The organism is Shewanella sp. TC10, assembly GCF_009663145.1.
Taxonomy (GTDB): Bacteria; Pseudomonadota; Gammaproteobacteria; order Enterobacterales; family Shewanellaceae; genus Shewanella.
Window position 1 is genome coordinate 1 of sequence record NZ_VKHR01000036.1, and the last position, 53,464, is coordinate 53,464.

The window sequence follows — 53,464 nt, forward strand, 5'->3', positions numbered from 1 at the left end:
TGCCTATGTACTGCGTACATAGGCATAAGGTAAAGAATCGCTGCGATAATTGGGCCGCCTAAGGCTTCAATCATTCCAAGAATACTTGGGTTAATCACCGCTACAATCCAGATGCTGAAGAACATGAAACCAAGAATGAACTTGTTCAATTTAGCATCTGACACTTCTTTATTGCTGCTACGTAATTGCTTAGTGATCATGCCTTTTAAGCCTTCAGTCGCACCTAAGTAGTGACCAAAGAAAGATGAAATAATCGCAATGAACGCAATGATAGGACCGAAGTAACTTACAAAGCCGCTTGAATGAACATTGGCTAAATATGACAAAATAGCTAAGTTTTGACTTTTAGCTTCAGCAAGTTGAGCTGGACTTAGCGATAACACACAAGAGAAAACGAACAACATCACGAAGCCCACAAGCATCATTGAAGTATTACGTAAAATCACATCTGCTTTTTTAGCTGCATTATTGCCATGATCGCGTTTAAGTGACACTGAGAACTGCGAAATAGCTGGTGAATGGTTAAAAGCAAACACTAACACTGGAATCGTTAACCAAACAGTCCCTAAAAACTCACCAGTGGATGGAACCACTTGTAGCGCATCCAACTTCCAATCAGGGATTAAGTAGAAAGACATAAATGCAAGGATTGCCACCAGTGGATAAACCAAGAACTGAGTCACTTTCAACATGAATTTTTCACCCGCAACCATCACTGACATCATGCCAATAATCAGTACTGCAGATAAAATAATACGTGGAGGAGAAGCAAAACCAAGTTGGTTTACAATAAAGCTATCTACCGTGTTAGTAATACCAACACCATAGATAAGTACAATAGGAAAAATAGCAAAGAAGTACAGCACCGTGATTGCTTTACCAGCATTCACACCGAAGTGTTCTTCAACGACCTGAGTAATGTCACTACCTGGATTTTTAGAAGAACAAACAAAGCGAGATAACCCACGGTGAGCAAGATATGTCATTGGGCCGATGATAATAGCCATCATAACCAGAGGCCAAAAACCTCCCATACCTGCGTTAATCGGTAAGAATAATATACCTGCACCAACAGCGGTACCAAACAAGCTAAGCATCCAAGTGGTATCTTGGCGTGACCAACCTTTTACTGAAGTTTGCTCATCTTGAGCCGCAACTGCAACGTCCTGCGCACTGATTGAATCTCTTTGCATAAAAATGACCTTATGAGGTAACTAATTTCACAGCGGAGAATATAGAATTCTAAATTATGAAATATGATCTAGGTCATTTTTTGGCTCGACTACATTAGAAATTTGACTAATCTGAGAGCAATGCACACAACTGGTACGATCAGTTAATCAAATAATTAACAGAGTTTAATTCAACCCGTAACAATTGAGCTAATAAAGCAACAGCTAAACAAAGTTAAACTCACTACCACTCTGGGATAAGGGCAAGTTAACAACATAAATAATATTCTGCAGATAACCCCGAATGCGCGACTTTAATTAGCACACTTTAGGCAAAATGATCGGAATGAAGAGCTAACTCACATAGTTAATCGAGATAGTTAATCGACATAGTTAATCGACATAGTTAATCGACATAGTTAATCAAAGTAGTTAATCGACATAGTTAATCGAAATAGTTAACTAATCAGTTTGAATGGTATTTTCAAGTCAAAAGTAATCGAAGTACCTTGACCCAAAAGCTAACTAGCCGCGGTAAAATGCCGGTGTCACGGCCAAAATTTAGCTTTAAGAACGGTGGCAGAAGAGGTAGAACCCTATCTCAGCAAGTGCGATTAACCTCTATCGATTCCGATATACTGAAGGGTTTATGTTTAAATCGTTATCGCAATCAGCATTCCCCAAGTGGTTAGTTGAGTTTATGCAACCAACCACACTAGGGCCTGTTGATCTTTCGAGGTTGTTTTTGCAGCGAATTGTTAGTCATTTGTACAAGGCAGAGACTTTGTGGTGTAGTTATTCTACATAAAAAGTCGATAACGCAGTAAAAATGACCAACAAACGCTGCCCGAAGGGTTCGACTAAAAACGTTTTACTCTTCGTTGAATGCATCTTTGTGAATAAAAGGTGCTTAGATGACTAGGCATCAATTCATTCGCCTTGATTAAAACGCTTTTATTTCGAACAAAACTTAACTAGCAAAGATCAACAGGCCCTAAGAAATGCAGTTAATTTACCCTGTACGTAAAGCTAAAATAGCTTGCAAATTAATGGGTTTATCATAACGAATAAATTGAGCCGTTCTTTGATCGATAGCATAAATGGACATGCGATCTGCAAGTTCATTACCCTCAATGCCAATATGGGCCGCGACGTGGGCGATATCGAGTTTATCTTTTATTGCATCATAGAGTGTATGAGCCTGTTGGATAACCTCTAAGTTAGCAATATCACCAGCGACTTTTCGTTTCCAACCTTTGGTTTTCCAGCCATAAGCCCAGTTAGTAATACAGTTTATTGAGTACTGGGAATCACTCATTATCTTAACGCTTTGCTGAGAATTTAGGGCTTTTTCTGCCACTAACAGCGCTTGATATAAAGCATTTAACTCCGCACTATTATTGGTGCCATTTGAATTAAACAGCCCAAACCAAAGCTCACTGATTTCACCGTGATGATAAACCGCCATTCCAGAACCTGCCTTTCCAGGGTTGGGTTCACAGCCGCCGTCGGTAAACACAATGACGTCGTGAGTGCTGAGATCGACATTTTTAGTTTTAATGGATTCAAACGTTTTACTGCTCGCCGACTTTTTACTCGCTGATGCTGAAGACTGGCTAACACTTTTTCCGATACTTTTAGCAGGAGAACCAGCAAATGCTGCTTTAGCAGCAGCTTCCGTTGGAAAAGATTTATATTTTGCTTGCGGGAATTTATCAACTAGCTTCTTGGTGTAATCCCAGCTGGTAAAAATGCCAGTCTCTCGACCTGCCCACACCACATAAAACTTCTTTGCCATGATGACTCTCTATATATATATTCAATGTGCATCAGTGTAGCCTATGGCGCTATTAAAAATAACTCACTGAAGACAAAAACAACGTCTGAACCTACTTAAGCTAAAAAAGAAATCACCATGAAACCATTAACGATCCTTGTTGGCTCAAAAAATCCTGTAAAAGTGAATGCAGCAAAACATGCTTTCAGCCAATACTTTCCTGATTGTAATATCATCTGTGAGGGCATTGATGCCCCATCGTTAGTTGCAGATCAGCCAATGACTGAAGCTGAAACAAAACTAGGCGCCATTAATCGCGCCCAGTTTTGCCAATCACAGCAAACAGCTGACTTTTATATCGCAATGGAAGGTGGCGTGGATTGCTTTGACCACGGGCCTGCAACTTTTGCTTATATGGCAATCCTCCATAATCAAAAGCTATCTATTGGCCGCAGCGCTTTACTGCCGTTACCTTTAAAGGTGTTTCAAGCGCTTGAGCAAGGTGAAGAGTTAGGCCATGTCATGGACAGGCTGTTTAATACCGACAACATTAAGCAAAAAGGCGGCGCTATTGGGTTACTAACCCAGGGACTTGCAACACGTGAAAGCATTTACACCCAAGCAATTATTCTAGCCATGGCGCCATTTATAAATGCTGAAATATTCAGCGATTAACCCTATAGATAAATTAGTCACTTTTTTTTATTGCTAAACATTGCTAACGTCGAAGTAACTGCATTCCATAGGAGATATAAATGGAATATCAACGCATTCCACATTCAAGCCTCGATGTTAGCAAGATTTGTTTAGGCACAATGACCTGGGGAGAACAAAACTCCCAACGTGACGCTTTTGAGCAAATGGATTACGCCATCGGTCGCGGTATTAATTTTATCGATACAGCTGAAATGTACCCAGTGCCGCCGAATGCTGAAAAGCAAGGCGAAACAGAGAGGATTATTGGTCATTACCTTTCTCAACGTGATAACAGAGATAATCTGGTTATTGCCACTAAAGTTTCTGCTGCAGGCCCTAAGAGCGATTTTATTCGTCCTAATATGGCGTTAGATTGGGTCAATATACACCAAGCCGTTGATGACTCACTCTCTCGCTTACAGGTTGATACCATCGACTTATACCAAATTCATTGGCCTGACAGAAACTGTAATTACTTTGGCAAGTTTTTATACGACCATCTTGATGATGAGCATCAAACACCGATTTTAGAAACATTAGAAGCCTTAGCTGAAGTCATCCGCCAAGGAAAAGTACGCTATATAGGCGTATCCAACGAAACCCCATGGGGGCTGATGCAATACCTTCGTTTGGCCGAAAAACACGATTTACCGCGCGTTATCAGCGTGCAAAATCCTTATAACCTGCTGAATCGTAGCTTTGAAATGGGCATGTCTGAAATCAGTCATCGTGAAGAGTTGCCTTTACTGGCCTATTCTCCATTAGCGTTTGGTGCTCTCACTGGAAAATATGAGAATAACCAATGGCCAGAACAAGCGCGTTTAACCTTGTTTAAACGCTTTGCACGTTACAATGCCACCCCGATGGCACTTGAAGCGACCCAAGCATACGTAGACTTAGCTCGCGAATTTAATTTAAGCCCTGCACAAATGTCATTAGCATTTGTAAACAGTAGAGGTTTTGTCGCATCCAATATCATTGGCGCAACTAACTTAGAACAGCTTAAAGAAAATATTGACAGCCTAGATGTCACCTTGTCACCAGAACTACTTCAGCGCATCAATGCATTATCTGACTTATACCGAATGCCTTGTCCGTAATAGCTAGCGCTAGTTGCAAAAATAACCTTGAAAGATTAACAGCCCCTAGACAAAACTTGCAATAAGCGCCACTTTCTATGAAGATCGTGGCGTTTTCTTTTTCTGGGCTGAGCCCAGTTGATACTTAATCAATAACCAACACTTCGTTGATAATGAGCCAGTAATGACCAACGCTTTTGAACATGATGCGATTAGAGCCCAGTTTCCAACACTTACTCAACAAGTGGACGAGCAACCACTGTGCTATTTAGATACTGCTGCCACCAGCCAAAAGCCTCAAAGTGTCATCGATGCGATGAGTCACTACTACCAGTTTGATAATGCTAACGTTCATCGCGCAGCACATCAGCTATCAGCTCGAGCAACGCGTAGTTATGAAGCGGTGCGAGAGCAAGTTAAAAGCTTTATTAATAGCGCACGAATAGAAGAAGTCATTTTTACTCACGGCACCACAGAGTCCATCAATATGGTGGCTTATGGCATTAGCGATCAAATCAAAGCCAATGACATTATCTTAGTCGACACAGCAGCCCATCACGCTAACATTGTCCCATGGCAGCAACTAGCCAAACGCACGGGCGCGGTTATCAAGCCAATTCCGCTCAATGATGAACTATCGATAGATACTGACGCTTTTGATGAGTTACTCAAATTAGCCCCAAAACTCGTCGCAATAAGCCATGTCACCAATGCCTTAGGCACAATAAACCAGGTCGAGAGTTTAGTAAAAAGAGCTAAAACAGCCGGTGCACTGACACTTGTAGATGGCGCTCAAGCCATTGCCCATTTTGATGTTGATATGCAAAAAGTTGACTGTGATTTTTATGTATTTTCAGGTCATAAAATGTATGGTCCTACAGGTGTTGGTATTCTTTATGGTCGGTTTGAGCAACTCGATCAATTAACGCCTATGCTAACTGGTGGCGAGATGATCAAAACCGTCAGTTTTGCTGGTACTGAATTTGGATCTCTTCCCAATAAATTAGAAGCTGGTACACCTGCTATTTCGGCAGTGATTGGTTTAGGCGCAGCCATCAGTTTCATCAAGAGTTTACCTAAAGAGCATACCCGCCAGCATGAACAGTCATTATTGATTTATTTACAGCAACAATTAGCGCAATTAGGTGACATCACACTTTACGCCGCAAACCCGAACAACATTGGCGCAGTGGCATTTAACTTAGCCAACGAACATCATCAAGATGTAGGGATATTACTTGACCAGCAGGGAATCGCAGTTCGATGCGGTCATCACTGTGCAATGCCACTAATGCAACACTTGGCTTTAAAAGGTTGTTGCCGCGCTTCAATTGGGGTTTACACTAATAAGCAGGATATTGATCAATTTATTAGTGCACTCAACAATGTGAAAGAACTTCTTTTATAATCGAATATATACAGCTCTGTACTAGAACTTATGGCTGTAACTCACAGCTAGAGCTCGTTAATAGATCTCATTAAGAGAGCTCATTAATAGAACAAAAGGTCTGCTTTAGCAGTCTACTTTTAGAGGTTAACCTTGAACCCAAACAGCACAACTCATACAGAAATACTCCAACCAGAATCTAGCTATTTTTCACCATTAGATGAAAAAGTATCTCAAGCTGTTAGCGCCATTGAAGATGCGAGAAACTGGCAAGATAAGTATCGTCAGATCATGTTGGTGGGTAAAACACTTGCACCATTAGCTGAAGCCTATAGAGTAGAAACTGCTCAAGTAAAAGGTTGCGAAAGCCAAGCATGGTTATATCACCAGCAAATTGAGTCATCACATTTTTTTTGTGCCGACAGTGATTCACGTATAGTTAAGGGTCTTATTGCTATACTGCTAAGTGCAACCCATGGAATGACCACCACTGAAATTGCTGCGTTCGATTTAGAGCAGTATTTCCAGCGGTTAGGACTAAGTGGTCAACTCAGTCCCTCGCGTACCAATGGATTAACCGCATTAGCCAATGCTATTAAGCAATTTGCCGCTGCATAATCATGTAAAACTTGATTACAAGCGTCTAAAAAGGAAACCATATGACACCTAGCGCTTGTAATCAAAGCCGCCGACATTTATTAAAAGGCATTGCCGCTGCCAGTCTTCTTTGCCCGCTTTACGCCTCATCTGCTATGGCAAAACCAAAATCTCGACTTTATATTGATGGATTAAGTTTCTTACCTGAGAATCTTGCAGATGTGCGAGCCTCAAAGCTTGATGCCTATATTTGTGATATTTCCGATATAGAAGCCGTTATCCAGCCAGATGGAACCACCAATTACAAACGCAGTTATCAAGCCTGTATCGCCAGTATTAAAGATGCACAAAAAATCGTTAGTGATAACCCTAGCATTTTAATGCAAGGCTTAAGTGGACGAGACATTGCTGTCGCCCGAGAAGAGCAGCGCACTGCTGTTTACTTTCAAATTCAGGGAGCAGACTGTGTTGAAGATGACACCTTTGAAGGCGAAGGACCACATTGGCAGCATTTAAATGAGTTCCATCAACATGGACTCAGAGTGCTGCAGTTAACTCATCATTACGGCAACCGTTTTGCAGGCGGGGCATTAGACAATGATGGAACTCAAGGTTTAGATAAACCACTTACCCATGATGGCCATCAACTCATTGCAGCGCTCAATCAACGTAACATCCTCATTGATGTAAGTCATTCAAGCCCACAAACGGCATTGGATACCGCCAAAGCCAGCAATATGCCTATTGTTCAAAGCCATGGTGCAGTGCGTTCTATTGTGAATAATGCCCGCTGCTCACCCGATGAAGTGATCAGAGCAATTGCCGATACTGGCGGTGTTTTTGGTGTTTTCATGATGAGTTTTTGGCTAACCAATGAACCCGCTCCGACCATTGAAGATTATGTCCGTCAGCTCGATAGAGTCGCTAGGATCGGCGGCGTCAATGCCGTCGCGATTGCCAATGACTACCCACTGCGCGGCCAAGAAAACCTATTAGCGTTAGATAATAATAATGCTGAAGGCGTAAAACAGTACCATGATTGGTGGCAAAGCTTAGCTGAGAAGAATGTGCTTGGGTTTGAAAACCTGCCACAACATGTTGTGATACCTGAGCTAAATCACATCGACAGAATGAGTCGTATTGACGATGCACTTGCTAAAGCGCGCTATAAATCCAGTGATAGAGATCGCTTCTTAGGCGGTAACTGGCAAAGAGTCCTAAACCAAGTATTGGTTTAAGCTGTTAAGCAGGCATAAAAAAAGCTGAAACCTTGGTTTCAGCTTTTTGGTTTAACTCAAGAAAGTGTTGACTCTATAAAGTGTTGACTCAATGAACTTTTCACTTAATGAGCTTTTAATTCAAAGAATTTTTCTCTGAAAAAATAGTGAGTTAGTCACCAAAGTCATCAAGTAAAATATTTTCTTCTTCAACACCTAAACTTTCTAGCATGCTAATTACAGAAGAGTTCATGATTGGAGGGCCACACATGTAGAACTCACAATCTTCTGGCGCTTTATGATCTTTAAGATAGTTTTCCAGTAACACAGTATGAATAAAGCCCGTGTAACCTTGCCAATTATCCTCAGGTAAAGGATCTGATAACGCCACATGCCATTCAAAGTTATCATTTTCAGCGGCGAGCATATCAAAATCTTCTTGATAGAAAATCTCTCTTGCTGAGCGTGCCCCGTACCAGAATGTCATTTTACGCTGAGTATTTTTACTCTTAAGCTGATCGAAGATATGCGAACGCATTGGCGCCATGCCTGCACCACCACCAATAAACACCATTTCAGCTTCAGTTTCTTTTACAAAAAACTCACCAAATGGCCCAGAAATAGTGACCTTATCACCCGCTTTCAAATTAAAGATAAACGATGACATTTGCCCTGGTGGTAAATCATTCGTTGGTGGCGTTGCAATACGAACGTTCAGCATAATTGTCCCTTTTTCATCAGGGTAATTTGCCATTGAATAAGCACGTAAAACGTCTTCATCAACCTTCGAAACTAGATTGAACAACTCAAACCGTTCCCAATCATCGCGATATTGCTCAGGGATATCAAAGTCTGCATATTTTACTTCATGAGCTGGCGCTTCAATTTGAATATAACCACCTGCTTTAAAGTGAACCTCTTCACCTTCTGGTACTTTAAGCAATAATTCTTTAATAAAGGTTGCCTGGTTATCATTAGAAATAACCTCACACTGCCATTTTTTGACGCCGAAGATTTCTTCGTCAACTTCAAGCTCCATATCAGTTCGCACAGCAACCTGACAGGCTAAACGGCAGCCTTCTTTCGCTTCTTTCTTAGTGATATGGTCCAGTTCAGTCGCTAAAATATCACCGCCACCAGACTTCACAGTAACGCGACATTGACCACAAGTCCCACCGCCGCCACAAGCTGACGGAATAAAAATATTTTTCCCCGCTAAGGCGCCTAATAGCTTGTCGCCTGCTGGAGTACGGACACTTTTATCAGCTTCACCATTGATGCCAATAGTGACATCACCGGTATTCACCAACTTACTTTTGGCGAATAAAATTACCATCACTAGCAAACTTACCACTATGGTAAACATGCCTATGCCAATTGCCATTTCCATTAAATGTACCTTCTCAACAATTTGTCATCACTCAGAGAATTCATATTCGATTGCATTGTCATTCTTATGCACCGCACTATAAGGTAATACCAGCAAATGACATGAAGCCCAGTGCCATTAAACCTGTGGTAATAAAAGTAATGCCAATACCCTGTAAACCTAGAGGGATAGCATGGAACTTCATCCGTTCACGCAGACCTGCCAGCAAAATAATTGCCATCGCCCAACCTACTGCACTACCACCAGCAAATACCATCGACTCAACCAAGTTGTAGTCACGATTCGCCATAAAGATAACCCCTGCAAAAATCGCACAGTTAACAGTTAATAGCGGCAAGAAAATACCTAAGGTTTGATACAAAGTCGGAATATAACGCTCAAGAAACATTTCCAAAATTTGCACTAGCGCCGCAATAACACCGATAAAGGTGATCAGCTGTAAGTAGCTTAGATTTAATTCAGGAAACCCTGCCCACGCTAATGCGCCTGGAGCTAGCACGTTGACATAGATAAGTTGGTTTAATGGCACTGCCAGCATCATGACTACAATAACCGCAATACCTAAACCAAATGACGTAGAAACCTTCTTAGATACCGCTAAAAATGTACACATACCTAGGAAAAAGGACAGCGCCATATTGTCGATAAATGCGGCTTGAATAAATAAATTAATATAATGTTCCATCGCCATTATCCTCTCTTACGCTGCACAACATTGATCGCCCAAATCATCACGCCGATCAAAAAGAATGCACTTGGCGGTAGGGTGAACATTTCGTTTGCAAGATACCAACCACCGTTTTCAATTGTGGTAAATATTTCATGACCGAATAAAGTGCCCCGCCCTAAGAGTTCACGTACAAAGGCGACCCCAAGTAAGATCACGCCATAACCCATCGCATTACCTAAGGCATCAACTAACGCTAAGTGAGGTGGATACTTCATGGCAAAGGCTTCAGCACGACCCATAATGATACAGTTAGTGATAATTAAGCTCACAAACACTGACAATTGCTTTGATAGCTCATAAGCCACATCTTGCAGCACCATATCAACAATAATCACTAGCGAAGCAATCACAGTCATTTGCGCAATAATACGCACACTGTTTGGGATGAAGTTACGAATGGTCGAAATGATTAAATTCGACATGACCAACACAAAGGTCACCGCAAGGGTCATCACTAATGCCGTTTGCATTGAGTTACTAACAGCAAGCGCTGAGCACACCCCAAGCACTTGCATAGCAACAGGGTTATTAGCAAAAATAGGCGAAGTTAAGATCTGCTTTGTAGACACTGCACTACTCATTATTTAGCCTCCGTAGCTGCAAACTGCTTAAGAAAGGTTTGATAACCTTCAACACCAAACCAGAACTCAACAGCGCGCTGAATACCAACACCCGTTCGGGTTGCGCCACTCACACCATCAACGCCGTGAATATCCCCTTCTTTAGCACCGCCTTTAACGACTTTAATCGAGATTTTGCCCTTCTCATCGAATAACTGCTTACCTTTCCATAAATCAGTCCACTCAGAGTCAGTCACAAAGTCAGCAATACCAGGGGTTTCACCGTGCTCATAGAAAATGATGTTCTCAACGGTATTTAAATCTGGTTTAACCGCTAAATAACCATAAATCATCGACCACAAACCTTTACCGTAGATAGGCATGACCACACTAGACAGTTCGCCAGACTCATCGCGTACTTCAAAAATACGAATATTGTCAGCACGAGTTTTAATCTTGGCGGTATCTTTTTTAGGTTTAGATGACGTTTCAGGGTTAATCGCTGCCATACGCTCGTCAAAATCCAGTAAGTTTTCTTGAGCGACATAATCACCAGACTCAAGATTCACCAGTTTTGGCGTCACACGTTCAGCAAACAATTCACGAAAATCGCCTGCACTAATATCAACATTAGCAACGCGGAGAACGAACTGTTGCACCTCATCACGTTTTTTAACCAGTTTACGTTCCTTAAGAATTTCAACGGTACCCGTGATCATAAACGAACAAACTAAACTCAGGCTGATAATAAAAATCATCGTGCCTGCGACAGTATCTTTCTTAAAGGCCATGACGTTTTAGTCTCCGTTTAATGTTGGCGCGAGCCACCAGATAATCGAATAGCGGTGCCCATAAATTAGCGAATAGAATCGCCAACATAATGCCCTCAGGTAACTTGACGTTCAGCACTCGAATTAACACAGTCATAAAACCAATCAATGCGCCATAGGCATATTTAGCATTGCGCGTATAAGAGGCTGTTACAGGGTCTGTTGCCATAAACATCATACCCAAAGCAAAACCACCTGTAACAAGATGCCAAGTCCAAGGCATTGCAGCGATTGAGTTTCTAGCAGGACCAAATAAATTAAACAAAATTGCTGTCGCTATCATGCCCAAAAGCACACCAGCCACGACACGCCAATCAGCAACACGAGTTAATAACAGCACCCCGCCACCAATCAAAATAGCCAAAGTACTGGTTTCGCCAATCGAGCCTGGAGTGAAGCCCAAAAACGCATCCATCCACTTAGGATCAGATAACGCCCCAAGCCAGCTCACATCTGCATATAAATTGGCGCGACTTGCAGCAGCTTCCGTTAAGGTCGTTGCTCCAGCAAAACCATCAACAGCCACAAACTGGCTGATTGCCGCGACTTCAGTTGGGTAAGCGAAATAAATAAAGGCATAGCCTGCAAGCGCTGGGTTTAAAAAGTTATAACCCATGCCACCAAACATCTCTTTCGCCACAATCACACCAAAACTCACACCAATGGCGATTATCCATAGCGGGGTCGATACTGGGACGATAATGGAAAACAGTAATGCGGTGATAAAGAAGCCTTCATGCAGCTCTTGATCGCGCATTTTGGCAAAGATAACTTCCCAAAATAAGCACACAACTAAAGTGGCTAGATAAATTGGTACGTAATAACTTGCGCCATAAGCAAACAAGCTAATCAAACCTGACTGCTCAGTAAGCTGACCAAATAATGCAGAAAATATCACTAACTGCCAGCTTTCAGGCTGTGTCGCACCAGCGGCAATGGCGATTTGGGCTTGCAAGCCTAGGTTGTACATGCCAAAAAACAACACTGGCAATAAACACATACCCACAATATGCATAGTACGTTTTACATCGATAGCATCTCGAACATGCACTTTACCTTTTGTACTGCGACCACGAGCAATCCATAAAGAGCGCAAGTAGCTTTTCATCGAGTGCCCATGAGCGTAATACTGCTCTTGCTTACCCGGTTTTTTCTGTTGCTGACTCATTAACCTTCCCTCTCGATGATATCTAGGCAAGCACGTAATTCTTTACCAAAGTCATACTTTCCTGGGCAAACAAAGGTACATAGTGCTAAATCTTCTTCATCTAGTTCTAATGCACCAAGTAACTGCGCTTCATCAGTATCTCTCACTACTAAATCTCTAACCAAAAGTGTTGGCAATATGTCTAATGGCATCACACGTGCTAATTGACCAAAGGCCATCATTGCACGAGGCGAACCACCAGCATGGGTAGTGAAATCAAATAACTTTTTAGTTTTGCTGAAACCAGACATCATAATACCGGTTAGCGAGAACTTTTCTTTATTGCGTCTCACCCAAGGTAAGAGTTCGTGACGAGCGTTTTCAGACAGTACACACACTTGAGAGTGATAACGACCAAGGTAGTTATAAACCCCTATCGCAGTGTGGCCAGAAAGAACTGAACCAGACACGACACGTGAATGAACATCTTGAATTTCGCCTTCAACCAATTCGCTCAAATCGCTACCAAGCTGAGTACGCAGTAATCGAGGCTTTAATACGTTAGGTCCAGCAAGTGCAACGACTCTCTCGTTGAACAATTCACCTGTTAGGAATAACTTTCCAAAAGCAATCACATCTTGATAGCCAATATGCCAAACCACTTTCTCAATGTTCACTGGATGTAATAAGTGGATGTGGGTACCAACAAGTCCTGCAGGATGAACGCCACCAAATTGATAAGACTCAACTGACGCTAAATCATTACCTGGTAGAGTCTCGCCTTCATCATGACATAACATCACTTTGCCATCGGTTAAGCGAGTTAACGCTTGCATACCAACATTAAATGCCTCTTGATGCTCAGCAATAATAATACGCGGATCAGCGGCTAATGGATTGGTATCCATGGCGGTTACAAAAATTGCAGTCGGAGTTGATTCAATCGCAGGTATACGAGAAAAAGGGCGAGTTCTTAAAGCCGTCCAAAGCCCACTATTAACTAAGTTGGTTTTCACGGAATCTCTAGACAATGACAATACATCGTTAGACGACTCGAAACTGATGAAATCATTACCTTCACAGCGGATAACCACCGACAATAAAACCCGTTTCTCGCCACGATTTATTGCGATTACTTCGCCACTTGCCGGTGCAGTGAATACAACTCCTAGTGTTTTTTTATCTTCAAAAAGGGCTTGACCTTTTTTCACCATGTCGCCTTCTTCAACGAGCATTGTCGGTTTTAATCCAACATATTCTTCGCCAAGGATAGCAACTCGAGATGTTTGCTTTACAGATTCAATGATTTGTTGCGGTACACCCGCAATAGGCACATCGAGGCCTCGCTTAATTGTTATAACCTGATTTGAGGATCCAGCCATTACTTGTAACCTTTAAAATTCAGATACCACATAATAAATAATTTTGTGAGCTAAATCCGCTGTTAAAGTCACATCTTAAGAATTAAATGTGAAATAAATGTACAACAAAAATAAGATCACACTTGAAAACTTGATCTATATCCGATACTTAATTTCAATTAAGAAAGTTTTGTACGCCAATAAAAGAGGAAAAATTCAACAAAAGACGCTTACCTAGCACAGGACACTATCAAGTAACATAGACCGAGATCACAGTAAACTCAACAATAACTGAATGACAATTACATGAAAAAGAAATGGGGTTGTAACTTAGTGGCTATAGTTTACCAGCTGTTGTTAAAAAAGCGGCTAATAAGCAAAAAAGAAGTAAAAAATGAAGTAAAAAAAGAAGTAAAAAAAGACTGAATATGAGCTTCAGCCTTTAGGGTTTTGAGATTAGGTTTTAATTGAATAGTTTTATATCGTCACAAGCTAATGTTAATTAACTTTTGATTCTCTGCAACTTCTGCTGGGTTAAACCAATTCAATGAATCAGCTAATTGAACGACTTCGCCTATGATCATCAAAGCTGGCATTTTCAGAGCAGGATCTGCGGCTAACTGTGGCAGCTCACTTAACTTACCAATAAACTGCTGTTGCGATGATGTGGTGGCTTTGGAGACAATAGCCACTGGGGTGTCAGGCGAACGACCATGGCTCATAAGCCCGTCGCTAATAATATTGGCATTTAAAATACCCATATAAACAACTAAGGTGTTGTTTGAATTCGCATAGCCTTGCCAGTCCATTGGACGACTTTCTAATTGGCAATGCCCTGTAATAAAAGAAACCCCTTGTGCATAGTCACGATGGGTTAATGGGATCCCTGTATAGGCAGCTGTACCACTTGCAGCAGTAATCCCTGGAATAACTTCAAAATTCACATCGCTTTCTACTAAAGTTTGTAACTCTTCGCCGCCGCGGCCAAATATGAAAGGATCGCCACCTTTTAAACGAACCACATTTTTACGGGTGAAAGCCTTAGTGACAAGTAATTGATTGATTTCATCCTGAGCAGCACTGTGTTTGCCAGCACGTTTACCTACAGCAATTTTCTCTGCATGTTGTGGGATCAAATCAAGGATATCTTGACTAACCAATGCATCATACAACACTGCATCAGCCTGTTTTAGTACTCTATAGGCTTTTACTGTCAGCAATTCAACATCGCCAGGACCTGCGCCAACTAACCAGACTTTTCCTTTGGCCCCTTGGCCTGGTATTGATACTAACGCCATTACCTATAACCCCACTTTATTCAATTAGGTTAAATATAGCGGTTTACATATTCCATATACAATAGATAAAACTTAGCCTTTATTACTTTTTGTTATATAGAGTCGAATTATCACTTGCTTTAAGTCTGCTCCGTCAACGTAAACTCACCTTTATAGCCTCCAAGTATTCCATCTACATGCAAATGCATTTAAATCAACTATTTTGTTTCACCTTTGTTAACACAGTGATAATCTGTCAAAAATTATAAAGATAAAGGGGGCATTTATGACAAAAGTACTCAGTTTACCATTTATTCTGTGCTTATTTTCTTCATTGAGCACCAATGTAGCTGCCGAAGATTCTTTGGTTGATGAAAGAATGAAAAGTGAAGTTGAAACCTCTGAAAAACGTTTCGTTATTACCCCTCATAAGGTGAATTACATACTGCCTTATACTTATAATGATAATCCAAACTCTGATCCTTACGTCGATTTTAAAACTGGTAATGAAGGAGGTGATGAAGAAGTCGATAATGCTGAAGCCAAATTTCAAATCAGCTTTAAATTTCCTCTGTGGCATAATGTCTTTGGTGACAATGGTCATTTATTTTTTGCCTATACCAATCAGTCATATTGGCAGGTTTACAATAAAGACATCTCCTCTCCATTTCGAGAAACCAACCACGAACCTGAAATCTTTATGCTGTTTAATAATGATTGGGAAATAGCAGGACTGCGAAACTCGTTCTGGGGCTTTGGTGCCGTTCATCAATCAAATGGTAAATCAGGCAGCCTATCCCGAAGCTGGAATCGAATTTATGGTGAAATGATATTTGATCGCGGACCATTCGCTTTAGGGTTTAAAGCTTGGTATCGAATACCCGAAGATGAAAAAGAAACACCTACCTCACCTGATGGGGATGATAATCCCGATATCGAAGATTATATGGGTAACTTCGAAATTAAAGCTGTTTACGGCCTAGATGAACACCTATTTACACTCACCGGTCGCAATAATTTAGACAGCCCGAATAAAGGCGCTTTGGAAGCAACATGGAGTTATCCGATCCTTGGTAACTTAAGAGTCTATGCCCAATACTTTAATGGTTACGGCGAAAGCTTGATTGACTACAATCATCACAACCAACGCATTGGTATCGGGGTTTCAATAAACGATATTTTATAGATTGACGCTCTATTAAATGCAAGAGCTCTATACATAAGAGTTCTATACATAAGGGCTCTATACACAAGAGCTCTATACCCAAGAGCTATCAAATTAAGGTTTTAAGCATAAAAAAGGTGAACCCTAGAGTTCACCTTTTTTGATCTTCGATAATGACTAGCCTATTTGGCAGTACTATTTGCTTTAGTCGAGATAGAAATACCTTTAGCTGTAACATCAAGGCTAAATTGCATACGCATATCGTAATCTTTTAGCATTGCTAGCTCATCAGGTATCGGCTCACCACTTTCTTCAATAAGCGTAAATACTGGCTTCAGTAACTTTTGATAGTCTAAGGCAACACTATTTAATCCATTCGCCTCTAACTGTTCAGTAGCTAGTTTGTCAGCTAATGCTTCGCCTTTGTCACCACTAAAGATAACCAAGTGATTATCTTTCATTGCCATTTGAGCTGTCACCCCCATTTCAGGCGGCAGCATTAAGTAAGGCGTAACATCTACTGCATCACCATTTTTCTCTAACTGAATATTTGCTAATTGCGGCACAAATGGACGCACCATATTCAGTAGCATTTCAGGATCATCAGCCGATAAGCTAATAAGCGCATCTAAATGCTTAAAGCCTGGCTCGCCATTTTCATCAGTTAAAGAGAAATCTACGATTGTGGTACTAATACCTTTAACACCATTCGCCATCCCAGTCATCATGCCGAGCATTGCAGGGTTTTGCTCGCTTACCCCATATTGCATTTGCGCTAAAGCTTCACACTGATAACTAGGAGTTTGTAAGTCCTTCCAAATCTCAGATAAAGCCGGTGCCAGTTGCATCACATCCATACCAATAGCTAAAGAAGCAACGTTATCGTTGATGTTTTGGCTAAAACTTGGAATAAAGCCACGCATTTTAGTTAATGCGCCTAGGATCACTTGGTTATTTGATTCAATCACGATTTCAGCATCAAAATTAGTTTCTTTTCTGTCAACTGAAAACGAATTAAGCCCCATCACAGAGCGTGGCCAATTAGCCGCGATAGAATTAAATTCAGCCTTACATTCTGGGGTTTTGAATTCAGCAAAAGGATCTTGGTTAGAGCCTTCCATTTGAACAAGCTTAGTCAGCTGCTTAGCTAACATATTGCCATCGCTTGATGTTATGCCATTAACTAATTCAACGTGGTTGATAAAACTAATACTGTCTTTTAAGAAACCATGAGTCGAAGCTATGTCATCGAGCATGCCAGATTCACTGATTGGATTTTCTACTTTAGTCAATCCAAGCGCTGTTTCAAGCAGCTCAGGCTTATTAAATGAAGTGTTTAGTGTAATCGTTAACCAACCATCTTTTTGTGCAAACACCATATCGATAGATTCATCTTCTGCGATAAGTGGGTATGCACGGTAATCTTGACCTTTTACAGACTCAGCCTTATGAACTAAGCCACTTTCAGCAGATGCTTTATCCAGTAGCGACCAAATGGCATTTTCATCTTCAACTTGAATTTTAAAAACAGGAAGAGCACCTAGGGTGTATGTGTAAGACTCAATATTTGCTGGTAAACCAAATGTCTTTAAAAAGACCTCAGGGTTTTCAAAGCTCATTAAGTAGCTTTTATATAAGCTTACAAAAAAGCGTTCTTGTTCACTACTATAAGGACCTGATTGCTCTATTTGCTCTAACGACACTTTACTGTTGACGCCCATTGGCATCGAATACAAATAATCTTCTAATGGGAAAGGGGTCAATTGACCAGAAAACAGCAATGTATCTGCTGGAATGTACTGAAGTATCTCGTTATCAGAAGTTGTACCACCATCTTTACCTGACAGCACATATGCACCAGCACCAACGGCGATAACCGCCGCAGCAATTGCGAGTTTTTTCATTATTTTTAGCTCCATAAATCACATGTAATTTAAAACAAGTCACTCTTCCTTGAGAGTTATTGGCTTAAGTATTGATATTCAAAATAAGTCAACAAATTAGCTGACTTCAATTTTTAATAAGTTTCGCAATAACTTAGCATTAATTGATTTTAGGATCATATAAAAACGGAGCTTGTTTGAGATTTTTACAAAGATATTCAGCTGAAGTTAAGATTTTCGCGATGCATTAAAGGAAGGATTGGTTTCTCGGTTAGCCTCTTGAAGCGACTAACCGAGAAACCTAAATCGATTGTACTTACGCTAGCAAGCCAATCTTAAGGAAGCTCGATTGAACGAGCTAGGCTTTTGGAGGTACGGGGTTTGCAATCACAAACCTAATGTTTCGACAAAAACCATCTACGGGAACTTCTCAATTTAGACTATAAAATTAACTTGTGCATACTTTTGTGGATAAATTGTTCATTAAAAATGTAACAAGATAAAAAATCAGTCCTTAGTCTTAAATGAAGCACCAATATAGCGCATACTTTTAAGTAAGTACTCAAAAGTGAATAAAACTTAATTCACTTTAATCATGCCTGATTTATACCTAAGCCATATGTTAATCACTGATTAACTTAACCAGTGACTATGACAAGCTAATGACAAAGTTTTGATCGCTTTATTGCTTAAGCGAGACAATAATATTTATGCGCTCGCCATCAAAGTAAGCTGCTTATTATTCATTTCAAGAGGCATATTCAATTTCATATAAACATCTGATATTTATAAATATAAACCACTCAAACGAATTATCTATATTTCGTAATGCAAGCCACACTCTCGCTTTAAACCGTTAAAGCGCGTTTCTTCTTCGCTCATACCAAGCTCTAACGGTTTACTCGAGTGTGTATCGCCCACAGACACATAACCTTGCTCCCATAAAGGGTGATAAGGCAGTTGATGCTCAGTGAGATATTCATGCACATCTTTATTCGTCCACTCAATAATAGGTAACAACTTAAATCTATCACCATGAATGGCTAAAATTGGCAAAGCTTCACGAGTACTAGCCTGACTGCGACGTAAACCAGCAAACCAAGTGCCCACATTTAACTCATTTAACGCCCGTTGCATAGGCTCAACTTTATTGATGCGATTATACTCATCTAGCCCATCAAGGCCCTGCTCCCACAACTTACCTAATCTTGCTTCTTGCCAAGCTGAAGATTGTTCAGCTTTATAAACCTGAAGATTTAGCTTAAGACGTTCAGTTAACTGATCGATAAAGCGGTAAGTTTCAGGAAATAAATGCCCAGTGTCAGTCAAAATCACCGGTAGATCAGCTTGAACTTGGCTAGTTAAATGCAACATAACAGCAGATTGAATACCAAAACTTGACGACAAAGCATGAGTACCAGGCAAATAAGCTAATCCCCAAGCAATTCGCTCTTGTGCTGTAAGCTCTGACAAAAATTGATTAATTTGTTCAAGTACAATTTTTTGCTCAGATTCTGGTGCAGACAAAACTGCCAATAACTCATTTTGATTGATCATAGTCGTGACCTCAGCAAATAAGAAGCAATTCGCCCCTTATCCATGAAAATCCTTAGCAGCATCATTCACAGCTTTAACTACGCCGTGACGGACTGTAAAGTTACCAAAAGTTTCACCAGCATCGCGCTCTTGCACATACAAACCAAACAAGTTATCTAGTTCAGCTAAAATTTCAGCTTCTTGAATGTTTTCTTTGTACATCTTGTTCAAACGTGTGCCTTCAAAACTTGCGCCTAAATACAAGTTATAACGCCCTGGTGCTTTACCGACTAAACCGATTTCTGCAGCAAACGGTCTTGCACAACCATTTGGACATCCCGTCATACGCACTACAATTGCCTGTTCACTAATACCATGTTTAGTTTGCAGTGCATCTATGTGGTCGATAAATTCTGGGAAGTAACGCTCAGCTTCTGCCATCGCTAATGGACATGTAGGTAAAGCAACACAAGCAATTGAATGACCACGAGTTTGGCTAATCAGTTTGCCAAAGAAACCATGCTTACGGGCAAGGTCTTCAATCGCAGCTTTATCTTGTTCAGCCACACCTGCAATAATCATATTTTGATTAGAGGTCATTCTAAAATCGCCTTTATGAATTTTGGCTATTTCGCGAAGTCCCGTTTGCAATGTTTGACCAGGTTCATCTTTAATGCGGCCGCTTTCAATAAATAGTGTCAGATGCCAATTATCATCGATGCCTTTAACCCAACCATAGCGATCACCACGATCACCAATCACCACATCGCGCTTAGCTTCAAAATTGACTCCGGCACGTTTCTCAACTTCAGCCTTAAATTCAGCAACACCGTGATCAACAATGGTGTACTTTAAACGCGAGCGTTTACGGTTATGTCGGTTACCCCAATCACGCTGCACCGTCATCACAGCTTCAGCAAACTTAATCACATCTGCAGTTTTAATAAAGCCAAAATCATCAGCTAAACGTGGAAAAGTCTCGACTTCGCCGTGGGTAGACCCCATGCCACCGCCAGCGACTAAGTTGAAACCAACTAATTCGCCATCTTCAGCCACAGCAACAAAACCTAAATCGTTAGTGTAAACATCGACATCATTATCAGGTGGCACAGCTACAGCCATTTTAAATTTACGTGGCAAATAGGTTTTACCGTAAACAGGCTCATTAGTTTCAGTGTCTAGTAACTTTTCTTCATCCAACCAAATCTCTGCGTAAGCGCGAGTGTGAGGCAATAAATGATCCGACAATTCTTTTGCCACAACGTAGGCTTGCTGATGCAACTTAGACTCAACCGGATTTGGATTACACATCACGTTTCGGTTCACATCACCACAGGCGGCGATAGAGTCTAATGCAGCTCTATCTAAACCTTGAATAAGCGTCTTAAGGTTACGCTTTGGAATACCGTGGTACTGAAATGTTTGTCGTGTGGTTAAACGAATACTGTTAGACGTCGTTAATGTAGATGAAATTCTGTCAACATCTAACCACTGCTCAGGTGAACAAATGCCACCTGGAACGCGAGCACGAAGCATAAAGCTATAAAGTGGCTCTAATTTTTGTTCTTTACGTTCATTACGTAAGTCACGATCATCTTGTTGATAAAAGCCATGAAACTTGATCAACTGCTGATCGCCATCACTAAACGAGCCTGTAACTTGGGTATCTAGCCCTTCTTTAATCGTGCCGCGCAGGTAATCACTGTCGGTTTTTAAATACTCGTTTACTGCTAACTTTTGCTCACTCATCATGTGGCCTCTTTAATGCTTGCGGCGTTGGTCGCTCAATTGGCCAACGCAGCTTTATTCTTATTGTCTATATCAAGACTACGATTGGTCGTGCTTAGTAAACGTCTTTTTGATAACGCTTTGCACTGCGTAAATCTTCTAAATAACTTTCAGCACCTGCTTCATCTAGGCCGCCAAATTCCATCGCCAGATTGATTAATGCTTGATGCACATCTTTCGCCATACGCTCAGCATCCCCACAAATATAGAAATGCGCGCCACTTTGTAGCCAATTCCAAATTGATTCACCGTGCTCAGCAATGCGATGTTGCACATAAACTTTATGTTCCTGGTCACGTGAAAAAGCCACGTCTAAACGAGATAAGTCGCCAGATTTTAGGTATTGCTGCCATTCGACTTGATATAAGAAATCTTGCTCAAAATGTGGGTTACCAAAAAATAACCAGCTATCACTAGTAATACCGTCAGCCGCGCGTTGCTGCATGAATGCTCTAAATGGCGCAACGCCTGTACCTGGACCAACCATGATGACAGGTGTGTCATTATTTTCAGGCAAACGGAAATGCTTATTAGGCTCAACATACACCTTTACTAATTGGCCTTCTTCTGCAGATGCTAAGAAATGTGAAGCACCGCCAAATCGTGCTTGTCCTGCTCGCTCATCTTCAACTAATGCGACAGTTAAGTGCACTTCGTTTTCCACTTCAGCTTGGCTTGAAGCGATTGAATATAAACGAGGTGTCAGCGGTCTTAACAGCTCAACTAATTTAGCCGCATCAATTTGAATAGGGTATAGACTGATTAAGTCTGCTAATTGATGTCCAAGTACAAATTGACGCGTTTGTTCTTTATCGGCAGCAATCGCTGAAAGTTCGTCATTAGCAGCAAGTTCTGCCCACGCTGTCACAAGACCTGGATACAATTGAGTCAACTCTTTCTTCTCAACCAAGGCTTGTTCTAGAGTCACTGTTTGCTTACTGACAGTGACTTCTGTTGTCGCATCAAGGGATAAACCACTTAGTACTTCATTGACTAACGCTTGGTTATTGGTAAACCAAATACCCAATGCATCACCGACTTCATAGCTAATGCCTGATTCACCTAAGTCAATTTCTACGTGGCGAACATCACGATCAGAGTCACGGCCTGTTAATTTTTGGCTAAGTAAGATTTCAGCTTCATAAGGTTGCTGTTTAGTGAACTCGCTTTCTGAAGTTGCTTTAGCTGTGTCGATTGACACTACGCTAGCGCCACTGGCTTGCACTAAAGGTTCAACAGCTTCTATTACTTGCTCTTGCCATTGCTCTGCCGCTTCTTCGTAATCAACGTCACACTCAACGATAGGCAGTAACTCTTTTGCACCTAGCGCAGTTAAGCGCTCACTGAAATCTTTACCTGTTTGGCAGAAAAACTCGTAACTGGTATCTCCCAGTGCCAACACAGAAAAGTTAAGTTGATCAAGTTTAGGGGCACGTTTTGAAGCTAGGAATTTATGAAGTTCAATAGCATCATCAGGTGCTTCACCTTCACCATGGGTACTCACAACAGCAAGTAAGATAGTTTCTTGTTTCAACTGTCGAACATTGTAGTCAGCCATCGAAGCTAAATTGACAGCAAAGCCTTTTGCACTAGTTTGTGCTGCAAGTTCTTTTGCAATGGCTTTACCGTTACCCGTTTGGCTACCAAATAAAATCGTTACTGTTTGAGCAGCTGCTGTTTCTGGTGACGCCGCAACTTGGCCTTGGTTTGACGATGCTGCCAAATAGCCGCTAACCCAAGCTAATTGCGTTGCAGATAACTCAGATGTGAGCTGTTTTAGCTTGTCGACTTGTCCTTGAGACAATGGCGACGCGAATGAAGAAAGTTCTTTTAACAACATTAGATGGCCTTATAACAGTTTAATATCATCAGATTACTCCTAATGCTTAAAACCAAAAAATAATAAAAATTACTTTTTTATTCCATTAAGGAATATGCAAAGGCGATTTTTTAGGCTACAAAAGTGTGGTGTAGCGCAAACTTTTAGGTAAGACCACGATAAAAATGCGGTTTTATGCATTCTTTACTTGTTTCATATCTAAGAATTGCCAGAATGATGCACTTAAGAAATAAATGAAGTAAAAATTTTTGAGATTGAATTGTCGATATTCACTTTTAGCTTGAAATAGCTATTGTGGTTTTATATGTCGCAATAATTTAAGTGCTCAAACGACCCGACCCTTCCCTACATATAACTAAGAGGTTGTCCTTTTGAAATTAGGTCTACCGAAAGAGAGTCACTCAGGTGAGCAACGTGTTGCCCTTATTCCTGCCAATGTGACCATTTTAATGAAAAAACAGCTACAAGTGATCGTAGAATCAGGCGCTGGACAACAAGCAGGCTTTACCGATGACGATTACGTCAAGGTTGGAGCCACGATAGCTTCTTCTCGAGAAGCTCTACTCACTGAAGCCGATATCATTACAGTTGTAAACTGTAAGGGTGACCAATTTGATGAAATTAGTGCTGTGTTAAAACCGCATCAATTGGTAATAGGGATGATGGATCCGTTAGTTAATCCTCAAAATGCCCAAACCATCGCCAAAACAGGTGGCAGTGCAATCGCGCTTGAATTAATCCCGCGTATTACTCGAGCTCAAAGCATGGATGTGTTGTCTTCAATGGCGACTATTTCAGGCTATAAAGCCGTACTACTTGCAGCCCATAAAGCCCCGCGCTTATTTCCAATGATGATGACAGCAGCTGGTACATTAAAACCAACTCGTGCATTCATTATGGGTGTCGGCGTAGCAGGTCTTCAAGCTTGTGCGACCGCAAAACGTTTAGGCGCTGTCGTTGAAGCTTATGACATCCGCCCAGCTGCTCGCGAGCAAATTATTTCAGTTGGTGCTAAACCTGTTGAACTTGATATTGAAGCTGAAAATACCGAAACCAAAGGTGGTTATGCCACTGAGCAAAGTGATGACTTCTTAAAGCGTCAGCAACAAGCTATGGCGAATGTACTTGCCCAACAAGATATCGTGATTACGACAGCGGCTATCCCTGGTCGTAAAGCACCAGTTCTTATTACCAAAGAAATGGTTGATGGTATGAAAAGCGGCACCATCATTGTTGATTTAGCGGCGGAAAGTGGCGGTAACTGTGAGTTAACTCAAGTTGATGAAGTCATTATGCATAATGGCGTGATGATTTTAGGCCCGTCAAATGTGCCAAGCACTGCAGCGAATCATGCCAGCCAAATGTACGGTAAAAATGTTGAGAACCTACTTAACCTTCTAGTCAATAAAGAAGGTGAGCTCGTACTTGATTTCGAAGATGAAATTGTACGAGATACCGTTGTTGCTCATGATAATGATGTCAGCAGCGCACGTCTGCGCGACCTGTTGGGTTTAGCCCCAATAGAGCCCCCTGAAGCAGCGTCTGAGGAGACAGCATAATGGATATGACCTTATTACTATTACTGACTCTTTTTGTAGTAGCAGTATTTTTAGGTGTTGAGCTTATCACTAAAGTTCCACCGACTCTTCACACACCATTAATGTCTGGCTCGAATGCTATTTCAGGTATTTCGCTGGTTGGCGCATTACTATCTGCAGGTTCTGGCGCAGGTATCATGGTTAATGTACTCGGCTTTATTGCTGTTGTATTAGCTACCATTAACGTGGTCGGCGGTTACATGGTAACTAACCGCATGCTAGCCATGTTCAAAAGGAAATAGACTCAATGACAACATTTATTTATTTAGCTTACCTTGTTGCCGCAGTCTTATTTATTCTAGGTATTAAAGGGCTAACAAAACCACGTACCGCAGTGCGAGGTAACCAACTATCAGCAATGGGGATGTTCATTGCAGTGGTAGTCACCTTATTTGATCAAAGTATTCTTAGCTATGAATGGATCATCGCCGGTGTACTAGTGGGTGGCACAATCGGTGCGCTTATGGCGACCAAAATCAAAGTCACCGACATGCCACAAATGGTTGCATTACTTAATGGTTTTGGTGGTGGCGCCTCACTGGCTATTGCAGCAGCAAGTTTTCTTGACCCTGCAGCAGCGACTAATACTGTGGCGCTAATCTCTATTGGTGCGACCATTATTATTGGTTCTGTCACCTTGTCAGGATCATTTGTGGCATTTGCCAAACTGCAAGAGCTTATCTCGGGCAACCCGATTAAAGTGCCGGGCAATAAACCATTAAATGCCATCCTTTTGCTGAGTGCTATTGGCTTAGCCATTGCGATTGTTATGGATCCAACCAACACTAACTTAATGTATGCGTTAGTTGCCGTAGCTGTCGTTTTAGGTGTGCTACTGGTTGTACCTATTGGTGGCGCAGATATGCCTGTTGTTATTGCACTGCTTAACTCGTACTCGGGTATTGCTGCTGCAACAACTGGTTTTATCACTGGCAACACTGTACTGATTGTGTCAGGTTCTTTAGTCGGCGCTTCAGGTATTATTCTGACCCAAATCATGTGTAAAGCGATGAACCGCTCATTGTTTAATGTGTTATTTGGTGTGATGGCTGAAGGCGGCGAGAAGGTCGATGCTGATGAAATTTACGCAGGTAAAGTGAAATCGACCTCACCAGATGAAATTGCAATGATGCTTGAAACAGCTGAGCGCGTAGTAATTGTTCCAGGTTATGGTTTAGCAATGGCTCAGGCCCAGCACGCTGTTCGAGAACTGGCTAACGTACTTCAAAGCCGTGGCACTGATGTTAAATATGCAATCCATCCAGTGGCAGGACGTATGCCTGGTCACATGAACGTATTACTTGCAGAAGCAGAAGTACCTTATGACCAACTCATCGAAATGGATGAGATTAATCCGCAGTTCGAGCAAGCCGATGTCGCAATTGTTATTGGCGCGAATGACGTGACCAACCCAATGGCTCGTGAAGATAAAGGCAGCCCAATTTACGGCATGCCAATTCTTAACGTTGATAAAGCAAGAACTGTCGTAGTGATTAAACGTTCATTAAGCCCAGGCTTTGCAGGCTTGCCTAATCCACTATTCGCTATGGATAACGCATTAATGTTATTCGGTGATGGTAAGAAAGGTATTGTTGAGTTAACCGCCAGCTTAAAAGAAGCTGATTGATCATCTCAGCAAGCTAAATGAGATAGTATTTAGATATACAAAAGGCCGCTTAGCGGCCTTTTTTGTATTTGCTTTATAAAAAGTAATCACTACCAACCAAATCCTGTTCATTATACAGCCAAATAAAACTTGATTAATTTTCCTCGTCGCGATTCTTTTAGAAAAATATCAATTAAATAAGCTCACTCTCGTTATTCTGATTAGGATTAGTAAATATTTATCTACTATGGAAGACAATTGACTATTTAAGCTAAAAATCGTACAAATACTAATTCACCTAACCCACGGATGATTGGCTAACATGGATACCCTAGCTTCACAGATTGAAGCGCTCACTGAACAAGTTGAGCTACTCCAACAAGAAAATGAAGCGCTTAAGCAGCAGCGAAATCAGATTCAACAACAACTCTCTGCCACCTTGGACGGCACTGGTTTATGTTTGTGGGAGCAACATGTGCCTTCAGGTGATTTGCTTATATATAATCAACAATGGGGTACATTACTCGGATATACCCATGAAGAATATGCTGCCAATATGGAAAGCTGGAAAGGCAGCTTGCATCCTGAAGATAAAGAGTGGGTGATCAAAGCTTTTGAAGACCATATCAACGGCAAAGAAGAGGTATATCAAGCTGTTCATCGGATGATCCACAAAGATGGCAGTGTCCGCTGGGTTTCTGATCGTGGAAGAATTGTAGAATATGCTCAAGATGGCAGCCCGTTAAAAATTCTCGGCACCCACATTGATATTACCCAAGAGAAACGTTACCAGTTAGATTTAGCCCGCCTTGCCCACAGAGATCCATTAACAGATCTATTAAACCGTGCAGCCGCAGAAAAAGCCTACAAAGAGATGCAGTCAGCGACCGACTTTCAATCAGGTACGCTATTATTTATTGATGTTGATAATTTCAAACACATCAATGATCGTCACGGGCACCGCTTTGGCGATTTAACCTTAGTAGAAATTAGCGTTACTCTTCAGCATTATTGCGACACTTTATTACCGAGTACAAAAGTGCAGGTTGCCCGAATTGGCGGTGATGAATTCGTCATTATCACGTCAATTTCAGAGTATCAATTAATTAGTATTCTTGCAGGAGCACTGATTGCTCATTTCAAAAAACAACAAACTATTGATGAGAAGCTTGTATCTTTAGGCCTAAGTATCGGGATAAGTTGCTTTGCCCATGATGATAAATTCACCCAAGTTTGTGAGCAGGCAGATAATGCCATGTACGGCATCAAACAAGCAGGAAAACATAACTATTCTTTTTGGCAACAACCTAAATCCATTGCTCAGTTCACAGGTTAAGCAATTCTGTTTTTGCGTAAAAGCTAACAAACTGCTTGAAAATGCATCATATTTAACTTCAATAAAAAAATGACATGCTATAATCCCTTCCAAGCAATTATAAACCCTTAAACTTCTATGGCTTAACTTAACAAGCGTTTGTTAATTTAATCCAATTCATCACTGGTCGTTAATTCTATGTCTCGATATTCACGCTGCATCCCCTTTCTCTTATGCCTTAGTCCGTTAACCGTTAACGCTAGCGAAAATATCGAAATAGAACCTTTGGCTGCAAGCCAGCCAGAATCTGCACAGCAAAGTAGTGAAAAAGTTAAATATTTCCCGGCCAAATGGGGCGTTGGGATTGGAATGCGCCGCGCCGATATTCCATATGCCACTGAAGATGATGTAGTAACTGATGTCATGCCCTTAATCGAGTTTGAAAATGACTATTTTTTCATCGACGGTTTAGAAGCGGGAGCACACATTTGGAAAAATGATGAACATCAAGTCAATTTATATACTCGATTTCGTTTTGTAGACATCCCGCAAGAATATCAAAACGAAACCCAATCAGATGCGTTTGATCTAGGGTTTCAATATCGGTTCCAAAAAGGTGGCTTAGAGGCTGATGCAGCCTTTTTAAGCGATGGCAATAAACGCTACTACGGTTATACCCGTACTCAATACCATTATACAACTGGGGATTGGCAGCTTAACCCTTATGCTGAGTTTCAGTGGAAAAGTGACGGTTTTAATGAACATTATTATGGCTTAGATCTAATCGATCCTGGAGCAGGACTGGCGTTTTCAGCAGGGCTTAATACCCGCTACCACTTAGCTAGCAACTTATACCTGTTAGCCAATTTCGGGGTCACTCGCCTTGAAGATGACATTTACAATCTACCGACGATTGAAAACCAATATCAGTTCGACTCCTTTTTTGGTTTCGGCTTTTATCCAGATGCTAAGCGCCCAAATTCCAACCCAATTCCCAAAGAAAGTGGCGAGTTTTTACGTGTAGCTCACGGCTGGGCTACACCTTCAAACCTCAACGATATCTTAACCGGCAATGCAAAAGGTGATAGATATAATAATCAGCTAACATCGTTATTCTACGGTATTCCATTATCCGATAGCTTATTTACGTTACCTATCGATCTATACTTTACTGCCGGTGGTGTTTGGCACCATGACTCTGAAGTTCAAGATAACATTGCCGAAGGAGTGATAGGGGTGAAAGCCTTTTATACACTTGATTTAGGTTGGCGTTTCCGTATTGGTGTCGCTGAAGGCTTGTCTTACGTTTCCGAAGTCACATATATTGAAGGGAGTGAACTCGATGAAAAAGATTACCGCCCATCAAAGTTACTAAACTACTTAGACTTTTCATTTGATGTGAACATTGGCGATGTATTTAATCATGCACCACTACAAAATGCATGGCTGGGTTACAGCATTCATCACCGTTCAGGTATCTTTGAAACAAGTTCGGCTTTTGGACGTATTAAAGGTGGCAGTAACTACAACACAGTCTATGTGCAATGGCACTTTTAACAATAATGCTTTCTATTGCTAAGTTCTTATTTAAGTCGTTATTAAGCCAAGAATTCACTCAGCATTAATTTGCGTAACTGCCTCTGAAAATTGCTGAGTAAGCCATTGCTCAGCAACCTCTTCTCCCATCAATATGGTTAATGTTGGGCGTAATATTTCAATCAAACGAGCCTGACGCCAAAACATATAACGTGGTAAAGGTTGCACTGCGCTATGGTTAAATGTGCGCTTAATAAGGCTGGATATTTCCATCATTTCTTCAGCATCTATAGATGGGATCTGCGGATAAACTTTAGCGATAAAGTCACTGTATTGCTGAAACTCAAGCATATCTTCAACTTGATAATGGGTCAGTAGCCATAGTAATTGTGGCGAGCTCCAGTGGCTGATATTGTCGTTATTATTAATTATCGCCATATTTCGGCGGTGCAGTTGCTGCCATGCTAATACTAAATCCTTGTGTTGGTGCGCTAATCGCCAAGCAAGATAGATATCGGCAAGCCACTCATGCTCATATGGACTCAATGTCTTAGGTAAGCCTATACCTTGTTGAGCAATGTTTTCTAAATGACCGACTTCATGCCAAAGGGTTAGCTTCGCTTGCTGAGATAGCTCTAATTGGTAAGTTCGGCCATTGATAGCGACGATTTGAAACATCAAGGGCAAGCTATTATTCACAATAATCATGCCCGCAAAATATTCATCTTTAATAGGTAAAACGACAGCCGTTTTTAAACCTAAACTTCGATTAATTAACCCATAACTTGGTAACTGAATTGCGACTTCATTAGGTAACTGTAATAGACACTGTTCATAATCATTGATTGAGCAAATTACCGCGCTTTTATTCGCAACGGGATGCTGAATAAATACACTTGCTGAAGAGTTTAATGGCTGCGCTAAACCAGTGAGTTCTATACTAGCTGGCTCTATACTAGAGGGATGTGTACTTTGTGGATAATAAGATGCTAACGCGTCATTGAGACTGTTACTAGAATCTAAGGTACTAGAATCTGAGTGACTTGAATTTGAACTTGAATTTGAGTTTGAGTTTGAGTTTGAACTTGAGTTTGAGCTTGAAACTGAACTTGAATTAGCTGAATCACTAGTGTGAATAGAATCAATTGAAATTAAGTCAGCGTTAGCCACCACTAGTGAACTAACGCTAACGGCACTGATAAGTAATAACAGTGCCAGAGTTCGCACTACTTTTTAGCCATAATATTTTCAATGATTGCCGTAGTTGAAACACCGTCTTCGAAGCCAAGTATTTCTACTGTGCCACCTGCAGCCATCACTTCAGCGCCACCAGCAACTTCTTCAACTTTATAATCGCCACCTTTTACTAACGAATCAGGCAATAAGCGACTAATCACACGTTGTGGAGTATCTTCACTGAAAGGAATAACCCAATCAACTGATGCTAGACCCGCTAAAACAGCCATACGGCGATCTTCTTGGTTGACCGGTCTACCTTCACCTTTCAAACGTTTTACAGAGGCATCATCATTTACAGCAACAATTAAACGGTCGCCTAAGGCTTTAGCTTGTTGCAAGTAGCTCACGTGGCCTGCATGTAAAATATCGAAACAGCCATTAGTCATTACCACTTTCTCGCCACGTAAACGAGCTTGCTCAAGTGCGTAAGCAAGTTGGTCTTCACTCACAACGCCAAAGCCTGACTCACCTTGATTCAAGGCTAACGCTTCAATTAACTCTATCCGGCTAACCGTTGCTGTACCTAACTTAGCCACAACGACACCTGCGGCAATATTCGCAATTGAACATGCTTGTGCCATCGTACTGCCCGCAGCGAGTGACGTTGCTAATGCCGAAATCACAGTATCACCTGCACCAGTTACATCGTAAACTTCACGGGCAACAGTTGGAATATGTAACTCAGCTTCATCTTGGCTGATTAGCGTCATGCCCTTTTCTGAGCGAGTGACTAACATAGCATCAAAATTATGCTCTTTAATAAGCTGTTTTGCTTTAGCAATTAAGTCCGCTTCATCAGTAACTGTACCCACAACCGCTTCGAATTCACTCATGTTTGGAGTCAATAATGAAGCGCCGCGATACCTAGCGAAATCAGTCCCTTTAGGATCAACTAATACCGTCACCCCTTTAGCTCGGGCTTTAGCAATAAATTCAACCGGAGAATCAATTGCGCCTTTAGCGTAGTCAGAAAGCACTAAGACATCGACATCATCTAAAATAGGCTCGCTGCTGCTAAATAGGTTTTCGCTATCCGCTTTGGCATATTTCTCTTCAAAATCTAAACGTATTAATTGCTGGTTACGGGAGAACACACGTAACTTAGTAATCGTTGGCTTTTCGGCAACAGTTAACCAACGAGGCTCAACACCTTGAGCTTGAACCCCTACCGTTAATGCTTGGGCAGTTTCATCTGCACCAACAATACCAGCCAGCTGAATTTGGCCACCAAGTGCTGCAATATTCAATGCAACGTTAGCAGCACCGCCCGGGCGGTCTTCAATTTCATTAATGTTCACTACAGGTACTGGCGCTTCTGGTGAAATACGACCCGTTGGGCCAACCCAATATCGGTCAAGCATGACGTCACCGACAACAAGAACACGGGCTTTTTCGAATGCTGGTAGAGATACCTTCATAATAAACTTTTTCTTTTTGCTGACATTAAACCGTGATTGTACCTAATTTTGCTATAAAATTAAGTTAGAATAGCAACTAATTTTTAATAAAGGTTGAGTGACACGTGGTAGAAAAAGCGCAATTTGGTTCTCATTTATTACACCCAAAACACTGGCCATTGTGGTTAGGTGTTGGTTTCATGAGACTTACCCAAGTATTACCATTACGTTGGCAGATGGCAATGGGTGCAGGACTTGGACGTTTAGTGCTTAAATTTGCTAAAAGTCGAAAACATACAGCAGACCGAAATCTAGCGTTATGCTTCCCTGAGATGCCTGCTGAAGAAAGAGAAACGCTACTGAAACGTAACTTTGAAGAAACTGGCAAAGCCATTTTCGATACTATTAATGCTTGGTGGTGGTCTAACGATAAAATACAGCGCCATATGACCATGAAAGGCGATCAACACGTCACCGATACACTAGATAGTGGTCATGGCGTGATTCTCTTTGCAGTGCACTGTTTACCACTTGAAATGGGCGCAAGAATGTTTGGCCAATTTCAGCCAGGGATCGGGGTATATCGTCCACACGACAACCCAGTTATGGAATACCTACAGGTTAATGGGCGTCTTCGTTCTAATAAAGGTTTAGTGCCAAAACGTGATATCCGAAATATGGTAAGAAGCCTTAGAAATCCAGATGTCATTTGGTATACCGCTGACCAAGATTTTGGCCGCTCTAGCGCAGTATTTATTCCTCTGTATGCCGTACCAGATGCCGCAACGATTACTGGCGCAACAACATTGGCTAAGCTGGGACGAGCTAAAGTGCTACCTTTCTTTGTCGAGCGCAATAGCAAAGACAACGGCTACCATATGGAAATTATGCCACCACTGGAACACTTCCCAGGTGAAGATGAATTAGCAGATGCTATCCGCGGTAATAAAATTATTGAAAACATCATTGATAGAAATCGAAGCCAATATATGTGGCTCCACAGAAGATTTAAAACTCGTCCAACAAAGGAAACGCCTTCTCTTTACGAGTGATACTCGCATAAGAATGAAGCTTTTATATTCGAGCTTTTATAAACATAGTGAAGTTAAAGTGTAATTAATGAGTACAGTGAATTGCTGTCGTTAATCTCTTTAACGAAAGGTGACTGTTTAGGGTTACCTTTTATATTCAATTGAGAAAACGCTAATAAAGTAACCTCTCAGCTTGAAATCAGATAAGAAATGATCAACGATGCCAAGCTCAATATGCTTAAACTAATTACTAAGTATTAGATTTAGCATTGTAGAGATACTCGCACTGTAATTTTAGCTCGATGATATAATCAATTTTGCTAATACCGTATTTAAAACCCAGTTTACTATCTACGCTGGGTCAGCCAATAATTAGGAACGTGTCGCCCTTATGTTAAAGTCGTTTTGCGCTACATTGATTGCTGTTTCTACCCTTTTTGCCAGCTTAAATGCTGCAGCAGTAGAATATCGTTTGCCAGCTAAAGACAGCCGACTCATTGGTGAAAACCAATATTATGTTGTTCCCGAAGGGAAGCTCACCTTAGAAGCTATCGCAGCTGAGTTCCAATTAGGGTTAAGCAACATGATGGAAGCAAACCCTGGTGTTGACCCGTACTTACCAAAGCCAGGTAGCACATTAGTTATTCCACACCAGCTTATTTTGCCTGATACACCGCGTAAAGGTATTGTGATTAACAGTGCGGAAATGCGACTGTATTACTACCCAAAGGGAAAAAACACTGTAGAAGTTTTACCTATCGGTATTGGCCAAGTAGGTCGAGATACTCCTGAAAACTGGGTAACTCAAGTGTACCGAAAGCGTGCAAACCCAACTTGGACTCCAACACAAAACACTCGAAAAATTTATGCGGCTAAAGGGATAGAACTACCTGATGTATGGCCAGCAGGTCCAGATAATCCTATGGGCTTATTTGCATTGTATGTAGGTAATTATTTTGCCGTTCACGGTACTAATGCGTCTTTTGGTATTGGACTTCGTGTGAGCCAAGGCTGCGTAAGATTACGTGATGGAGATATCGAACATTTATTTAACTCAGTTCCAGTAGGAACCCGAGTTGAATTTATTAACCAGCCGATTAAAGCCACTGTTGAACCTGATGGTAATCGTTACTTAGAGGTACATCAGCCTTTATCCGAAACAGTTGAACAGTTTGAATCATCTGAGCAACTCCCTTTGAGTTTAGATAAAAATATCACTTCAATTGTCGCTCATGCTGAAACTGATTCTTTCACCCTAAAACGTTTACTAGAGCAGCGAACGGGGATCCCAACTCGCATCAATAGCATTCAACATGCACAATTAGATGAAGAAGTAACCCCAGTCGAATCTGAATAGTTCCTTCTCAAACAACAAACTTGATTACGTACATGCTAAGCCATTTTTATTTTCGGCTTAGCGTGTTGTTATCAGTTAAGTCCCCAAACACCTTTTACTTTCCAACTTGAGTAATGTTCGGTAAATCAGTAGTCTAAAACCATTGTTGCTTTACTCGCGGTGATTGATTGCAAATGGTTATGAACAAAACTCCCACTCAAATATTCACGAGTGATAAATGTAAATCACCCTCTTTTGCATTATTTTTGATAATCACCTGTGGACTAACATTAGGTCTGCTGCCATTTAAAGTGACTGCATTTCAATGTGAGCTTTCCCCCCAAGTAGAACAACTTACTCACCTTGAACAACAAATCACACTAAGTGAACTTGATAACGGGTTAATCGTCAGGCAAGTTAATCGCCCTCAACAAGCCACCGTATCTATTGCTAGCCAATTTAATGTAGGCTCGCGTAACGAACCAACAGGTCAAACGGGCTACGCACATTTATTCGAACACTTACTGTTTAAGGGCAGTCAAAATGCACCAAATGATAGCTACCCTCAACAAATGAGCGCTATAGGTGCCCGCTTTAATGCCAGTACCCATTTTGACTACACTAACTATTTTGTCACCTTACCAGCACAGGCTTTAGCACTAAGCTTATTTCTTGAGTCCGATCGATTTATCCGCCCCGTATTATCCGAAACCACAGTCAAAAATCAGCAAGGTGCAGTGTTAGAAGAAATGGCTACCACCATTGATAATCAACCTTACCTTCGCCCTGCTATGGAGTTTTTACTTTCACAGGTTGCTGGAAGTCAGTATGACCATGCCATCATAGGCAGTAAAGCTGATGTCACCAGCGCAACGGCAGAGGAGCTAATACAATTTCATCAGCGTTACTATCGCCCCGATGCCATGCAGTTATCCTTAGTAGGGAAACTTGATAATAATACTCTACAAACAGTTGAAGAATATTTTGCAGCTTGGCAAGCACCTGATCAGCCCCATGATAAGTTCGCCCCCATCACGGTTAATCCAAAAGCGGTTAAAACAGAAATAGTCGATGAGCGTGGACCATGGCCAGCACTGTTATTGGCATGGCATACCGTTGGAAGGCAGCACCCCGATTTCGAAACAATTGCCTTGTTGCAAAGCCACCTGTTTCAAAACCTAAAAAATGCGCTTGCGGCCAATACCATAGATAATCCGCCACAAATGCTCAGTTACTCTATTCCATTAACCATGGAAGATCATGGTGTTACCAATCTCGTATTAGTGCCAAGAGCCAATACCTCGCTTAATGAACTTCAACAATTGGTGGACTCTCTTCTCACTGAAGTAGTCGAAAATGGTATTGATGCGAATGACTTATGCGGCTTAAAAGCCGTAGCGATTAACGATCTGCAACAAAAGCTGGCAAGCAGCCAAAACATGGCTAAATACTTATCAAATACTTCAGTTAGGGATAAAAACTTCCCAATAACCCAGCCTTGGCAGAGAACCCAAAAAGTCACTTCCCTTGATATTCAGCGAGTCACCCAGCAATACTTTATTGATAAATCGGTGAGAGTGGACTTACTACCGCCTTGGTACATTCGTTGGGGGAAAAACTTGTTAGAAGTGCTACCAAAAGGCTTTGCTGAAACATTAGAGCAATGGGCACTCTGATAAGGCTAGAGGCTAACAATGAAGAGATTTAAGACTGATGAGAATAGAATACAAATGAAACAATATCTAACGCGTATAATATGTATTTTCAGTCTAATTTTAATGGGCTGCCAACACTCTCCAATAAATTTTACTGAATCCCAGCCACCCAATACGCCTAAGCTGACTCAGTTAGCCAACGCACCAGTTTTACAGCCGTTATCTAGCGCTGTAACCGAAACACCTAGCCAAGAACTCACTAGTATTAAACTCAGTGACCGATTTACAACCCATCAATGGCTACTGAACCAACGGCAAACAGACCAAGAAACGACAAGTGATCAAAGCCTAAACAGCATTTACTTTATAGGTATATCACCACACTCTGCACTTGAAAGCCCTGATGTGCTGATAGAAGCGTTTTCACAACGAAGAACTCAACTCGCCAACCTGCAACAATCAGCTGAGCTGATAGCCTGCTACGACAGCATCCGTTTTAGAGCTAGCTTACATAGCATGGCTATCACAATGCAGTGTTCAGCCTCCTCTCCCCAAATGCAGAAAGTGATGATGGATTTTTGGCAGAATAAATCTCTCGATAATATCAATCTTGAAACAGTCCAAAGAAACCTCAAGCTCAATAAGCATATTGGCGCATTTACTGGCTCTGAAATTGACAAGGTATTTCGTCAGCAATTACTCGGGGTTGATCACCCGTACAATCTTAATATCAATAACCAAGAATTAATCAATGAACTCACAAAGCCAAAGCAACTACAGCAGTTGCATATAGCGACAAGAGATAAGTTGCAGTGGCACTTGTTTACTCGCACCTTTGAAAAGAGCAGCGAAAGCTTTACAGAAAATAATTACGATTGGCCTCTATGGTTAATGCAAGCTTCAACAATACAAGCCCCTAGAATACAAGCCCATACAATACAAGGTCCAACGATTGATGCTCATGCATCTAATCAGAATCTAACGGCTGATAACAATCCCGCTCCATCTACGAAAGTCGCCAAAACTATCTACATCATTGACGCACCCGATACCGTTCAAACCCAAGTGCGTGTAGGGTTTGTAACAAAGAATGAAACAATAGGCTGTAAGACAATTGCCCCCTTGCTTGGTCGGAGTTACTCCGGAAGGTTATTTTATGATTTACGAGAAGTCCGTGGCCTTACCTATGGGATTTATGGCCGCTGTATTGACGCACCTTTAAGCCAATATTTATATTTCTATGGCAGTACGGCGTTAGAAAACTCAGGTGCTTTTGTGCAAGGGATATTAGATCATACTCAGCTACTAACAGAGCAAAAAGTCAGTCAAGCTGAAATTGATTCGGTAGCAACTTACCTAATTGGCCAACGCTTACTCAGCTTAGATACTACATTTGGCCATGAGAGTGATTATATTAGACATGTTTTAGCCGGTAAAACAGCTGAACAAGCACAGCTGCAAATTAATGCGATTCGTCAATTATCACCTGAGCAATTATTACAACTGTCCATCGAGACATTTTCTAGTCAGCCTATGATTGTATTACGTGGTGATGCCGACAAAATTACTCAAGATATTCGAGACAAACTACCTGACTGGCAAATAAAGCCTATCTCAGCGAATTAATCAAAGCCTCGTCATCGCACCGCAGTTAGTGCGAGTATCACTTAACATATAGCAGGATTAAAGCTTTCGTATACCAATGCCTTTAGCTGGTTCTTTCCTGTTTATATCGGCTACAGGTGTCGGTAATAGTTAACTACTTCACTTGGTTAGCCGTATAAATATGATAGTTGGGCTTAACTGCACTGGGGTCATCTAAAGACCCGATGGTAAGAGTGAAATAATCAGGATAACGGGTGTCACGAAAACTTAAGCTGCAGCCACACTGCTGACAAAAACCGCGACGAACATGTTCTGAAGAAAAATACTCAGTGACCTCACCTTTAAGCCAATTCACTTGCTCAATTTTAAAATCCATCCAAGCTTGAAAGACTGCACCAGATGATTTCTGGCATTGCTTACAATGACAATAATCGGCATCAAATGGTTCAGCTGATATTTGATACCTCACAGCACCGCACAAGCAACCGCCTTGAAGCATCAAAGCTTTGGATTCACTCGCCTTATTGCTATCCGCTGTCATCAGCGACTCCTTATTCTCAGATATTGTGTTCTATCATTACCTTGGTCGATATTAATGTCAAAATACACCCAGAAACAAGGCAAAAAAAAGCCCTCACTTGAGGGCTTTTATGGAGTGTACTTACTGAATGAACAACTTTATTTAGTAAGTTGCTTCACGCTTTTCAGCTTCAGCATCCCACTTAGGAGCAAGTTCTTTTAAGAATCTTTGCTTATCAGCATTCATCTTATCCATGTCCATACCTAATGCTTCCTGTGCTTTCTCTTTAGTAGAGATATCAGGGATAGCGATTGGCATTTTCACGCCTTTAGCTGCAAGTAACTGCGCTAACTTGATACGCGCATCAGCAGCCTTATCAACTGCACCACCTAAGATACGTAATGCTTCAGCTGGAGCATGAGCAGCAACACCGTGAGATGCAGTTGCAAAGTCCCAGCGCCACTGACTGTGACGGATATCCATTAGAATAGGCTTCATTTCAGCTTCTGTTGCACCTGCTTCCCAAGCTGCACCAGCTTCGAAGTGAGCGTGTACAAGTTGAGTTTCAGCTCTTAGCTTGATTTCAGTAACACTTTTTTGATTCTCATGTGTTACTTCCATCATGAATTCTTTTGTTTTACCTTCATGACAAGTGGCACAAGTTTCGTCGAAGCGATCGAAAGGGTTACCTACTTTATGGTCTGTGAACTTACCTTTACCGTTTGCTTTAGCAACACGAGGCATATGACAGTCAGTACAACTTACGTTGTTTTTACCGTGCATACCTAGCATCCAAGTTTCATAACCAGGATGTTGTGCTTTTAGCATAGGAGTTTTAGAGATCGCGTGAGTCCAATCTGAGAAGTTTATTGCATCGTAGTAAACTTCCATTTCTTCAACAGTAGTACCGTTGTCCCATGGGAATTTCACGAAACCTTTACGATCTTCAGTTTTCTCGAAGTAGTACTCAACGTGACATTGGCCACAAACCATAGATTGCTTGTCTTTACGAGACGCTTTATCAAATGGCATATCGATTGCTTCTAGAGCACGGTCAACATATGGACGAGAAATTCGTAATTTTGGTGAACCTTTAACGTGACAGTCACTACAACCGATAGTGTTAACGATTTCAGCACCGCCTTTAGCCCACTTACCTTTAAAGTAACCGTCTTCACCTTGCTCTTCGATCATACGAGGTACATCAGGGCTTTTACAGCTCCAACATGCCATAGGCATAGGGCCATCATCAGGGCCTGTTGGTGCCCCAGTACGTAAAGTATTACGCACATCAGTCACGGCATAGTGGTGACCACGTGCTTTATTGTAATCCTTAGCAAAACCGTAACCTGCCCATAACACAACCAGATTTGGATCTTCTTCTAGCACATCAACAATTTCAGTACTTTCTGATGTTGCGTGCCAAGTTTCAAATTGCTGCTTATACTTGTCCTTGTAGACTTCACTACGTGGTTCAGTTTTGTCACTAGCCATCGCACTAGTCATCATAAAACTGGTTGCCATCAATGCGCTAAGCGCAATAATTTTTCCTTTCATCTTCATCACCGTTCATCTCCGTGTTACATTTTATTTTAAATATTCACGACATCTCCATGAACAAACTTAGCCATTTAAGGTTAAATTAAGAATACCCCTTTGTGAGTATTAGGCAATAAGCTTGCGCCAGATCAATATGTTAATATGTTGTACATCACATTTTTGAGAAACTGTTAACATAATACAGGGATCACTAATGTAAAATAATCCATATAAATTGCAGTTTAAACAGACTAAAGTTGGATACCCAATGACTAAAAGAGGCAGTCTCACCTCCACTATTCTTAGACTAATGTTAGTCCTAATTTTCATTTCTTCCAGCTTAGCCGTTTATTCAATTATCAACCTGACGTTTAGTATCGGTGACGCTAGAGCTATCAATGCTTCGGGCTCCCTACGTATGCAAAGTTATCGATTAAAATTGTATTTAGATCGTGATGAGCAGTTGCTTAAAGAAAAAATAAATCAATTCGAAACAACCTTGCATTCAGAGGCGTTAGAACGCTCGTTAACTTGGTACAGTCCAAGGGACTTATCACAACAGTATTTACTGGTTGTCGATACTTGGAATCAAATGCGCTTTTTTATCGAAAATGACCAACGCCAAAACTACTCAGCATCATTAAAAGACTTTGTAGATACTATCGACTTATTAGTACTAGAAATGGAAAGGTTTGCTGCTTTAAAACTAAGAGCATTAGTGATTGGGCAAATCATCGGGTTGTTCTTAATGTTAATCGTGGCTACCGTGGCTACCCGTTATACCCGTAAAAGAATGGTTGAACCGATACTCCAATTGATGGATGTAGCTAACTCCATATCAAAGGGCAAATTCAAGGTTAACGTACCACAAACAGAATATATTGAGCTTCATGCTTTGGCTGAGGCTTTTAAAAAAACCGCTTCTGAACTTGATACCCTTTATCAGGATTTAGAAGGTCAAGTGAATGAAAAAACCATTGCGCTCACTCGCGCTAATAATGAGCTGAGCTTTTTATATGAAAACCTGATTCGATTACATGCCGATACTTTAGACTACAAAGCCCTCAGCGCTGCATTAACCCAAATTCAGCAATTTGAAGACTTAGATTATGTCCGCTTGGTGATCGAGCACGATGACGGGACTATTGATAGTATTGAAGCCGATAATGGTTGGTTAGATTCAAATGCAGTCAATTCTGAACAAGCAGCAGTAACACCCGTTAAGTTTAACTTACAACTTGAAGACAAAAATTTAGGCTACCTTGAGATCATTTCACTTAAGCCATTAAACAACATGTTGTTTGTTAACTTTGCCATGATGCTCACCCGCTCTATTGTTATTCATAACGCCACAGAAGAAAGACAGCAGTTAGCATTAATGGAAGAGCGTGCCGTGATTGCCCGCGAACTACATGACTCTTTAGGCCAACTGCTTTCTTACCTAAAAATTCAGGTCAGCCTGTTACGTAAAAAAATTGAACCTCAATGTATGACACCGGATGTAGAAACCCAGTTAATCGATATTAATGATGGCGTGAGTACCGCTTACGGCCAACTACGTGAACTCTTATCCACCTTCAGATTAACCATTAAAGATCCTAACTTAGGCCAAGCAATTGAGGTGATGTTAGCTCAACTTCGTAAACAGACAGGGATCATTATTGAGTTAAATTACCAACTCTCGCCTCACCTGCTCGCAGCTAAGCAACACATTCATGTTTTACAGTTAACACGTGAAGCCACCATTAATGCAATTAAACATGCAAAACCTTCACGAATAGAAATTGATTGTTTTTTGGCAGATTCTGATATGATACATATTAATATCAAGGATGATGGTATTGGCGTGTCGCATTTAAAAGAGCGAGATCAGCATTTTGGTATCGGGATCATGTACGAGCGTGCAACTAAATTGCATGGCACAGTCAAGTTTGATAATAATCCGCAGGGCGGCACAACTGTCTCCCTCGTATTTCCACCCCAGCAGGAGCCTTTAAATGGGTAAACCTTATTCAGTATTAGTAGTAGATGACCACCCGCTACTTCGACGTGGCATTTGTCAGTTAATAACCTCAGATGGCGATTTTAGACTATTTGGTGAAGCAGGAACCGGTTTAGATGCACTGACAGCAATTGGCGAAGATGAGCCAGATATTATCTTGCTCGATTTAAACATGAAAGGAATGTCTGGCTTAGACACCTTGAATGCCATGCGCCAAGAAGGTGTTACAGCTCGAATCGTTATTTTAACCGTATCAGATGCCAAACAAGACGTAATTCGCTTATTACGTGCTGGTGCCGACGGTTACTTGCTAAAAGACACTGAGCCAGATTTATTACTGGAACAACTTAAAAAGGCCATGCTAGGTCACCGCGTGATCAGTGATGAAGTTGAAGAATACATCTATGAGCTGAAAAATGCCGATAATGATGAAACTTGGATTGCGTCATTAACACCACGTGAATTGCAGATTTTAAAAGAGTTAGCTGAAGGTAAGAGTAATCGCGTTGTCGCTGAAGCACTGCATATCAGTGAAGGGACGGTAAAAGTTCACGTGAAAAACTTACTGCGTAAAGCAAACGCTAAATCTCGTACTGAAATGGCGGTTAGGTACTTAAACCATTAAAGTTTAACGATTCGCAAATCTTTTCTAGTTAAAATCTCATTAAAAAAGGCGCCTCATAGTGAGACGCCTTTTTAGTTTTTATGGACTTATTATTCGAGTTAGCGACTCGAAATAATCAATAGTGAGATTCAACTTAAGGTTTGCTAATAAATTCCATCCAACTCTTAAGCGCTGTTTCGAAATCTTCTAAGCCACAAAAAGCTTCAGATTCAGCATCGTACATATTCATCGAATCTTCTAAATCAAAATCTTCATCAAAATCGATAGCAATGGCAAATACTCGAACTTGTTCACTATCAATCGCTAATGCTAAATCATGACTCTGCATCATCCAATCATTTTGCTTGTTCGCTCTAATGACTTCAATCTGCTTCATAATATGATGACATTGCTCAATATTACTGCCCAATCGCTCCGCAAAAAAGCGGCCTAAAATAGCATGTTCCATACTAAATTCAGCAAATAAGGTGCCGTCTAAGCTGTTACGGCGAAACTCGTATTCCATGATAAAACTCAAAATTAGGCTTTGTATTATTTTAACCGAAGTTGGCTAAAACTGCGCAGTTACTAGGTGTAAATAATGAAAATGTTGCATAACAAGCCATAAATCGCATTTTATCTTCAGCACTATTCAGCAACATCAGTACTATTCAGCATCAGTACTATGCTTCAATAAATGCGCTAAGTAGGATTTGAACTGCTCACTAAGTTTTTTATTAAATTTTATTAACACTCATCATTCGAGCACAAAAAAGGACGCATATTGCGTCCTTTTTAGTCAGTTCCCCTAATAAAAGGGAAGCTTAAATATTACTGAGCAGCAGGTACTTCTTCAACTTGTGCTTTCTCAATAGACAGTAATTCAACTTCAAATACTAATGTTGAGTTAGCTGGGATAGTACCAGTATCACGCTCACCGTAAGCTAATTCAGACGGGATAACGAACTTGTACTTAGCACCGATAGGCATTAATTGAACACCTTCAGTCCAACCAGGAATAACACGGTTTAGTGGGAACTTAGCTGGCTCGCCACGGCTGTATGAGCTATCAAACTCAGTACCGTCAATTAAGGTACCTTTGTAGTGTACTTCAACAGTGTCTTCAGCAACTGGTGTATCACCTTCGCCCGCTTCTAATACTTCATACTGTAAACCAGACTCAGTTGTTACCACGCCTTCTTTAGCTTTGTTGGTTTCAAGGAATTTCTTACCTTCTTCAACAGCTTGGCTTGCTAATAACTCAGCTTGCTCTGCACGTTTTTCACTTAATTTAACGTCTAAACCTTGAAGAACAGTTTGCATTTCTTCTTCTGTTAACTCTAAAGTATCAGCTAAACCATCGCTGAATCCTTGAATGACTAGTGCGCGGTCAACAGCAAAACCTAAGTCTTCTTGTTCAGTAATATGACCAGCCATGTAACGACCGATAGAGCCACCAACACTGTAAGCTTCTTTTTGCGCGTCAGTTGTTAATTCAACTTTCTGTGCCACGACTTCTTGTTCTTGGTTACATGCAGTAAGACCAACAACAGCCAGTGCAACTAACGATAATTTGTAAATAGATTTCATTAAAGCTTCCTCAGCGTCCTATAGCGGTTACAATAACCTGTAGGTAAAAAATTTGTATATATTTGGCCACTTTATACTAAATAAAGTGTTTTTTGCAATGGCCTGAATAATAACTCAGCCTTTGAGACAACTTTTACAGGAGCAAGTTCATGTTTCGAGTAATTATGCTGATATTGTGCTTTTGCACTCTTACAGCTTGTCAGCCTGCAGCTAACAAAGTGTTCAGTGTCACTAAAGATTCTAGTTACAGTGCGAGCTTATCTGAAAATGGCCAGCTCGCCCTTGTCAGTACAGCAAGTAATGGGGTTCAGTTATGGGACCTTAACCAAGAAGCGTTAAAATACCGTTGGCAACATGGCAGCGATTCAAATGCCACTGATAATAATGTGTTTGATACTGCCTTTTCTGCCAATGCCCAATACGCTGCGACATTAACCACTGACTCCTTGGCTATTTGGAATATCGATACTGGAGAATCAATTGGTTGGTGGTCACTCCCTGCTTCTGCGCAGTCCGTTGCCATTGCCAATAATGCACAAACATTAGTAGGCTTGGTCGATGGCTCAGTGATGTCATTTGCACCTAAAAAAAGTTTAATCAAATTTCTTGGTCATCAAGAACGTGTATCCAGTGTGTCGATATCTGCAGATGGCCAGCTTGCACTAAGTGGCTCAAACGATGGTTCAGTGATTTTGTGGCAAGCACAAACAGGTCAGCCAGTGCATCAGTGGCAACTTGAGTCACGCATTGGCAAAGTTAATCTAAGTCAAAACGGCAAATTAAGCTTTGCCAGTGATATTACTGGTAACGGCGCTATCTATTACAGTGATACTGGTGAAGCATTATCGACCCTAGCAATTAATCGCCGCCAAATGACATTTAGTAGTGCTCGATTTATTCAACAAGATAAAATCCTGATTACAGGGTCACCATCTAAAGAAATTATTTTATGGCAAACCGAAACAGGTAAAAAACTGGCCAATAGACAAATTCAGTTAACTAAAAACAGTCAAAATAGAGGTGCCGTTGTATACTCTATTGCAAGTGATGCTCAACAACAGATTGTGAGTATCAGTAATCAAGGTTTAGTTGAGTCATGGGGCCGATTACCTTAAGCGTAATCAGTGTTCCCGTGACGGTGAGAGGAAGTAATGCAAGACATGCAACAAAAGATTGATGATTTAGAAATGAAAGTGGCTTTTCAAGAAAGTACACTTGAAGACCTTAACCAAGAAGTGATTAAATTAAATGACTTAGTGGCTTTTCAGCAGCACCAAATGTCATTAATCGTGAATAAACTACAAGCGATTGAGCCAAGTAATATGGCAACACAGTCTGAAGAGACTCCGCCGCCACATTATTAAATGTTCGCTTAAGCATTGTTTGCTAGATTTAATATCAATCAGATAACTATTGGTTTCAACTTAAGAAACTTGATTCGCATTAAGGACCTATATGCCTGCAAGTGACACACTGACAATAGCCCAAACTGGCGACGCTATTTTAACTTGTCGAACACAAGCAGTAGTTCACTTTGATCAAGCTCTGATTCAGCTTGCTAATAATATGATGGCCACCATGTTTGCCGCCAATGGAGTGGGAATAGCCGCCCCTCAAGTGTTCCGTGACATATCCATGTTTATCATGCATTCAAGACCGAATGAGCGTTACCCTGACGCACCCGACATGGGGGCGACAATTGTAGTCAATCCACAAATTGTCACACGTTCAGACGAAATGGAATTAGGCGCAGAAGGCTGCCTTTCTATTGCAGGCAAACGCGTAGAAGTATTACGTCATAAAAAAATTACCGTACGCTATCAAACACTCACTGGTGCTAGCGTTGAACAAGCGTTAAATGACTTTGAGGCACGCATTTTTCAGCATGAATATGATCATTTACAAGGAATTACTTTGCTTGAAAGGATAAACATGGACGATCAAGTACCGCTTGAAGCCAGTGCACCTCAACGTCATTTCTCGCGTTTTTGGCAGCGAGAAGCTCAGGTGTCTAACAATGACTAAATTGCTCAGCATTGGTCTCATCTGCTTCACCTTGTCGGGTTGTGCTTATAATAGCGTGTTAATCAATTACCCCTCGCAAATCGCCCCAATTAAACAGCAACTTGCTAGTCCAACGCCGAGTGCCAAACTGTCAGAGCTTGCCGGTGAAATCGATACTAATGACGGTTTACTTTATGCTCAGGAGGCCGGCAGAGTTGCTCAAGTATCAGGTGATTTTGAAGCCAGTAAAACTTATTACCAAGCGGCTATTGAAGCTTATAAAGCGTTTGACGACCGAGCCACTATCAGTGCATCAGATTTAACCGCTACCGCCAGTAGCCTAGTGTTAAATGATAATGCGATACCTTATCGCGGCCCTGGGTACGAGCGCATTATGGTGCATCAGTATCAAGCTTTTAATTACTTATTTTCAGGTGACGCACAAGGCGCTTTAGTCGAAGTACGCCGAAGTAATCAACTGCAAGCCAGTGAACAGGCACGCTATCAAAAGTCGCAAAAGTCAGTGCGCGCAATGGCTAACGGCACAATTGATGCAGAAATCAATAAATTAGATCAAGCCACGGGTACCGTTACTAGCTCATTTTTAAATGCCTATAGCTATTACACGACTGGCTTATTGCATGAGCTATTGGGCGAGCCGAATGATGCCTATATCGATTACCGTAAAGCGGCACAAATCACCCCAAACAATAAATATCTGCAACAAGACTTAGTGAGACTTGCTAAGCAATTATCGATGCCGCAATACGATGAATTTAAACGCCGCTGGGGTGATGCGGTGTTACCGAAAAACGGTCAAGGCCAAGTGGTCATGGTGGTTGAAAAAGGCTTTGTGCCTGAAAAGCAAAGTTTAACCGTCCCATTCACCATCGATGGTAACTGGCAAACCGTATCACTTGCGACTTATCAACCCCACAGACAAGCTATTCAACCTTCAACGGTTCAAGGCCTAGGAACAGTATTAAAAGCGGAACCAATTGCTAATATTGATGCCTTAGCTATTAATGCCCTTAAAGAAGATTTACCAGCCGCTTTGGTGCGCCAAGCTGCGCGGGTCTATACTAAGTCTGAAATGACTCGCAGTGTAGAAAGCGGAAGTAAGCGCCGAAACAACGAAGCTGATGCCGCGGCTATTTTAATGCAAATATTTAATGTAGTGACAGAGCAAGCTGACAGACGTAGCTGGCTGACACTACCGAGACAGGCACAAATTGCCCGCCAATATATCGAACCAGGCGAGTATCAAATCCGTTTAGGCAACAGTCCTGCTGCCAAAATTGATGTAAAACCTAACCGTGCAACATTAATTTGGGTAATAGAGACTGGAAATCAAACCCGTTTTTATTCAATAATTATTTAACTCGACTATTTTTAAACTCGACTATTTATAAGTCATATCCAACATGGAACTTACTATGAAACATTTTAAACTGATTTTTGTTTTAGCCGCAGCTATCGGGCTATCAGCTTGTCAATCTAAGGTTGAGTATGGCGACGCAACTGAAGTAGAAACCGTTAATGAAAACTTTGGTTCAACTGACTTACAAGCCATTGCCGCGAAAATGGTCGATAGCATGCTGACGTTCCCACCTGTGATTGTTATGACTCAGAACGATCGCCCTATTATCTTCGTTGATAAAATCAAAAACAAAACCTCTGAGCATATTGATACAGAGTCAGTCACAGACTCTATCAGCAACAAGTTATTACGTTCTGGTAAGTTCCGCTTTATCGATATGACTAAAGTTGATTCAGTGCGCAAACAACTGGATTATCAAAACAACGCTGGTATGGTTGACCCATCAACGGCAATCAAATTTGGTCGTCAGGTTGGCGCGCAATACATGCTTTACGGCAACTTATCGAGCATCGTAAAACAAGATGGCAGCACCAAAGATGTATACTACAAAATGACCATGCGTCTTATGGATTTAGAAACAGGCCTAATCGAATGGTCTGATGAAAAAGAAATCCGTAAAGTTAAATCTAAGTCTTTCTTAGGCCTATAAGCCTCTGATAAACTTTAATTAGCCGACTTCGAGTCGGCTTTTTTACAACTGTAAACAATAGTCATTGAATAAAACTCTAGTTCCAAAAAACAATAATAAATTTTTAGGGAAGAAATAGTGAACCTGTTTAAGTCATCTTTAGTCGTACTCGCCTGTGCAAGCTTATTTGCTTGTAACAGCACACCAATATCCACGCCCACACAACGAGATGGCAGTGCCAATATTAGTGAACAACAAGCCATGGCACGCTCTAGTGTCGTTTCCGAGGTTAATTACCAACTCAGCTTTAACCTCACTGGCGAAAGTCGCTTTAACGCCACAACTAAAGTCGAATTTAATCTTAGCAGCACCAAAGAACCACTAACCCTAGATTTAAACCAAGCTCTCATTAGTAAATTTGCCATTAACGGCAAAAGCATTTATCCCAATTACAACAATGCTTACATCACCTTAAATCCGCAGTTACTTAACAGCGGTAAAAACACCATCGAAATTGAATACAGCCGCGAACACAGCACCAATGGCGAAGGCTTGCATCGCTTTGTCGACCCTGTAGATGACAAAGTCTATTTGTATTCACATTTTGAACCCGCTGCAGCCCAGCAAATGTTTGCAGTATTCGATCAGCCCGACTTAAAAGCCACTTATCAAATCACGGTGTCAGCGCCAAAAGATTGGACTGTTATCAGCACCATGCGCGAAACCAGTATTGACGAGCAAGCAACAGCCAATGTGTGGACCTTCCCCGTTACACCTAAATTGAGCCCATATAACTTTTCAATGCATGCGGGCCCTTACCATATGTGGCAAGACGATAGCGGCAAATACCCTATGCGCTTATTTGCCCGCCAGTCCGTCGCTAAGCAAGTGACCGCAGAAGATTGGTTTACCTTTACCAAACAAGGTTTAACCTTTTTTGATGATTACTTTGGAATCGATTATCCGTTTAAAAAGTACGATCAACTATTAGTGCCTGACTTTTTATATGGTGCGATGGAAAACGCGGCTGCTGTGACCTTTGCAGAAAACCGCTTTATGTACCAAGACACCATGACAGCAGCGCAAAGACAACGTTTAGCTAGCGTCATCATGCACGAAATGGCACACCAGTGGTTTGGTGATTTAGTCACTATGAAATGGTGGAATGGTTTATGGCTAAACGAAAGTTTCGCTTCTTTCATGGGCACCTTAGCCACCAGCGAAGCAACTGAGTTTAGCCACGCATGGCGCACATTTTACGCCACAGGTAAACAAAGCGCTTATCGTCAAGACAGCTTAGTCACCACTCATCCTATTGAAGTCCCAGTGCCGACGAGCATGAATGCCTTCGATAATATCGATGCGATTACCTACTCAAAAGGCGCTTCAACCTTAAAGCAGCTCAGACACTTATTAGGCGAAGAAACATTCCAACTCGGAGTGCAGCAATATCTGACTAAATACAGCTATCAAAATGCTGAGCTAGATGATTTTATTGGCAGCTTAGCTCAAGCAAGCAATCGAGATCTGTCCCAGTGGACTCAAGATTGGCTATACCAAGCTGGCGTAAATACCTTAAAAGCTGAGTTCAGTTGCGACAATGACAGAATAACTGAGTTTTCACTGATACAAACCGCCCCAAGTGCCGACTTACCTACACTAAGAGAGCAACGTGTGCAGGTTGCACTATTTGATGCCACTCGATATTCAATCCATGCAGGGCCTAAAGTCGCAGTCACCTACAAAGGCGAAAGAACCGAAGTGCCGGAGTTAGTTGGAAGACATTGCCCTAACTTGGTTTACCCAAACTTTGAAGATTGGGGCTACGTTAAAGTAGAGCTAGATGATCGCTCATTTGAAACCGCAAAACAGCAGTTAAGTAGAGTCGAGGATCCGTTATTGCGCTCAATGCTATGGCAAAGCATGTGGGACAGCGTCACTGATGGAAAGAGTTCGCTAAAACAATATATTAATGTCGCTTTAGTCAACGCCCCACTAGAAGAAGACTATACGATTTTAGGTCAGGTAATACAGAACCTTAAACAAGCTCAGCAATATTTAAATAGCATGGCCCCTAACCATCAAGCTTATGCTAGCAAGGTCAGTAAAGCGCTCACTCAAATGAGCTTGCGTATGGCAATGCAGCATCATGATAATGCAGACTTTCAGCGCCGCTGGTTTGATAGCTATGTTAGCTTAGCGAGTAGTCAGCACGCATTGGATCACTTAGCCGATCTACTGGAAGGCAATGCGACGATTAGAGGCTTAAATATCAGCCAAGATTTACGCTGGAAAATCATTATCAAACTTAATCAATATGATTATCCACAAAGTGGGCTAATTGCCATTGAAGAAAAACATCGCGACTTGTCAGATTCAGGCCAAAAATCAGCGTTCGCCGCTGAGGTCATTCGCCCACAAGCACAGCTTAAGCGTCAATGGCTGCATACTATTGAACACGACACTAACCTGCCATTTTCAAAACTGCGTGTAGCAATGAATTACTTGTACCCAAGTGAGCAAAAGTTATTAAGTGCCGCCACAGCAGAACAGCGCTTAGCCAATATTGCAGAGGTCGATAAAAAAGGGCCTGTATTTATGCGCGCTTATAATCGCAGATTAATACCAACAGCTTGTACAAATGCCAGTATAGAAGCCATCAATGAAGTATTAAACACCGAAACGGGCTTGTCGCAAATGACACGTAGAGCATTATTAGAAACCCGCCAAAAAGAACAAGGCTGCGTGAAGATGAGCGAAAAACTTAACCAGTAACTTAAGCCTTCACCCAAATAGCGCGAACAATAAATGCCGTTTCAGTATCGAAACGGCATTTTTATTTTATATGTATAACATCTTGTATAACTGGGTAAGCATCACTTCAGCCCCATTTGAGAAAATTAAAAATTCATTCTTTACTCGCCTTTGTTACAAAAGTCTTCGTCTTTTTATAAACGTCTTCGTCTTTTTTCAAACGTCTTCGTCTTAGGGGATATAAGCTCAATTAACTCTCGCGTCATCAACAACGCAATTAAGTATTTTGGAGACAACATGACCCAATTCAATAGCGCATCACAGTTCAGCGAAAACAACTTCATCAAGAGTAAGCCTGAGATGCTCAACAACTTTTATGGCACGACTGATGTGTTCCCTTATTGGGTCGCAGATATGGACTTTAGCGTTGCTAAGCCTATCAGCAACGAATTAAGCCGCTTAGTTGAGCGTGGTGTTTACTCGTACGAATTCAATGAATCAGCGGTATTCAAAGCCATTAGTCATTGGTTTTCAACTAGACATAATGTCAGTTTGTCAAAACAACACTTTGTTCAAGTACCTGGGGTATTATCTGGTATCGCACTATTGTTGCGTCAACTAACCAATGAAGGGGATGCGGTATTAATCCATACTCCGGCCTATCACCAATTCGAAAATTTGATTGCTAAAGCCGATCGCAAAGTGGTTAAAAATGAATTAGTGATTGTTGATGACAAATATCAAATTGATTTTGATATCTTTGAAGCGCAAATTCAGCAAGAAAATGTCAAAGCCATGATCTTCTGCAATCCCCATAACCCAACAGGGCGCGTATGGACACAAACTGAATTGGAAAAAGTGGTCGAGATTGCTGCGCGTCATCAAGTAATGATCATCAGTGATGAAATTCACTCAGATATTATTTTTTCAGGACATCAGTTCACCAGTTTAACTGGCTTTGATTATGACAATATCGTCACGATGATCGGCTCACCTGCTAAAACCTTTGGCATGCACAGCATTTCAAATGGTTATATCTATACCAATAACGATGCGTTACTGGCTGACATTAAAAAACTGATAGGCGCCTTATACCTTGACCACGGTAATGCATTAACCACATTTGCCACTATTGCGGCCTACGAAAAAGGCGCTGAATGGGTTGACGGCATGTTGGATTACTTACAGCAAACGGTCACTTGGATTGGTGAATTTACTGCTCAGCATATTCCGCAATTGAAGGTGTTCCAACCAGAAGGTACTTATCAAATTTGGTTTGATTTTTCAGCGCTCGGATTTAATGATTCGCAGCTCAAAGAAGTGGTATTCCAGCAAGCTAAAATGGGCTTAACCCCTGGCAGTTGGTTTGGCTCACAAAGTCCTCAGTACATGCGCATGAACATAGCCACATCAAGAGACAACATCATTGCTTCATTTGAATTACTCAAAACGGCAATCGATGGCTTTGATGCTGATCAATGTGGTTCCGACAGTTGCAGTACAAATAGTTGCTGTACATCAAGTGCATCAAATGGCTGCTGTTAATCAACAGCGAGCGCAATTCTCTGCATCCATAGAATGATGATCGAGCAGTAAAATGCAGCTTTTATTTTAAAAGCTGCACTTCTTTTGCAGGCAATTTCAACTCATCTCCCCCTCTTCCTTCTGCAAGATACAAAATAACTAAAAATATTAATTTTGTATTAATAATCAGTACTTAATATTCATCACCGTTTTTGAGCCATTTAAATTCTACGCGGTAGTCACATAATAATAAGGAAGAATAAAATGAAGCTTATACTGCTATTAATGTTCGTGGGAACAGCCTTAATGGGTTGTACTGATGATAGTGACAATGACAACACGCTATCCGATGAGGCTATTGCTCAAACTATCGAATGCTCTAACTTAACTGGCAGCTATCCATGCACAGCAAACCTCCCCTATGCTTGGGGCCAGCTGATTGAAGACAGTGAATTTTGCACCAGCGTTTATTGCTTTGAAGATCGCTCTCCGGCGCCACAAAACCCAGGGTTAACCCGCTGGCGTCAAGACGAGCTTATCCCTGTATATTACTTAAACGCAGTAGATGCTCGTTTCAGCTACGCATTAGATAAAGCTGAAAGCATTATTGGCTATCCAATGTTTGATCGTAAAGGCGTGATAGAGCTCGACATCAGCGATCCATATAACATTGATTATTCAGATGTACCTACAGAATGGGGCTTTATTTGGAGCCAAGGCACAGTATCTGGTAGTTGTAGCTCTGGCACAGTTTCTCAAGGACCTTTAACCAATAGTATTGTAGGTCACACTGCTGGTTATGATTTAGGTATCAATAAACCGACAGGGGAACCTTTTGCTTGGATCAATCTTGATAGCGCGAATCCAGATCCCAACTGTACCACTGTTGCGAGTAACGAAGTCAGCCTTCATGAACTTGCTCACGCATTAGGCATGGGAAACCATTTTGAGGGTTTTGGCAATGGTGCAGCTTTTAATAGTAATGCAGAGCGAGTGTTAYRCYAACGATGCACCAGTATTAACTGGCTCGCCAGCCACAACGGTGAATGAAGATACAGCGTATAACTTTACGCCGGCTGTCTCAGATGATGATGCTGGGGATACATTAACCTTCAGCATTACCAACAAACCAACATGGGCAATGTTCAGCACCATTGCTGGTGCTGAA

At 41.3% G+C, this 53,464-nt stretch carries 44 protein-coding genes; 25 read left to right on the forward strand and 19 right to left on the reverse strand.

The annotated features are described in order from the left end of the window. Positions 1 to 1,193: aromatic amino acid transport family protein (locus FNZ24_RS13085; protein WP_153914975.1), on the reverse strand; the 1,193-nt coding region annotated here is incomplete at its 3' end. A gap of 991 nt (positions 1,194 to 2,184) precedes the next feature. Continuing rightward, entirely contained in the window at positions 2,185 to 2,970 is a 786-nt protein-coding gene (locus FNZ24_RS13090; protein ID WP_153914977.1) for a ribonuclease H family protein, read from the reverse strand. A gap of 111 nt (positions 2,971 to 3,081) precedes the next feature. Between FNZ24_RS13090 and yjjX the strand changes: the two genes are divergently transcribed. The 5 genes from yjjX to FNZ24_RS13115 all read left to right on the forward strand — a co-directional run bounded on the left by yjjX (position 3,082) and on the right by FNZ24_RS13115 (position 7,946). Continuing rightward, the gene (gene yjjX / locus FNZ24_RS13095; RefSeq protein ID WP_416384839.1) at positions 3,082 to 3,624 is read left to right on the forward strand and encodes an inosine/xanthosine triphosphatase; all 543 of its coding nucleotides are present in this window, start codon (positions 3,082 to 3,084) and stop codon (positions 3,622 to 3,624) included. An 80-nt stretch (positions 3,625 to 3,704) separates the two neighbouring features. Then, positions 3,705 to 4,745, forward strand: a complete 1,041-nt coding sequence (locus FNZ24_RS13100; protein ID WP_153914981.1) for an NADP(H)-dependent aldo-keto reductase — start codon at positions 3,705 to 3,707, stop codon at positions 4,743 to 4,745. Between the two features lie 163 nt (positions 4,746 to 4,908). Continuing rightward, positions 4,909 to 6,132 (forward strand): cysteine desulfurase, encoded by a 1,224-nt coding sequence (locus FNZ24_RS13105; protein WP_153914983.1) that lies wholly within the window; start codon positions 4,909 to 4,911, stop codon positions 6,130 to 6,132. A 132-nt stretch (positions 6,133 to 6,264) separates the two neighbouring features. Continuing rightward, positions 6,265 to 6,729 carry a SufE family protein gene (locus tag FNZ24_RS13110; protein WP_416384837.1) on the forward strand — a complete coding sequence of 155 codons (465 nt, stop codon included), beginning with the start codon at positions 6,265 to 6,267 and terminating at the stop codon, positions 6,727 to 6,729. Positions 6,730 to 6,770: 41 nt separating this feature from the next. Continuing rightward, the gene (locus tag FNZ24_RS13115) at positions 6,771 to 7,946 is read left to right on the forward strand and encodes a membrane dipeptidase (RefSeq protein WP_153914985.1); all 1,176 of its coding nucleotides are present in this window, start codon (positions 6,771 to 6,773) and stop codon (positions 7,944 to 7,946) included. 151 nt (positions 7,947 to 8,097) lie between these two features. On the opposite strand, the gene nqrF is transcribed toward FNZ24_RS13115, so the two are convergent. The 7 genes from nqrF to cobA all read right to left on the reverse strand — a co-directional run bounded on the left by nqrF (position 8,098) and on the right by cobA (position 15,241). After that, complete coding sequence (gene nqrF, locus FNZ24_RS13120) at positions 8,098 to 9,315, reverse strand: NADH:ubiquinone reductase (Na(+)-transporting) subunit F (protein WP_153914986.1); 1,218 nt, start codon at positions 9,313 to 9,315, stop codon at positions 8,098 to 8,100. Between the two features lie 76 nt (positions 9,316 to 9,391). Further along, on the reverse strand, positions 9,392 to 10,000 hold the full coding sequence (gene nqrE, locus FNZ24_RS13125; RefSeq protein ID WP_153914989.1) for an NADH:ubiquinone reductase (Na(+)-transporting) subunit E: 609 nt from the start codon (positions 9,998 to 10,000) through the stop codon (positions 9,392 to 9,394). Between the two features lie 5 nt (positions 10,001 to 10,005). Then, positions 10,006 to 10,626, reverse strand: coding sequence for an NADH:ubiquinone reductase (Na(+)-transporting) subunit D (locus FNZ24_RS13130; RefSeq protein ID WP_102528222.1), 621 nt, complete (start codon positions 10,624 to 10,626; stop codon positions 10,006 to 10,008). Next, positions 10,626 to 11,396: a Na(+)-translocating NADH-quinone reductase subunit C gene (locus FNZ24_RS13135; RefSeq protein WP_153914992.1), complete on the reverse strand. Its 771-nt coding sequence runs from the start codon at positions 11,394 to 11,396 to the stop codon at positions 10,626 to 10,628. Before FNZ24_RS13135 ends, FNZ24_RS13130 begins: the two co-directional genes overlap by 1 nt. After that, the gene (locus FNZ24_RS13140) at positions 11,386 to 12,603 is read right to left on the reverse strand and encodes an NADH:ubiquinone reductase (Na(+)-transporting) subunit B (RefSeq protein ID WP_153914994.1); all 1,218 of its coding nucleotides are present in this window, start codon (positions 12,601 to 12,603) and stop codon (positions 11,386 to 11,388) included. Before FNZ24_RS13140 ends, FNZ24_RS13135 begins: the two co-directional genes overlap by 11 nt. Beyond that, entirely contained in the window at positions 12,603 to 13,964 is a 1,362-nt protein-coding gene (locus tag FNZ24_RS13145) for a Na(+)-translocating NADH-quinone reductase subunit A (RefSeq protein ID WP_153914996.1), read from the reverse strand. Before FNZ24_RS13145 ends, FNZ24_RS13140 begins: the two co-directional genes overlap by 1 nt. Positions 13,965 to 14,428: 464 nt before the next feature. After that, complete coding sequence (gene cobA, locus FNZ24_RS13150) at positions 14,429 to 15,241, reverse strand: uroporphyrinogen-III C-methyltransferase (protein WP_153914998.1); 813 nt, start codon at positions 15,239 to 15,241, stop codon at positions 14,429 to 14,431. A gap of 265 nt (positions 15,242 to 15,506) precedes the next feature. Between cobA and FNZ24_RS13155 the strand changes: the two genes are divergently transcribed. Then, on the forward strand, positions 15,507 to 16,406 hold the full coding sequence (locus FNZ24_RS13155) for a phospholipase A (RefSeq protein ID WP_153915000.1): 900 nt from the start codon (positions 15,507 to 15,509) through the stop codon (positions 16,404 to 16,406). Positions 16,407 to 16,567: 161 nt separating this feature from the next. Here FNZ24_RS13155 and FNZ24_RS13160 read toward each other — a convergent pair whose 3' ends face one another. The 4 genes from FNZ24_RS13160 to FNZ24_RS13175 form a co-directional block, all read right to left on the reverse strand. After that, entirely contained in the window at positions 16,568 to 18,289 is a 1,722-nt protein-coding gene (locus FNZ24_RS13160; RefSeq protein WP_153915002.1) for a hypothetical protein, read from the reverse strand. 795 nt (positions 18,290 to 19,084) lie between these two features. Beyond that, on the reverse strand, positions 19,085 to 19,825 hold the full coding sequence (locus FNZ24_RS13165; protein ID WP_153915004.1) for a phosphoadenylyl-sulfate reductase: 741 nt from the start codon (positions 19,823 to 19,825) through the stop codon (positions 19,085 to 19,087). A 36-nt stretch (positions 19,826 to 19,861) separates the two neighbouring features. Beyond that, positions 19,862 to 21,553, reverse strand: coding sequence for an assimilatory sulfite reductase (NADPH) hemoprotein subunit (cysI, locus tag FNZ24_RS13170; protein WP_153915054.1), 1,692 nt, complete (start codon positions 21,551 to 21,553; stop codon positions 19,862 to 19,864). 94 nt (positions 21,554 to 21,647) lie between these two features. Further along, positions 21,648 to 23,432, reverse strand: coding sequence for an assimilatory sulfite reductase (NADPH) flavoprotein subunit (locus FNZ24_RS13175; protein ID WP_153915007.1), 1,785 nt, complete (start codon positions 23,430 to 23,432; stop codon positions 21,648 to 21,650). Between the two features lie 371 nt (positions 23,433 to 23,803). Here FNZ24_RS13175 and FNZ24_RS13180 point away from each other — a divergent pair, with 371 nt between their 5' ends. The 5 genes from FNZ24_RS13180 (at position 23,804) to FNZ24_RS13200 (ending at position 29,508) form a co-directional block, all read left to right on the forward strand. Further along, positions 23,804 to 24,991: a Re/Si-specific NAD(P)(+) transhydrogenase subunit alpha gene (locus tag FNZ24_RS13180; protein ID WP_153915009.1), complete on the forward strand. Its 1,188-nt coding sequence runs from the start codon at positions 23,804 to 23,806 to the stop codon at positions 24,989 to 24,991. Between the two features lie 5 nt (positions 24,992 to 24,996). Then, positions 24,997 to 25,272, forward strand: coding sequence for an NAD(P) transhydrogenase subunit alpha (locus FNZ24_RS13185; protein WP_055025191.1), 276 nt, complete (start codon positions 24,997 to 24,999; stop codon positions 25,270 to 25,272). Positions 25,273 to 25,277: 5 nt separating this feature from the next. Further along, positions 25,278 to 26,657 (forward strand): NAD(P)(+) transhydrogenase (Re/Si-specific) subunit beta, encoded by a 1,380-nt coding sequence (locus tag FNZ24_RS13190; protein ID WP_153915011.1) that lies wholly within the window; start codon positions 25,278 to 25,280, stop codon positions 26,655 to 26,657. Positions 26,658 to 26,958: 301 nt separating this feature from the next. After that, entirely contained in the window at positions 26,959 to 27,972 is a 1,014-nt protein-coding gene (locus FNZ24_RS13195; protein WP_153915013.1) for a sensor domain-containing diguanylate cyclase, read from the forward strand. A 177-nt stretch (positions 27,973 to 28,149) separates the two neighbouring features. Then, positions 28,150 to 29,508, forward strand: a complete 1,359-nt coding sequence (locus FNZ24_RS13200) for a MipA/OmpV family protein (RefSeq protein WP_153915015.1) — start codon at positions 28,150 to 28,152, stop codon at positions 29,506 to 29,508. 54 nt (positions 29,509 to 29,562) lie between these two features. Here FNZ24_RS13200 and FNZ24_RS13205 read toward each other — a convergent pair whose 3' ends face one another. After that, complete coding sequence (locus FNZ24_RS13205; RefSeq protein WP_153915017.1) at positions 29,563 to 30,714, reverse strand: hypothetical protein; 1,152 nt, start codon at positions 30,712 to 30,714, stop codon at positions 29,563 to 29,565. After that, positions 30,714 to 32,144, reverse strand: coding sequence for a bifunctional D-glycero-beta-D-manno-heptose-7-phosphate kinase/D-glycero-beta-D-manno-heptose 1-phosphate adenylyltransferase HldE (hldE, locus tag FNZ24_RS13210; protein ID WP_153915019.1), 1,431 nt, complete (start codon positions 32,142 to 32,144; stop codon positions 30,714 to 30,716). The genes FNZ24_RS13205 and hldE overlap by 1 nt, the downstream gene beginning before the upstream one ends. Before the next feature lie 104 nt (positions 32,145 to 32,248). On the opposite strand from hldE, the gene lpxL reads away from it, so the two are divergent. The 4 genes from lpxL (at position 32,249) to FNZ24_RS13230 (ending at position 37,771) form a co-directional block, all read left to right on the forward strand. Further along, positions 32,249 to 33,175 carry an LpxL/LpxP family Kdo(2)-lipid IV(A) lauroyl/palmitoleoyl acyltransferase gene (lpxL, locus tag FNZ24_RS13215; RefSeq protein ID WP_153915021.1) on the forward strand — a complete coding sequence of 309 codons (927 nt, stop codon included), beginning with the start codon at positions 32,249 to 32,251 and terminating at the stop codon, positions 33,173 to 33,175. A gap of 370 nt (positions 33,176 to 33,545) precedes the next feature. Next, complete coding sequence (locus FNZ24_RS13220; RefSeq protein ID WP_153915023.1) at positions 33,546 to 34,511, forward strand: L,D-transpeptidase family protein; 966 nt, start codon at positions 33,546 to 33,548, stop codon at positions 34,509 to 34,511. 179 nt (positions 34,512 to 34,690) lie between these two features. After that, positions 34,691 to 36,166 carry a M16 family metallopeptidase gene (locus tag FNZ24_RS13225; protein WP_153915024.1) on the forward strand — a complete coding sequence of 492 codons (1,476 nt, stop codon included), beginning with the start codon at positions 34,691 to 34,693 and terminating at the stop codon, positions 36,164 to 36,166. Between the two features lie 54 nt (positions 36,167 to 36,220). Further along, complete coding sequence (locus FNZ24_RS13230) at positions 36,221 to 37,771, forward strand: M16 family metallopeptidase (protein ID WP_153915026.1); 1,551 nt, start codon at positions 36,221 to 36,223, stop codon at positions 37,769 to 37,771. Positions 37,772 to 37,904: 133 nt separating this feature from the next. On the opposite strand, the gene FNZ24_RS13235 is transcribed toward FNZ24_RS13230, so the two are convergent. Together FNZ24_RS13235 and nrfA are read right to left on the reverse strand one after the other, a co-directional pair. After that, on the reverse strand, positions 37,905 to 38,291 hold the full coding sequence (locus FNZ24_RS13235; protein ID WP_228768481.1) for a GFA family protein: 387 nt from the start codon (positions 38,289 to 38,291) through the stop codon (positions 37,905 to 37,907). A gap of 141 nt (positions 38,292 to 38,432) precedes the next feature. Further along, positions 38,433 to 39,833, reverse strand: a complete 1,401-nt coding sequence (gene nrfA, locus FNZ24_RS13240) for an ammonia-forming nitrite reductase cytochrome c552 subunit (protein WP_153915058.1) — start codon at positions 39,831 to 39,833, stop codon at positions 38,433 to 38,435. A 244-nt stretch (positions 39,834 to 40,077) separates the two neighbouring features. On the opposite strand from nrfA, the gene narQ reads away from it, so the two are divergent. Continuing rightward, the gene (narQ, locus tag FNZ24_RS13245) at positions 40,078 to 41,814 is read left to right on the forward strand and encodes a nitrate/nitrite two-component system sensor histidine kinase NarQ (RefSeq protein WP_153915028.1); all 1,737 of its coding nucleotides are present in this window, start codon (positions 40,078 to 40,080) and stop codon (positions 41,812 to 41,814) included. Beyond that, positions 41,807 to 42,436 (forward strand): response regulator, encoded by a 630-nt coding sequence (locus FNZ24_RS13250; protein WP_153915030.1) that lies wholly within the window; start codon positions 41,807 to 41,809, stop codon positions 42,434 to 42,436. Before narQ ends, FNZ24_RS13250 begins: the two co-directional genes overlap by 8 nt. A 133-nt stretch (positions 42,437 to 42,569) precedes the next feature. On the opposite strand, the gene FNZ24_RS13255 is transcribed toward FNZ24_RS13250, so the two are convergent. Both FNZ24_RS13255 and fkpA read right to left on the reverse strand, forming a co-directional pair. Continuing rightward, complete coding sequence (locus FNZ24_RS13255) at positions 42,570 to 42,941, reverse strand: YacL family protein (protein ID WP_153915032.1); 372 nt, start codon at positions 42,939 to 42,941, stop codon at positions 42,570 to 42,572. A gap of 305 nt (positions 42,942 to 43,246) precedes the next feature. Beyond that, complete coding sequence (fkpA, locus tag FNZ24_RS13260) at positions 43,247 to 44,005, reverse strand: FKBP-type peptidyl-prolyl cis-trans isomerase (protein WP_153915034.1); 759 nt, start codon at positions 44,003 to 44,005, stop codon at positions 43,247 to 43,249. 149 nt (positions 44,006 to 44,154) lie between these two features. Between fkpA and FNZ24_RS13265 the strand changes: the two genes are divergently transcribed. The 8 genes from FNZ24_RS13265 to FNZ24_RS13300 all read left to right on the forward strand — a co-directional run bounded on the left by FNZ24_RS13265 (position 44,155) and on the right by FNZ24_RS13300 (position 53,346). Then, positions 44,155 to 45,120 carry a WD40 repeat domain-containing protein gene (locus FNZ24_RS13265; protein ID WP_153915036.1) on the forward strand — a complete coding sequence of 322 codons (966 nt, stop codon included), beginning with the start codon at positions 44,155 to 44,157 and terminating at the stop codon, positions 45,118 to 45,120. Between the two features lie 36 nt (positions 45,121 to 45,156). Continuing rightward, positions 45,157 to 45,369: a SlyX family protein gene (locus FNZ24_RS13270; protein ID WP_153915038.1), complete on the forward strand. Its 213-nt coding sequence runs from the start codon at positions 45,157 to 45,159 to the stop codon at positions 45,367 to 45,369. A gap of 91 nt (positions 45,370 to 45,460) precedes the next feature. After that, positions 45,461 to 46,030: a peptide deformylase gene (def, locus tag FNZ24_RS13275; protein WP_153915040.1), complete on the forward strand. Its 570-nt coding sequence runs from the start codon at positions 45,461 to 45,463 to the stop codon at positions 46,028 to 46,030. Further along, on the forward strand, positions 45,957 to 47,390 hold the full coding sequence (locus FNZ24_RS13280) for a COG3014 family protein (RefSeq protein ID WP_416384838.1): 1,434 nt from the start codon (positions 45,957 to 45,959) through the stop codon (positions 47,388 to 47,390). Before def ends, FNZ24_RS13280 begins: the two co-directional genes overlap by 74 nt. Before the next feature lie 55 nt (positions 47,391 to 47,445). After that, positions 47,446 to 48,039 carry a penicillin-binding protein activator LpoB gene (gene lpoB / locus FNZ24_RS13285; RefSeq protein WP_194945063.1) on the forward strand — a complete coding sequence of 198 codons (594 nt, stop codon included), beginning with the start codon at positions 47,446 to 47,448 and terminating at the stop codon, positions 48,037 to 48,039. A 117-nt stretch (positions 48,040 to 48,156) separates the two neighbouring features. Further along, entirely contained in the window at positions 48,157 to 50,793 is a 2,637-nt protein-coding gene (gene pepN / locus FNZ24_RS13290; RefSeq protein ID WP_153915046.1) for an aminopeptidase N, read from the forward strand. A gap of 276 nt (positions 50,794 to 51,069) precedes the next feature. Then, the gene (locus tag FNZ24_RS13295) at positions 51,070 to 52,317 is read left to right on the forward strand and encodes a MalY/PatB family protein (RefSeq protein WP_153915048.1); all 1,248 of its coding nucleotides are present in this window, start codon (positions 51,070 to 51,072) and stop codon (positions 52,315 to 52,317) included. 243 nt (positions 52,318 to 52,560) lie between these two features. After that, a complete protein-coding gene (locus tag FNZ24_RS13300) occupies positions 52,561 to 53,346 on the forward strand; it encodes a hypothetical protein (protein ID WP_153915050.1) in 786 nt (261 codons plus the stop codon). Positions 53,347 to 53,464 lie beyond the last annotated feature (118 nt).

What these genes read in the sequence shown, in the direction of transcription:
- lpoB (WP_194945063.1), top strand. Translation starts at nt 47,446, where the DNA reads ATGAAACATTTTAAACTGATTTTTGTTTTAGCCGCAGCTATCGGGCTA.
- nqrF (WP_153914986.1), bottom strand. Translation starts at nt 9,315, where the DNA reads ATGGAAATGGCAATTGGCATAGGCATGTTTACCATAGTGGTAAGTTTG.
- FNZ24_RS13235 (WP_228768481.1), bottom strand. Translation starts at nt 38,291, where the DNA reads ATGACAGCGGATAGCAATAAGGCGAGTGAATCCAAAGCTTTGATGCTT.
- FNZ24_RS13100 (WP_153914981.1), top strand. Translation starts at nt 3,705, where the DNA reads ATGGAATATCAACGCATTCCACATTCAAGCCTCGATGTTAGCAAGATT.
- FNZ24_RS13185 (WP_055025191.1), top strand. Translation starts at nt 24,997, where the DNA reads ATGACCTTATTACTATTACTGACTCTTTTTGTAGTAGCAGTATTTTTA.
- def (WP_153915040.1), top strand. Translation starts at nt 45,461, where the DNA reads ATGCCTGCAAGTGACACACTGACAATAGCCCAAACTGGCGACGCTATT.
- FNZ24_RS13270 (WP_153915038.1), top strand. Translation starts at nt 45,157, where the DNA reads ATGCAAGACATGCAACAAAAGATTGATGATTTAGAAATGAAAGTGGCT.
- FNZ24_RS13200 (WP_153915015.1), top strand. Translation starts at nt 28,150, where the DNA reads ATGTCTCGATATTCACGCTGCATCCCCTTTCTCTTATGCCTTAGTCCG.
- FNZ24_RS13140 (WP_153914994.1), bottom strand. Translation starts at nt 12,603, where the DNA reads ATGAGTCAGCAACAGAAAAAACCGGGTAAGCAAGAGCAGTATTACGCT.
- cysI (WP_153915054.1), bottom strand. Translation starts at nt 21,553, where the DNA reads ATGAGTGAGCAAAAGTTAGCAGTAAACGAGTATTTAAAAACCGACAGT.
- FNZ24_RS13105 (WP_153914983.1), top strand. Translation starts at nt 4,909, where the DNA reads ATGACCAACGCTTTTGAACATGATGCGATTAGAGCCCAGTTTCCAACA.
- FNZ24_RS13115 (WP_153914985.1), top strand. Translation starts at nt 6,771, where the DNA reads ATGACACCTAGCGCTTGTAATCAAAGCCGCCGACATTTATTAAAAGGC.
- FNZ24_RS13155 (WP_153915000.1), top strand. Translation starts at nt 15,507, where the DNA reads ATGACAAAAGTACTCAGTTTACCATTTATTCTGTGCTTATTTTCTTCA.
- nqrE (WP_153914989.1), bottom strand. Translation starts at nt 10,000, where the DNA reads ATGGAACATTATATTAATTTATTTATTCAAGCCGCATTTATCGACAAT.
- FNZ24_RS13145 (WP_153914996.1), bottom strand. Translation starts at nt 13,964, where the DNA reads ATGGCTGGATCCTCAAATCAGGTTATAACAATTAAGCGAGGCCTCGAT.
- FNZ24_RS13135 (WP_153914992.1), bottom strand. Translation starts at nt 11,396, where the DNA reads ATGGCCTTTAAGAAAGATACTGTCGCAGGCACGATGATTTTTATTATC.
- FNZ24_RS13265 (WP_153915036.1), top strand. Translation starts at nt 44,155, where the DNA reads ATGTTTCGAGTAATTATGCTGATATTGTGCTTTTGCACTCTTACAGCT.
- FNZ24_RS13175 (WP_153915007.1), bottom strand. Translation starts at nt 23,432, where the DNA reads ATGTTGTTAAAAGAACTTTCTTCATTCGCGTCGCCATTGTCTCAAGGA.
- narQ (WP_153915028.1), top strand. Translation starts at nt 40,078, where the DNA reads ATGACTAAAAGAGGCAGTCTCACCTCCACTATTCTTAGACTAATGTTA.
- FNZ24_RS13220 (WP_153915023.1), top strand. Translation starts at nt 33,546, where the DNA reads ATGTTAAAGTCGTTTTGCGCTACATTGATTGCTGTTTCTACCCTTTTT.
- FNZ24_RS13250 (WP_153915030.1), top strand. Translation starts at nt 41,807, where the DNA reads ATGGGTAAACCTTATTCAGTATTAGTAGTAGATGACCACCCGCTACTT.
- FNZ24_RS13225 (WP_153915024.1), top strand. Translation starts at nt 34,691, where the DNA reads ATGAACAAAACTCCCACTCAAATATTCACGAGTGATAAATGTAAATCA.
- FNZ24_RS13190 (WP_153915011.1), top strand. Translation starts at nt 25,278, where the DNA reads ATGACAACATTTATTTATTTAGCTTACCTTGTTGCCGCAGTCTTATTT.
- FNZ24_RS13230 (WP_153915026.1), top strand. Translation starts at nt 36,221, where the DNA reads ATGAAACAATATCTAACGCGTATAATATGTATTTTCAGTCTAATTTTA.
- cobA (WP_153914998.1), bottom strand. Translation starts at nt 15,241, where the DNA reads ATGGCGTTAGTATCAATACCAGGCCAAGGGGCCAAAGGAAAAGTCTGG.
- FNZ24_RS13295 (WP_153915048.1), top strand. Translation starts at nt 51,070, where the DNA reads ATGACCCAATTCAATAGCGCATCACAGTTCAGCGAAAACAACTTCATC.
- hldE (WP_153915019.1), bottom strand. Translation starts at nt 32,144, where the DNA reads ATGAAGGTATCTCTACCAGCATTCGAAAAAGCCCGTGTTCTTGTTGTC.
- FNZ24_RS13165 (WP_153915004.1), bottom strand. Translation starts at nt 19,825, where the DNA reads ATGATCAATCAAAATGAGTTATTGGCAGTTTTGTCTGCACCAGAATCT.
- FNZ24_RS13255 (WP_153915032.1), bottom strand. Translation starts at nt 42,941, where the DNA reads ATGGAATACGAGTTTCGCCGTAACAGCTTAGACGGCACCTTATTTGCT.
- FNZ24_RS13195 (WP_153915013.1), top strand. Translation starts at nt 26,959, where the DNA reads ATGGATACCCTAGCTTCACAGATTGAAGCGCTCACTGAACAAGTTGAG.
- FNZ24_RS13130 (WP_102528222.1), bottom strand. Translation starts at nt 10,626, where the DNA reads ATGAGTAGTGCAGTGTCTACAAAGCAGATCTTAACTTCGCCTATTTTT.
- FNZ24_RS13090 (WP_153914977.1), bottom strand. Translation starts at nt 2,970, where the DNA reads ATGGCAAAGAAGTTTTATGTGGTGTGGGCAGGTCGAGAGACTGGCATT.
- FNZ24_RS13160 (WP_153915002.1), bottom strand. Translation starts at nt 18,289, where the DNA reads ATGAAAAAACTCGCAATTGCTGCGGCGGTTATCGCCGTTGGTGCTGGT.
- fkpA (WP_153915034.1), bottom strand. Translation starts at nt 44,005, where the DNA reads ATGAAATCTATTTACAAATTATCGTTAGTTGCACTGGCTGTTGTTGGT.
- nrfA (WP_153915058.1), bottom strand. Translation starts at nt 39,833, where the DNA reads ATGAAGATGAAAGGAAAAATTATTGCGCTTAGCGCATTGATGGCAACC.